Annotated in this window: 54 protein-coding genes (1 of these 54 running past the window's edge); 38 read left to right on the forward strand and 16 right to left on the reverse strand. The window is 47.8% G+C overall.

Annotated elements, in window-relative coordinates:
- Nucleotides 1–465 (forward strand): TolC family protein (locus tag DWZ67_RS03540; protein WP_165852454.1); only part of this gene is annotated, 465 nt, incomplete at its 5' end.
- A complete protein-coding gene (locus tag DWZ67_RS03545; protein WP_120138152.1) occupies nucleotides 465–3,677 on the forward strand; it encodes an efflux RND transporter permease subunit in 3,213 nt (1,070 codons plus the stop codon). The genes DWZ67_RS03540 and DWZ67_RS03545, both read left to right, overlap by 1 nt.
- On the opposite strand, the gene DWZ67_RS03550 is transcribed toward DWZ67_RS03545, so the two are convergent.
- Together DWZ67_RS03550 and DWZ67_RS03555 are read right to left on the reverse strand one after the other, a co-directional pair.
- Nucleotides 3,668–4,108, reverse strand: a complete 441-nt coding sequence (locus tag DWZ67_RS03550) for a pyridoxamine 5'-phosphate oxidase family protein (RefSeq protein WP_016273562.1) — start codon at nucleotides 4,106–4,108, stop codon at nucleotides 3,668–3,670. The genes DWZ67_RS03545 and DWZ67_RS03550 overlap by 10 nt on opposite strands.
- A 97-nt stretch (nucleotides 4,109–4,205) precedes the next feature.
- Nucleotides 4,206–5,090, reverse strand: coding sequence for an AraC family transcriptional regulator (locus tag DWZ67_RS03555; protein ID WP_120129090.1), 885 nt, complete (start codon nucleotides 5,088–5,090; stop codon nucleotides 4,206–4,208).
- Between the two features lie 153 nt (nucleotides 5,091–5,243).
- Here DWZ67_RS03555 and DWZ67_RS03560 point away from each other — a divergent pair, with 153 nt between their 5' ends.
- Entirely contained in the window at nucleotides 5,244–6,461 is a 1,218-nt protein-coding gene (locus tag DWZ67_RS03560) for a sugar MFS transporter (RefSeq protein ID WP_044468192.1), read from the forward strand.
- Here the strand turns inward: DWZ67_RS03560 and DWZ67_RS03565 are convergent.
- Nucleotides 6,453–6,977 carry a chromate transporter gene (locus DWZ67_RS03565; RefSeq protein ID WP_005825387.1) on the reverse strand — a complete coding sequence of 175 codons (525 nt, stop codon included), beginning with the start codon at nucleotides 6,975–6,977 and terminating at the stop codon, nucleotides 6,453–6,455. The two genes, DWZ67_RS03560 and DWZ67_RS03565, sit on opposite strands and share 9 nt — an antisense overlap.
- On the reverse strand, nucleotides 6,974–7,525 hold the full coding sequence (locus tag DWZ67_RS03570; RefSeq protein WP_005825383.1) for a chromate transporter: 552 nt from the start codon (nucleotides 7,523–7,525) through the stop codon (nucleotides 6,974–6,976). The genes DWZ67_RS03565 and DWZ67_RS03570 overlap by 4 nt, the downstream gene beginning before the upstream one ends.
- Before the next feature lie 192 nt (nucleotides 7,526–7,717).
- Here DWZ67_RS03570 and DWZ67_RS03575 point away from each other — a divergent pair, with 192 nt between their 5' ends.
- From DWZ67_RS03575 to DWZ67_RS03595, 5 genes are all read left to right on the forward strand, one after another.
- Nucleotides 7,718–8,110 (forward strand): hypothetical protein, encoded by a 393-nt coding sequence (locus DWZ67_RS03575; protein WP_087332530.1) that lies wholly within the window; start codon nucleotides 7,718–7,720, stop codon nucleotides 8,108–8,110.
- A 5-nt stretch (nucleotides 8,111–8,115) separates the two neighbouring features.
- Complete coding sequence (locus DWZ67_RS03580) at nucleotides 8,116–9,405, forward strand: DUF3440 domain-containing protein (protein WP_087332529.1); 1,290 nt, start codon at nucleotides 8,116–8,118, stop codon at nucleotides 9,403–9,405.
- Entirely contained in the window at nucleotides 9,402–9,935 is a 534-nt protein-coding gene (locus tag DWZ67_RS03585; protein ID WP_005825377.1) for an IbrB-like domain-containing protein, read from the forward strand. The genes DWZ67_RS03580 and DWZ67_RS03585 overlap by 4 nt, the downstream gene beginning before the upstream one ends.
- A gap of 165 nt (nucleotides 9,936–10,100) precedes the next feature.
- Nucleotides 10,101–11,036 carry a UDP-glucuronic acid decarboxylase family protein gene (locus DWZ67_RS03590; protein ID WP_005825375.1) on the forward strand — a complete coding sequence of 312 codons (936 nt, stop codon included), beginning with the start codon at nucleotides 10,101–10,103 and terminating at the stop codon, nucleotides 11,034–11,036.
- A 41-nt stretch (nucleotides 11,037–11,077) separates the two neighbouring features.
- The gene (locus DWZ67_RS03595; RefSeq protein WP_005836562.1) at nucleotides 11,078–12,205 is read left to right on the forward strand and encodes a response regulator; all 1,128 of its coding nucleotides are present in this window, start codon (nucleotides 11,078–11,080) and stop codon (nucleotides 12,203–12,205) included.
- A 121-nt stretch (nucleotides 12,206–12,326) separates the two neighbouring features.
- Here the strand turns inward: DWZ67_RS03595 and DWZ67_RS03600 are convergent, their stop codons facing one another.
- The 4 genes from DWZ67_RS03600 to uvrB all read right to left on the reverse strand — a co-directional run bounded on the left by DWZ67_RS03600 (nucleotide 12,327) and on the right by uvrB (nucleotide 21,897).
- Nucleotides 12,327–15,218 carry a PD-(D/E)XK nuclease family protein gene (locus DWZ67_RS03600; protein WP_009038619.1) on the reverse strand — a complete coding sequence of 964 codons (2,892 nt, stop codon included), beginning with the start codon at nucleotides 15,216–15,218 and terminating at the stop codon, nucleotides 12,327–12,329.
- Between the two features lie 43 nt (nucleotides 15,219–15,261).
- A complete protein-coding gene (locus tag DWZ67_RS03605; protein WP_044467630.1) occupies nucleotides 15,262–18,561 on the reverse strand; it encodes a UvrD-helicase domain-containing protein in 3,300 nt (1,099 codons plus the stop codon).
- A gap of 132 nt (nucleotides 18,562–18,693) precedes the next feature.
- Nucleotides 18,694–19,749, reverse strand: coding sequence for a linear amide C-N hydrolase (locus tag DWZ67_RS03610; protein WP_044467629.1), 1,056 nt, complete (start codon nucleotides 19,747–19,749; stop codon nucleotides 18,694–18,696).
- Nucleotides 19,750–19,836: 87 nt separating this feature from the next.
- On the reverse strand, nucleotides 19,837–21,897 hold the full coding sequence (gene uvrB / locus DWZ67_RS03615) for an excinuclease ABC subunit UvrB (protein WP_044467628.1): 2,061 nt from the start codon (nucleotides 21,895–21,897) through the stop codon (nucleotides 19,837–19,839).
- 116 nt (nucleotides 21,898–22,013) lie between these two features.
- On the opposite strand from uvrB, the gene DWZ67_RS03625 reads away from it, so the two are divergent.
- From DWZ67_RS03625 to DWZ67_RS03645, 5 genes are all read left to right on the forward strand, one after another.
- Nucleotides 22,014–23,312: a phenylacetate--CoA ligase family protein gene (locus DWZ67_RS03625; RefSeq protein WP_005825361.1), complete on the forward strand. Its 1,299-nt coding sequence runs from the start codon at nucleotides 22,014–22,016 to the stop codon at nucleotides 23,310–23,312.
- Between the two features lie 59 nt (nucleotides 23,313–23,371).
- The gene (locus DWZ67_RS03630; RefSeq protein WP_005825359.1) at nucleotides 23,372–23,797 is read left to right on the forward strand and encodes an amino acid-binding protein; all 426 of its coding nucleotides are present in this window, start codon (nucleotides 23,372–23,374) and stop codon (nucleotides 23,795–23,797) included.
- Nucleotides 23,798–23,994: 197 nt separating this feature from the next.
- Nucleotides 23,995–24,816 (forward strand): outer membrane protein assembly factor BamD, encoded by an 822-nt coding sequence (locus tag DWZ67_RS03635; RefSeq protein WP_005836575.1) that lies wholly within the window; start codon nucleotides 23,995–23,997, stop codon nucleotides 24,814–24,816.
- A gap of 41 nt (nucleotides 24,817–24,857) precedes the next feature.
- Nucleotides 24,858–25,193 carry a DNA-directed RNA polymerase subunit omega gene (locus DWZ67_RS03640; protein WP_005825356.1) on the forward strand — a complete coding sequence of 112 codons (336 nt, stop codon included), beginning with the start codon at nucleotides 24,858–24,860 and terminating at the stop codon, nucleotides 25,191–25,193.
- On the forward strand, nucleotides 25,193–25,654 hold the full coding sequence (locus DWZ67_RS03645; RefSeq protein ID WP_005836580.1) for a DUF4293 domain-containing protein: 462 nt from the start codon (nucleotides 25,193–25,195) through the stop codon (nucleotides 25,652–25,654). The genes DWZ67_RS03640 and DWZ67_RS03645 overlap by 1 nt, the downstream gene beginning before the upstream one ends.
- Nucleotides 25,655–25,823: 169 nt before the next feature.
- Here DWZ67_RS03645 and DWZ67_RS03650 read toward each other — a convergent pair whose 3' ends face one another.
- Complete coding sequence (locus DWZ67_RS03650) at nucleotides 25,824–26,525, reverse strand: porin family protein (RefSeq protein ID WP_016273570.1); 702 nt, start codon at nucleotides 26,523–26,525, stop codon at nucleotides 25,824–25,826.
- A gap of 87 nt (nucleotides 26,526–26,612) precedes the next feature.
- Nucleotides 26,613–28,403, reverse strand: a complete 1,791-nt coding sequence (locus DWZ67_RS03655; RefSeq protein WP_120138153.1) for a LysM peptidoglycan-binding domain-containing protein — start codon at nucleotides 28,401–28,403, stop codon at nucleotides 26,613–26,615.
- Nucleotides 28,404–28,592: 189 nt separating this feature from the next.
- Between DWZ67_RS03655 and uvrA the strand changes: the two genes are divergently transcribed.
- The 3 genes from uvrA (at nucleotide 28,593) to DWZ67_RS03675 (ending at nucleotide 33,562) form a co-directional block, all read left to right on the forward strand.
- Nucleotides 28,593–31,427: an excinuclease ABC subunit UvrA gene (uvrA, locus tag DWZ67_RS03665; protein ID WP_057255991.1), complete on the forward strand. Its 2,835-nt coding sequence runs from the start codon at nucleotides 28,593–28,595 to the stop codon at nucleotides 31,425–31,427.
- A 17-nt stretch (nucleotides 31,428–31,444) separates the two neighbouring features.
- Complete coding sequence (gene ybaK / locus DWZ67_RS03670; protein ID WP_057256108.1) at nucleotides 31,445–31,924, forward strand: Cys-tRNA(Pro) deacylase; 480 nt, start codon at nucleotides 31,445–31,447, stop codon at nucleotides 31,922–31,924.
- A gap of 117 nt (nucleotides 31,925–32,041) precedes the next feature.
- Nucleotides 32,042–33,562, forward strand: a complete 1,521-nt coding sequence (locus DWZ67_RS03675; protein ID WP_057252567.1) for a peptide MFS transporter — start codon at nucleotides 32,042–32,044, stop codon at nucleotides 33,560–33,562.
- Nucleotides 33,563–33,651: 89 nt separating this feature from the next.
- On the opposite strand, the gene DWZ67_RS03680 is transcribed toward DWZ67_RS03675, so the two are convergent.
- Complete coding sequence (locus tag DWZ67_RS03680; RefSeq protein ID WP_057255989.1) at nucleotides 33,652–34,149, reverse strand: GNAT family N-acetyltransferase; 498 nt, start codon at nucleotides 34,147–34,149, stop codon at nucleotides 33,652–33,654.
- Nucleotides 34,150–34,256: 107 nt separating this feature from the next.
- Here DWZ67_RS03680 and DWZ67_RS03685 point away from each other — a divergent pair, with 107 nt between their 5' ends.
- From DWZ67_RS03685 to DWZ67_RS20035, 20 genes are all read left to right on the forward strand, one after another.
- On the forward strand, nucleotides 34,257–35,717 hold the full coding sequence (locus DWZ67_RS03685) for a monomeric [FeFe] hydrogenase (protein WP_005825346.1): 1,461 nt from the start codon (nucleotides 34,257–34,259) through the stop codon (nucleotides 35,715–35,717).
- A 16-nt stretch (nucleotides 35,718–35,733) separates the two neighbouring features.
- Nucleotides 35,734–36,792: a [FeFe] hydrogenase H-cluster radical SAM maturase HydE gene (gene hydE, locus DWZ67_RS03690; protein WP_057255988.1), complete on the forward strand. Its 1,059-nt coding sequence runs from the start codon at nucleotides 35,734–35,736 to the stop codon at nucleotides 36,790–36,792.
- A 52-nt stretch (nucleotides 36,793–36,844) separates the two neighbouring features.
- The gene (hydG, locus tag DWZ67_RS03695; RefSeq protein ID WP_057255986.1) at nucleotides 36,845–38,263 is read left to right on the forward strand and encodes a [FeFe] hydrogenase H-cluster radical SAM maturase HydG; all 1,419 of its coding nucleotides are present in this window, start codon (nucleotides 36,845–36,847) and stop codon (nucleotides 38,261–38,263) included.
- A gap of 11 nt (nucleotides 38,264–38,274) precedes the next feature.
- Nucleotides 38,275–39,465: a [FeFe] hydrogenase H-cluster maturation GTPase HydF gene (gene hydF, locus DWZ67_RS03700; RefSeq protein ID WP_120138154.1), complete on the forward strand. Its 1,191-nt coding sequence runs from the start codon at nucleotides 38,275–38,277 to the stop codon at nucleotides 39,463–39,465.
- Nucleotides 39,466–39,687: 222 nt separating this feature from the next.
- Complete coding sequence (locus tag DWZ67_RS03705; protein WP_005825341.1) at nucleotides 39,688–40,014, forward strand: PadR family transcriptional regulator; 327 nt, start codon at nucleotides 39,688–39,690, stop codon at nucleotides 40,012–40,014.
- Nucleotides 40,015–40,096: 82 nt separating this feature from the next.
- Nucleotides 40,097–41,206, forward strand: coding sequence for a PspC domain-containing protein (locus DWZ67_RS03710; protein ID WP_117713474.1), 1,110 nt, complete (start codon nucleotides 40,097–40,099; stop codon nucleotides 41,204–41,206).
- 542 nt (nucleotides 41,207–41,748) lie between these two features.
- Complete coding sequence (locus tag DWZ67_RS03715; protein ID WP_005825336.1) at nucleotides 41,749–42,285, forward strand: UpxY family transcription antiterminator; 537 nt, start codon at nucleotides 41,749–41,751, stop codon at nucleotides 42,283–42,285.
- A gap of 35 nt (nucleotides 42,286–42,320) precedes the next feature.
- Nucleotides 42,321–42,809, forward strand: coding sequence for a UpxZ family transcription anti-terminator antagonist (locus tag DWZ67_RS03720; RefSeq protein ID WP_117713475.1), 489 nt, complete (start codon nucleotides 42,321–42,323; stop codon nucleotides 42,807–42,809).
- Between the two features lie 15 nt (nucleotides 42,810–42,824).
- The gene (pseB, locus tag DWZ67_RS03725) at nucleotides 42,825–43,847 is read left to right on the forward strand and encodes a UDP-N-acetylglucosamine 4,6-dehydratase (inverting) (RefSeq protein WP_057255978.1); all 1,023 of its coding nucleotides are present in this window, start codon (nucleotides 42,825–42,827) and stop codon (nucleotides 43,845–43,847) included.
- A complete protein-coding gene (gene pseC / locus DWZ67_RS03730; RefSeq protein WP_057255976.1) occupies nucleotides 43,844–45,007 on the forward strand; it encodes a UDP-4-amino-4,6-dideoxy-N-acetyl-beta-L-altrosamine transaminase in 1,164 nt (387 codons plus the stop codon). The genes pseB and pseC overlap by 4 nt, the downstream gene beginning before the upstream one ends.
- Entirely contained in the window at nucleotides 45,004–45,867 is an 864-nt protein-coding gene (locus DWZ67_RS03735) for an aldo/keto reductase (RefSeq protein ID WP_057255975.1), read from the forward strand. The genes pseC and DWZ67_RS03735 overlap by 4 nt, the downstream gene beginning before the upstream one ends.
- Nucleotides 45,864–46,619: a cytidylyltransferase domain-containing protein gene (locus tag DWZ67_RS03740; RefSeq protein WP_057255973.1), complete on the forward strand. Its 756-nt coding sequence runs from the start codon at nucleotides 45,864–45,866 to the stop codon at nucleotides 46,617–46,619. Before DWZ67_RS03735 ends, DWZ67_RS03740 begins: the two co-directional genes overlap by 4 nt.
- An 11-nt stretch (nucleotides 46,620–46,630) precedes the next feature.
- A complete protein-coding gene (locus DWZ67_RS03745) occupies nucleotides 46,631–47,938 on the forward strand; it encodes an aminotransferase class III-fold pyridoxal phosphate-dependent enzyme (RefSeq protein WP_057255971.1) in 1,308 nt (435 codons plus the stop codon).
- 73 nt (nucleotides 47,939–48,011) lie between these two features.
- Nucleotides 48,012–48,305 carry a nucleotidyltransferase family protein gene (locus tag DWZ67_RS03750; protein WP_117713476.1) on the forward strand — a complete coding sequence of 98 codons (294 nt, stop codon included), beginning with the start codon at nucleotides 48,012–48,014 and terminating at the stop codon, nucleotides 48,303–48,305.
- A gap of 63 nt (nucleotides 48,306–48,368) precedes the next feature.
- Complete coding sequence (locus DWZ67_RS03755) at nucleotides 48,369–48,680, forward strand: DUF6922 domain-containing protein (RefSeq protein ID WP_081028963.1); 312 nt, start codon at nucleotides 48,369–48,371, stop codon at nucleotides 48,678–48,680.
- 47 nt (nucleotides 48,681–48,727) lie between these two features.
- Nucleotides 48,728–50,170: a UDP-2,4-diacetamido-2,4,6-trideoxy-beta-L-altropyranose hydrolase gene (pseG, locus tag DWZ67_RS03760; protein ID WP_120138155.1), complete on the forward strand. Its 1,443-nt coding sequence runs from the start codon at nucleotides 48,728–48,730 to the stop codon at nucleotides 50,168–50,170.
- Nucleotides 50,171–51,184, forward strand: a complete 1,014-nt coding sequence (gene pseI, locus DWZ67_RS03765) for a pseudaminic acid synthase (protein WP_117681554.1) — start codon at nucleotides 50,171–50,173, stop codon at nucleotides 51,182–51,184.
- Nucleotides 51,185–51,263: 79 nt separating this feature from the next.
- Nucleotides 51,264–51,587: a nucleotidyltransferase domain-containing protein gene (locus DWZ67_RS03770; RefSeq protein WP_371413541.1), complete on the forward strand. Its 324-nt coding sequence runs from the start codon at nucleotides 51,264–51,266 to the stop codon at nucleotides 51,585–51,587.
- Complete coding sequence (locus DWZ67_RS03775) at nucleotides 51,587–51,982, forward strand: HEPN domain-containing protein (RefSeq protein ID WP_034529826.1); 396 nt, start codon at nucleotides 51,587–51,589, stop codon at nucleotides 51,980–51,982. The genes DWZ67_RS03770 and DWZ67_RS03775 overlap by 1 nt, the downstream gene beginning before the upstream one ends.
- 104 nt (nucleotides 51,983–52,086) lie before the next feature.
- Nucleotides 52,087–52,224 carry a hypothetical protein gene (locus tag DWZ67_RS20035; protein ID WP_165852453.1) on the forward strand — a complete coding sequence of 46 codons (138 nt, stop codon included), beginning with the start codon at nucleotides 52,087–52,089 and terminating at the stop codon, nucleotides 52,222–52,224.
- 13 nt (nucleotides 52,225–52,237) lie between these two features.
- On the opposite strand, the gene DWZ67_RS03780 is transcribed toward DWZ67_RS20035, so the two are convergent.
- From DWZ67_RS03780 to DWZ67_RS03785, 3 genes are read right to left on the reverse strand one after another with little or no spacing between them, the layout of a single operon-like run.
- A complete protein-coding gene (locus tag DWZ67_RS03780) occupies nucleotides 52,238–52,651 on the reverse strand; it encodes an N-acetylmuramoyl-L-alanine amidase (RefSeq protein ID WP_044468502.1) in 414 nt (137 codons plus the stop codon).
- Between the two features lie 2 nt (nucleotides 52,652–52,653).
- Nucleotides 52,654–52,761 (reverse strand): smalltalk protein, encoded by a 108-nt coding sequence (locus tag DWZ67_RS20650; RefSeq protein WP_005829485.1) that lies wholly within the window; start codon nucleotides 52,759–52,761, stop codon nucleotides 52,654–52,656.
- Nucleotides 52,762–52,800: 39 nt separating this feature from the next.
- Nucleotides 52,801–53,286, reverse strand: a complete 486-nt coding sequence (locus DWZ67_RS03785; RefSeq protein ID WP_009038578.1) for a DNA-binding protein — start codon at nucleotides 53,284–53,286, stop codon at nucleotides 52,801–52,803.
- Between the two features lie 209 nt (nucleotides 53,287–53,495).
- On the opposite strand from DWZ67_RS03785, the gene DWZ67_RS03790 reads away from it, so the two are divergent.
- A complete protein-coding gene (locus DWZ67_RS03790; protein ID WP_057087746.1) occupies nucleotides 53,496–53,714 on the forward strand; it encodes a DUF4248 domain-containing protein in 219 nt (72 codons plus the stop codon).
- 135 nt (nucleotides 53,715–53,849) lie between these two features.
- Here the strand turns inward: DWZ67_RS03790 and DWZ67_RS03795 are convergent, their stop codons facing one another.
- Both DWZ67_RS03795 and DWZ67_RS03800 read right to left on the reverse strand, forming a co-directional pair.
- Nucleotides 53,850–55,631 carry a DUF3987 domain-containing protein gene (locus DWZ67_RS03795; RefSeq protein ID WP_117713478.1) on the reverse strand — a complete coding sequence of 594 codons (1,782 nt, stop codon included), beginning with the start codon at nucleotides 55,629–55,631 and terminating at the stop codon, nucleotides 53,850–53,852.
- Between the two features lie 236 nt (nucleotides 55,632–55,867).
- Nucleotides 55,868–56,488 (reverse strand): BT4734/BF3469 family protein, encoded by a 621-nt coding sequence (locus DWZ67_RS03800; RefSeq protein WP_172679966.1) that lies wholly within the window; start codon nucleotides 56,486–56,488, stop codon nucleotides 55,868–55,870.
- A 515-nt stretch (nucleotides 56,489–57,003) separates the two neighbouring features.
- Here DWZ67_RS03800 and DWZ67_RS03805 point away from each other — a divergent pair.
- Nucleotides 57,004–57,671, forward strand: partial view of an HAD-IIIC family phosphatase gene (locus DWZ67_RS03805; RefSeq protein ID WP_229077902.1) — the start only. The gene runs 1,036 nt beyond the window's last position; the window shows 668 of its 1,704 coding nt (coding positions 1–668); its start codon is at nucleotides 57,004–57,006; the stop codon falls past the right edge of the window.

The following is a 57,671-nucleotide window of genomic DNA, read 5'->3' on the forward strand; positions in this document are numbered from 1 at the left end:
GAGAAATTCGGTGAAGCATACAGGCATCCCATGCAGCAGGAGATGGTGTCGGTCAGTGTCTCCATTCCACTGGTGGACTGGGGCGTGAGGAAAGGCAAATACAACATGGCGAGGAACAATCTGAACGTGGTGAAGACTTCTGCCCGGCAGAGTGAAATCAGCATTGAGGAGGAGGTTATCATGACCGTCAGTGACTTCAACGTCCAGCAAGCCCTCGTCGCCAGTGCCGAAGAGGCCCTCGACCTTGCCATCCTGGCGTATAACGAAACCCGCCAGCGCTTCATTATCGGCAAGGCAGACATCAACAGCCTGACCCTCTCGCTGAACCGCCAGCAGGAAGCGCAACGCAATTACATCTCCGCCTTGCAGGACTACTGGCTGAATTATTACAAGATACGGAAACTGACGTTGCACGACTTTGCCAGCGGATTTTCGCTGTCGGAAAAATTTGATTATAATAACTGATGAAACGAGTTTCTTCCTTCACCGTCATAGTGGCGTTTGTCTGCCTTGCTTTGGTAGGGGTGGCGTTGATACCGCTGCTCCCCGTCAAGCTGAATCCGTCACGCAGCCTGCCCGGCTTCACGGTGGGTTTCAGCATGCCTGGCACTTCGTCGCGGGTGGTGGAGATGGAAGTGACCAGCAAGCTGGAATCCATGCTGGCGCGTATCCGCGGAGTGAAGCGGCTGAACTCCACCTCGGGCAACGGCTACGGCAACATTACTGTGGAGCTGGACAAGCATGCCGATGTCGAGGCAGTCCGCTTCGAAGCTTCCACCATCATCCGGCAGACGTGGCCCCAATTGCCCGAAGGTGTCAGCTATCCCACCATTCACATGAAATTGCCCGACGAGAACGCCTCACGCCCTTTCATGTCCTTCACACTGAATGCCCCTTCCACTCCGATATTGATTCAGCAGTATGCCGAGGAGCATATCAAGCCGCGGCTGGCAAATATTCCGGGTATCTATAAGGTGGAACTCAGCGGTGCCACGCCCATGGAGTGGAGACTGGAATATGACAGTGAACAGTTGCGCTTGCTGGGTGTGACCCTATCGGACATCAGCGAGGCAGTACAGCGGCATTACCGGAAGGAATTTCTGGGTACGCACAATGTGGATACAGGTAACGGTAGCCGGGAATGGATACGCCTGACACTGGTGCCGGAGAGCAACTCCCTTGGTTTTAATCCTGCTGCCATCACCGTGACGGCTACCGACGGGAAACTGCTCCGCTTGGACGAACTGGTGTCGGCTGTCCGTATGGAGGAGGAGCCGCAAAGCTATTACCGCATCAATGGGCTGAATTCCGTCTATCTATCCATTACTGCGGAAGAAACTGCCAACCAGTTGCAACTGAACCGTGCCGTGATGGACGAGATGGAAGCTGTTCGGCAGGTACTTCCTGTCGGATATGAAGTGCATACCAGCTATGATGCGACCGAGTACATACGGGAAGAACTGGACAAGATTTACTTCCGTACCGGTTTGACGGTACTCATCCTGCTTGTATTCGTATGGCTCATTACTCGTAAGTTGAAATATCTTTTTCTGATAGTTACCAGCCTGGCTGTAAATATAGCGGTGGCACTTATCTTCTACTACCTCTTCGGACTTGAGATGCAGCTTTATTCGCTGGCGGGTATCACTGTCTCGCTGAATCTGGTGATAGACAGCACCATTGTCATGACCGACCACATTCTGCATCGGCGTAATCTCAAGGCCTTCCTGTCGGTGTTGGCGGCAACCCTCACTACGATGGGTGCGCTTGTCATCATTTTCTTCCTTGACGAGAAGATACGGCTCAACCTGCAGGACTTTGCAGCGGTAGTGATCATCAATCTGGCTGTTTCCTTGATGGTGGCGTTGTTCTTTGTTCCGTCGATGATTGAGAAGATAGGACTGGTGAGGCGGATTACGGGGAAGAAGAGGCGTCTTGTCTTGCCGGGGCTGACGCAAACATTCAAAACAAGGTTGGGACGGATTTTCAGCCGTTTCCCCGTTTATTTCTCCTGCTGCTACTCTGCTCTCATCCGTTTTCTGTGCCGTTGGCGCTGGGCTGTATGCCTGCTGTTGCTGTTGGGTTTCGGTCTGCCCGTTTTTCTGTTGCCCGACAAACTGGAAGGAGGGGGAAAATGGGAAGCTGCTTACAATAAGGTATTCGGTTCGGATACCTATAAAGAGTCGGTGAAACCCATTGTGGACAAGGCGCTGGGCGGCAGCTTGCGGCTTTTCATACAGAAGGTGTACGAAGGCAGTTACTTCACCCGTAATGAGGAGGTGGTGCTCTATGCCAACGCCAACCTTCCCAATGGCAGCACCCTCGAGCAGATGAACACTTTGATGAAACGTATGGAGACCTACCTCAGCCGGTTCAAGGAAATCAGGCAGTTTCATACTTCCATCTACAGCCCCCGGCGTGCCAGTATGCAGATTTATTTCAAGAAGGAAGCCCGGAACAGCGGTTTTCCCTATACACTGAAAGCCAATATGATAAGCAAGGCACTGGAACTGGGAGGCGGCAGCTGGGGCATCTACGGATTGCAGGACCAGGGGTTCAGTAATGACGTCCGCGAGAGTGCCGGCTCCTACCGCATCAGGATGTACGGCTACAACTACGACGAACTCTATGAGTGGGCGGAGAAGCTGAAGGCCAAGCTGCTGACGCACCGGCGTATCAAGGAAGTGCTCATCAATTCGGAGTTCTCCTGGTGGAAGGATGACTATCAGGAATTCTACTTCAACCTGAACAAGGAGCGCATGGCGCAAGAGGGCATCGACGCGCAAGTGCTTTTCTCTGCGGTGCGCCCCATCTTTGGCAAGAATCTGGAGATTGGTTCGGTAGCGGCCGAGCAGGGGATGGAGAAAATCAAGCTCTCTTCCCGCCAGTCTGCCGAATATGACATCTGGGCGATGCAGTTCTTCCCCTATGGAGTAGGAAACGGCAAGCATTACAAGCTTTCCGAACTGACTACTGTGGAAAAGGGACAGATGCCGCAGGAGATTGCCAAAGAAAACCAGCAGTACCGCCTCTGCCTGCAATACGAATATATCGGCTCCAATGAGATGGGCAACAAGATACAGAAACGTGACCTGGAGGAGTTCAACAAACTGTTGCCGATGGGTTATACAGCCGAGTCGGACAGCAACAGTTGGTCATGGGGCGAGAAGGACAACCGCCAATACCTGCTTCTGCTGGTGGTGATAGCCATCATCTTCTTTACGACCAGCGTTCTGTTCAACTCCCTGAAGCAGCCGCTTGCCATCATCTTTGTGATTCCGGTTTCTTATATCGGGGTATTTCTTACTTTCTATTGGTTCCGGCTGAACTTCGACCAGGGCGGTTTTGCCTCGTTCGTCCTGCTGTGTGGCATCACGGTGAATGCCAGCATCTATGTCCTGAACGAGTACAACAGCATTCGACGTCGTTTCCCCCGTCTTTCCGCTCTTCGTGCCTACGTCAAGGCGTGGAATGCGAAGGTCGTTCCTATTTTCCTCACGGTAGTTTCTACCATTCTGGGATTTATCCCTTTCATGATAGGTGAGGACAAGGAGGCTTTCTGGTTTCCATTGGCGGCAGGTACCATTGGAGGACTGGTGATGTCCGTCATCGGCATCTTCTTTTTTCTGCCGGTTTTTGTACTGAAACGGCGTGATGTGAAGAGTAACTATAAATGAGTATTTATAGTTTGTTCTATCGTGAAGTCTTCTGACTTGAATCCGCTGTAATACCTACCGGAGAAGGCAGTGAATTTTAAGACACAGTAGTCGGGATCGGTCACACCTTCGGGATAGTACATGGTGTCGCCTTCCCGCCATATCATCTCTTTACTGGCATTGTCTGTCAGAACCTCCATCGTGCCACGCAGCATTACACCCTTGAAGAAGCGTGCGTTGCAGACGTAAAGGCATGCGCGATTGTTCTTGAGGAACTGCGAAACGCGCATCGACGAGGTGTTTGTTGTCAGGTAGATGTGTTTGATTCCTTCCCTTTTGCGGGCTTGCAACATGGCCTTGATGTTTGGGAAACCTTCGGCATCCACGGAACCGATAAAGATGGTCTTTTCCTTGTCAATCATGTTCCCTACTGTTTTTTCTGCATCTCTCATTGTTTTGTTCTTTTTAATGGGTTTATTGTTCAGGGGACAAAGATAGCTGTCGAGCAGAGCTTTTATGCAATAAAAAACAAGGGGAAAATGTAACTTTTTACGGTTTCTTTGTTTTCCGATAGGTGAGGGGAGTCTGTCCTGTACATTGGCGGAAGCTACGTACAAAGTAGGAGACACTTGAGAAGTGAAGCTCAAAGGCGATTTCTGAAATGGGTAGGTCGGTGTGGGCAAGCAGGTGTTGGGCCTCATCCGTCAGCTTGTTAAGGATGTATTGCTTGGCGCTGATGTTCATGGATGAAGATACGATTTCATTCAGATAGTTGGGTGTGAGGCAGAGATTGTCGGCATAAAATTGTACGGAATGCTGTTCCCGAAAGTGCTTTTCAACCAGTTCGATAAATCGGCTGAGGTGGAAGCTGCTACTGTCTTTAAGGATTTCCTTGTCTGATTCCGGAGGAATAGAAGTGCGGTAGGCACGGTTGAGTAGCATGAGGGCCTCGTAAAGTAAGGCGCGCAATATGCCCGTATCGTGTGGGTGGAAGGAGTCGATTTCGCCCTTTATATTGTGCAGAAGTTGTAACATCCGTGAATAGAGTCCGTCTGGCAGATGAAGTTTGTTTGCCGTCTTTCCCATTCGGAAGAATGGAAGGTGTCGCACGAATAGTGGGTCTTTGAAAAAGGAGGTCAGAAAGGTATCTTCAAAGATTAAAGCATAACCATTGCCGATGCGGTCTGTATCCCAGCTACGTACTTCACCGGGCTTGGAGAAAAATACATCACCGGGAGTTGCTTGGTGTGTTCGGTTGCTGATGGTGAAGTTCCCTTCTCCTTCTGTAATGAAGGTGATGTCATAGTAAGTCAGAATATGTACGCTTCCCTTGGTCAAAAATTTCCGGGTATACTTCAGGTCGACGACATCTATCAGAAGTTCACTTCCGTATTTGGTCTTGTAGAAATTGTATCGGGGGATAACGTTTTTCATGGCTTAACATTGTATAACGGCAGTAAAGGTAGAGAAAAAGCAACTCTGTACAATAGCGAATGTGAAAATATTGGGTAAAGACCGGGAGTTTTGTTTATCTTTGCATCCGCAATTATCAATCGCTTTATAACGGTTGTCTGGAATTATCATATTATGAAACAGAAACGAATACTATTGGTGGGCGGACAATATCTTGTACCCTTCATTTTGATTACTTCTCTTTTCTTTTTGTGGGGATTTGCCCACGCCATCCTGAATGTACTTAACAAGCACTTCCAAGAGATACTGGACATTACGAAGGCGCATTCGGCTTTTATACAGATGATGATGTACATGGGTTACTTCATCATGGCTATTCCTGCAGGGCTTTTTATCAGCCGCTTCGGATACCGCCGGGGGGTGGTGTTCGGTCTGTTGCTTTATGGTATCGGTTCGTTGCTCTTCATTCCCGGACAGCACTATTTGTCCTTCAATCTTTTCTTGTTTGCACTGTTCGTGATAGGCTGTGGACTGACGTTTCTTGAAACCGCCGCCAATCCTTATGCCACTGAGTTGGGAGCAAAGGAGACTGCTGCCAGTCGCTTGAATTTTGCACAATCCTTCAATGGCTTAGGATGTATCTGCGCACCGGTTTTGGCCGGATTGCTGCTCTTCTCGAAGGATGGGCAGGCAGGGGCGGGCAATGTGGCGTTGCCCTACATCTGCATGGGGGTAGTAGTAGTGCTGGTTGCACTGGTTTTTTCAAGAATCAAGTTGCCCGAGATTGAACATAGCGTGGAGGTGGACGAAGCTGGTAATAAGGTAGGACTGTGGTCGCACCGGCTTTTTATTTTTGGATTGATAGCTTTGTTTGCCTATGAAGTCGGCGAGATTTCCATCAACAGCTTCTTCATCAACTACGTGGTGGAGCAGAATTGGATGAATGCCCGCGAAGCTTCCGTAGTGCTTTCTTTCGGTGGACTGGGATTATTTATGTTGGGACGTTTTGCCGGTAGCTGGATTATGGGACGTGTGCGTGCCGAGAAAATGTTGTTGGTGTGTGCTACGGGGACAGTAGTGACTACTTCGTTGGTACTGCTGAATGTAGGGATGATATCGCTTGCTGCTCTGTTGTGCGGATATGCGTTTGAGGCTATTATGTTTCCCACGATTTTTGCACTTTCCTTGCGCGGGCTGGGCAACCATACCAAGAGGGCTTCCTCTTTCCTGATGATGTCTCCCGTGGGAGGCGTGGTAGGTCCGCTGTTGATGGGACTGGTGGCAGACCATACGACGATGGTGTGGGCGTTCATCGTACCGCTGGTTGCCTATTGCGTGGTGTGGGCATATGCCCGCAAGATGGTGTCCGTCTCTACCGCTTCTTCAATATAGAAGGAAGCCTGCGACTCCGGCAAGGATTATCAGTAAGATAGGGTGGAGGTTCCACTTCCACGTCACGCCGAAAGCGGCTGCAAAGATAAGTATGCTTTTGTAATCTATGAAATTTTCCTTGTTCATCAGCAATAGGGCAGCAGCAGCTATCAATGATACGGACATGGGCAGCAGTCCCGACATTGCCGCCTTGATGTATTTGTTGTCCTTGCATTTCACGAAGAAGTAAGAGATGAGCAATACCAGGATGAACGAGGGAAGACATACTGCAATGGTGGTCACGACAGCTCCCCACACGCTTTGAGTAACTGCATAGCCCACATAGGTGGCACTGTTGATGCCTATCGGACCGGGCGTCATCTGCGAGATGGCCACTACGTCCGTGAATTGTTGCAGGGTGAGCCAGTGATGGTGGTCCACCACCTCGTATTGGATGAGGGACAACATGGCGTAACCGCCTCCGAAACCGAACATTCCGATTTTTAGATATACCAATATCAGCTGCCAATAAATCATATCTGTAATTTTCTCAGTTTATCTTTTAACCATAATGTATAGAGCATTCCTCCTGCAATTCCTGCAAGGACAATGTATACGGGGGATAGCCCGAATTGCCAGATGAGTATGGTGGCGATGGCTGGAAGCACCAGTTGCCAATACTTCAGCTTCAGTGCCCGTGCAGCCGAAATGCAGGGTATCACAATCAGTGCGACTACTGCCGGACGGATACCGTTAAAGATGCGTATCATCACTTGGTTGTCTTGAAAATGAGCGAAGAACATGGCTATCAGCATCATGATGACAAAAGAGGGGAGGATTGTGGCAAGTGCACACACCAGGCTACCTTTTACTTTATGCAGCTTGTAGCCGACGAATATGGATATATTGACAGCAAAAACACCGGGAAGTGACTGGGTCAACGCAAACATTTCCATGAAATCTTCTTTACTCATCCATCTCTTTTTTACGATTTCCCGTTCAATGAGAGGTATCATAGCGTATCCGCCACCGATAGTGAACATTCCTATCTTGGCAAAGGTCATAAAAAGCAGTAAATATTTCATTATTTCTCTTCGGGTGACTTTCTTTTGCAAAGAAACCCAAATTAATCAACATATACAAATTAGGGGGATAATATTTATTTATTAATATTTTATATTGCAGGGCTATATTCTTAAATCTATTTAAAAGGAGAATATTCCGTCGTAAATAAGCTTTATCTTTAACACGTAATTACAAATAATATAAATGTAGATATGATACAGATAGTGCAATTACATGGTACGGATAAAAAGCTGTACGAGCTTGTAGCCCCTTTGGTTATGAGCCCGGAAGTGCTGAAACAGAACTACAATTACCCTTTCCGGACATCGGAAGAGTACGAGTGGTTTGTTGCTCTGGATAATAAACATGTTGTAGGTTTTGTGCCGGTGGAGCACAAGAAGTATGAATGTGTCATCAACAACTATTATATTAAGGAAAGGAATGTTGACACGCTAAAATTGCTTCTGGAAAAGGTACTTGAGAAGCAGGGCGAGGAGAGTAGTCTGACGGCTGTTAGCTTTGTTGAAGATAGGGATGTCTTCAGCGAGCTGGGCTTTTTGGAAGACAAGGTATGGACCCGTTATGTGAAAATGAAGAAAAACTGATAATTATGGCTGCACCCAAAAATGTGTATGAACTGGCGCAAGAACGTCTTGATGTGATTTTTAGGGAATTTGACACGATATGCGTCTCTTTTTCGGGAGGAAAAGATAGTGGAGTGTTGCTGAATTTGTGCATAGACTATATCCGCCGGAACCGGCTGAACCGTAAACTGTGTGTATTCCATATGGACTATGAGATACAGTACAGCATGACCATTGATTATGTGGACCGGGTATTGGAGGCGAATAAGGATATATTGGAGGTGTATCGTGTTTGTGTGCCTTTCCGTGTAACGACTTGTACGTCGATGTACCAGAGTTACTGGCGTCCGTGGCAGGAGGATTTGGAGGACATTTGGGTAAGGAAGATGCCGAAAGGCTGCCTCACTAAAGAGACGTTTCCTTTCTACACTCCCGAAATGTGGGATTATGAGTTCCAGATGCACTTTGCCAAATGGCTGCATGAGAAGAAGGATGGAGTGCGTGCCTGCTTTCTCATAGGCATCCGTACGCAAGAGAGTTTTAACCGCTGGCGCAGCATCCATCTGAACCGGAAGTATCAGATGTACCACAATTACCGCTGGACCTCGAAGATAGGCAATGACATTTTCAATGCTTATCCCATTTATGATTGGAAGACGACGGATATCTGGACGGCCAATGGCAAATTCGGCTTTGACTATAACCATTTGTATGACCTATATTATAAAGCCGGAGTCAATATCGAACGCCAGCGTGTGGCAAGCCCTTTTCTTTGTGAGGCACAAGAGAGCCTGAAGCTGTATCGTGTCATCGACCCGAATACTTGGGGAAGAATGATAGGGCGGGTCAACGGGGTGAACTTTACCGGTATTTACGGAGGGACGCGTGCTATGGGGTGGCAGACGGTCCGACTGCCCGAAGGGTATACGTGGAAAGGCTTTATGCAGTTCCTGCTTTCCACCTTGCCGGAAGAGACCCGGAGGAACTACTTGAAAAAGCTTACCGTCAGCATTGAATTCTGGCGTACAAAAGGGGGGTGTCTGGCTGACGAGACCATCCAGAAGCTGAGGGATGCAGGAGTGTCCATTGAAGTGATAAATACCACGAATTACAAGACAAACAAGAAGCCGGTGCGCATGGATTATCTGGATGATATTGACATCGCGGAATTCCGGGAAATTCCCACTTATAAGCGGATGTGCATATGCATCCTGAAGAATGACCATGCCTGCAAGTACATGGGTTTTGCCTTGAACAAGGAAGAGGCATACAAAAGAGACAAGATAATGGAACAATTCAAAAATATGATGTTATGAGCGTAGATAAAAGTCCGGTATATAACGTAAGGGCAATTCCAATAGAGAAAATACAAGCAAACGATTACAATCCGAATGTAGTGGCACCGCCCGAAATGAAGCTTCTGGAGCTTTCCATCTGGGAAGATGGTTTCACCATGCCTTGTGTCTGTTACTATGATGAGGAAGAGGATAACTACATCCTGGTGGACGGTTACCACCGTTATCAGGTGTTGAAGACATCCAAAAGAATTTATCAGCGCGAAAACGGGTTGCTTCCCGTGGTCGTGATTGACAAGGAACTTTCCAACCGTATGGCGTCCACTATCCGTCATAATCGTGCCCGTGGTACGCATAATATCGAGTTGATGTGCCATATTGTTGCGGAATTGGACAGAGCCGGTATGTCTGATGAATGGATAATGAAGAATATCGGAATGGATCGCGACGAAGTGTTGCGTTTAAAGCAAATTTCGGGTCTGGCAGACTTGTTTGCGAACAAGAACTTCAGCATTCCGGATAAGAAAGAAGAGTATGTGGCGGATAAATAAATGAATATTTCAGGGGTGGATTTTTTAATCTGCCTCTTTATATTCATTAACAAGTGAAATATTTCGTTGCAAACTTGCATAATTTAGTCAAATCGCCTACATTTGTCAGCATCAAAACAAACAGAATAGGTCCTATGTGCTTTAAGGCACTATAAAAAACATTACATGAAGAAAATTTTGGTTAGTGGCGGTGCTGGTTTTATAGGTTCTCATCTTTGTACCCGATTGATAAACGACGGGCATCAGGTGATTTGTCTGGATAATCTTTTCACCGGTTCGGAAGGAAATATCACTCATCTGAAGAGCAATCCCCGCTTTGAATTTGTACTGCATGATGTGGAAACCCCTTATGAGGCAGATGTGGACGAAATCTATAATCTGGCTTGTCCTGCTTCTCCCATCCACTACCAATATGATGCCATTAAAACCATCAAGACTTCTGTATTGGGCGCCATCAATATGCTGGGACTGGCCAAAAAGACGAATGCCAAGATATTGCAGGCTTCTACCAGCGAAGTGTACGGTGACCCCGTTATTCATCCCCAAGTGGAAAGTTATTGGGGAAATGTAAATCCAATTGGCCTCCGTTCTTGTTATGATGAAGGGAAGCGTTGTGCCGAGACATTGTTTATGGACTATCACCGCCAGAATGGAGTGCGGATCAAGATTATCCGTATATTCAATACGTACGGTCCTCGGATGTTGCCGAATGACGGACGGGTGGTTTCCAATTTCGTGGTTCAAGCATTGCAGAACCAGGATATTACGATATACGGTTCGGGTAATCAGACGCGAAGTTTCCAATATGTAGATGACTGTATAGAAGGTATGGTGCGGATGATGAACACGGAGGACGATTTTATCGGTCCGGTAAACTTGGGAAATCCGAATGAATTCTCCATATTGGAACTGGCGGAAAAGGTCATTAGGCTGACGAATTCCAAGTCGAAACTGATTTTCAAGCCACTGCCTCATGATGATCCCAAACAGCGTCAGCCGGACATCACTCTGGCAAAGGAAAAGTTGGGCTGGGAACCGACTATAGAGCTGGAAGAGGGTTTACAGTATATAATAGAGTATTTTAAGGAATATCGTTCCTAACTAAATAGTAATTTTGATAACGGGAAAAACAATATAGAAAGATGAACATGGAAATAAATCCTTCCGAATACAAGATTCTCATCGTTGACGATGTGATGTCAAACGTTTTATTGTTGAAAGTGCTTTTGACAAATGAGAAATTCGCGATTGCTACTGCAAGTAACGGGCGGCAAGCGTTGGAACAGGTGGAAAAGGAAAATCCTGATTTGGTTTTGCTTGACGTAATGATGCCGGACATGAGTGGTTTTGAAGTAGCTCAACATTTAAAGTCAAATCCGAATACAGCTGATATTCCAATCATCTTTCTGACCGCACTGAATAGTACGGCAGATATTGTGAAGGGGTTTCAGGTTGGCGCGAATGACTTCATCTCTAAGCCTTTCAATAAGGAGGAATTGATTATCCGTGTTACCCACCAAATATCTTTGGTAGCTGCCAAACGGTTGATTTTGAGTAAGACGGAAGAACTGCAACGTACTATTGCCGGGCGTGACAAGCTTTATTCGGTGATTGCCCATGACTTACGTTCTCCGATGGGATCCATCAAAATGGTGCTGAATATGCTGATATTGAACTTGCCATCTGAGAAAATTGGCGCCGAAATGTACGAGCTTCTGACGATGGCTAATCAGACTACGGAGGATGTGTTTTCATTGCTGGATAACCTGCTGAAATGGACAAAGAGTCAAATCGGTAAGTTGAACGTGGTTTATCAGGATGTGGACCTCGTCGAAGTGACAGACGGTGTCATTGAGATTTTCAGTATGGTGGCAAGCCTGAAGAAGATAAGAATCCGCGAGATGAAACCGGAAAAAATGATGGTCAACGCTGATATTGACATGCTGAAGACAGTGGTCCGTAACTTGTTGAGTAATGCCATTAAGTTCAGTAAGGAGAACTCAGAGGTACTGGTGAAGATGGAGGAAGTAGATGGTATGGCAGTTGTCAGCGTCCAGGATTATGGCTGTGGCATCAGCGAGGAGGGGCAGAAGAAGTTGTTGCATACTGATACGCATTTCAGCACGTTCGGCACGAACAACGAAGAAGGCTCGGGACTGGGCTTGTTGCTATGCAAGGATTTTGTCGTGAAGAATGGCGGTAAACTGTGGTTTACTTCCAAGGAAGGCGAAGGCTCCATATTCAGCTTCTCTATTCCGGTGAAGAAGTGATAACGAAGAAAATAGAACGGATGGTCCGTTGAAGTAAAACAGACCATCCGTCAGACTCAAATAGACCGTCTGTTACGGTCGTGCAGACCATCTGTTTCTTATGAACGGATGGTCTGTTTTTTTATCTCTTACACAGACTGCGGAAATCGCAATATTCACATTTCCGGGTATCCTCTGTTTGGCTGAATGTTTCTTCTTGGCTGAATATCTCCTGCAGGAGTCCGTGCAGCCGTTCGCGAAACTCGTCTTCGAAGAAAGCGAAGTTGTTGACCGGTACCTTGGGTTGTCGCGGCGCTCCCATTTCGATGACCGGGGAGTAGCTTTCGGAAGCTGCCCGGTGGATGTAAAGTAGGGAAGGGGCTACCTTCAGCGATTGCTTGCGGCAGAGGATGGCGGCGTACAGAAACGTCTGGAAAATATAGTTGGGACGGTTGTCGGCGGGAGTAAACAGTTGTTCTATATTTTCAGGAGTCTTGGGAGTACCGCCTGTCTTGTAGTCCACGATACGTAGCGTGTCTCCTTTGCTGTCCAGGCGGTCGATGGTACCGCCTATCTGTAAGGCAAGCTTTCCTTGCGGAGTATCTATTTCCATCATTTCTCTGACGTCCTGTTCCATACCCTCCATACGGAACGGGGCATATTGCAGGTCATTGCGCAGAAGCTGGCGCAGGTAAGAGGCAATGACTTTGGAATGGATAAGCTGCGTACCGTTATATTCCGGTTGCTCCGTAAGGGGCACATGGAAGAACTTTTCTTTAAAAGCATTGTCCACATAGGCTTGCAGGCGGACATCGTCTTTCAGTAACTGTTCCAGGTCTTCTTTACGTATTTCCCGTCCGTTGGTTGTCAGTTCGTTGTACACCAGTTCGGCAGAACGGTGGAAGATGGTGCCGAAGAGGGCGGAGTCTATTTCGGCGCTTACTTCATCGAGAGCCTTCAGGCCGGCTACGTATCGGTAGTAGAATTTCAGCCGGCAGTCCAGATAGGCATTGAGGGCAGAGGGGGAGAAGAACGCTTTGGGACGTCGGTGGATGTCGTAGGCGTCGAACATCTGTTGCAACATCTCCGGTGTCTTGTGAATCTCAATTTCCAGGGCTTGTTGTGGAGATTGTCCGGCTTCAAGGTACTCAAGGGAGATGTTGTGCGGCGACTCTACCAGGAATTGCAGCATGAAGCGGGACATCTCCCCGCGGTTCAGTCCGTCCGAAGAGATGTTATATAATAAGGTGACGTTTTCTGCCCGTTGGATGAGGCGGTAGAAGTAGTAGGCATAGACGGCATTCTTGTGTTCTATGGTGGTCATGCCGAAGGCCTTCCTCAGGTTGTAGGGAATGAAGGAGGAGTCGCCTCCGGCTTTGGGCAATTGCCCTTCGTTGAGGGAGAGCATGATGAGGTTGCGGAAATCGAGGTTACGCGTTTCCAGCACCCCCATTACTTGCATGCCGATGGCGGGTTCTCCGTGGAAGGGAATGTTGGCAGAGGTAAGCAAGCGGTTCAGCAGTCGCTTCAGCGTGTCTGTGCGCACACCACTCAATTCGCCGGTCTCTATCAGGCTGAGCAGGCGGTTGACGAGGGTGTAGCTTTTGAACAGAGACTCGCGGTACAGCTGGTTGAAGATGTCTTCCACGTCTTTTTCCTGGCGGTAGAGGACGGCCACTTCGCGAAGCAGTTCGGTGAGGTAGCTGCATAGGGCGGCGATGCCGTTCTGTGGTGTAAAGACTTGTTCAAGGAATGCGTCCTGCTTCAGCTCCGAGGGAAGGGGATAGAAGCGGTTGTCCCGGGTAAGCTGTTTTTCCAGTGTTTCGGCATTGGGGGAAAGTTGCCGGGTGTAAGGGTGTTTCAGCAGCGTGATTACGGTTTCGTAGATGTATCGTCCGGTACCTGCATGGTAGCCGGTAGTCTGTAGCTCTACAAGGGCGTTGATAAAACTGTACACCGGAGTTTGGGCAAGGGGAAATCCCATTGTGATGTTGACGTTCTTTACCTCTGCCGGAATGGAGTGGAGGACGGGAAGCAGTAGGGATTCGTTGCAAAGGACAACGGCAGTGTCTTTGAATGAAGAAGGGGTTCTTAATTCTTCATTCCCCCTAATCCATTGCGGCAAGTAGCGGGCTTGTGCATTTTCGGTAGAAGCGGAGATAAAGCGTACGTTCTTGGGTTTCCGCAGTACATCAAAAGAAGTTTCGGGCAGTTGGTTGGGAAACAGCTTTAGGTTGCGGAGGATGAATTCGCCTGCTTCGTGGGTATAGGGCGGCTTTTGCTCAAGGGGAAGACGGGTGTAGAACACGTCGTAATCCCAATAGAACATTGCTTTCCCGGCATCCTGCAAGAGCTGGAAGAAACGGGTTTCTACTCTATTCAGCACGTTGAAGCCGACAAATACATAGCGGTCGTAGCGCAGTCGGTCGGTGTCGAGTTGCTCCATGACATTGCGGTACATCATGCCTTCGTAGGCGATGCCCAGTTCTGTAAGATTGCGGCGGTAGTGGCGGTAGATGTCGCCCAGTTTATCCCAGAGGGAGATGAATTTGGCTTTCAGCTCCGTGCGCTTTTCTATGGAAAAGTTCTGGAAGAACTGGCGGATGGCTTCTTCTTGTTCTTGGTCGAGGAAGTCGTAATTGTCCATAATGTTCTTCAGTTCTTGCAGGTTGCTGAAGAGTTTGTCGGCATCTACAAGGTTTTTGTCTACGTCATCGAAATCGCTGATGAGCAGTTCTCCCCAGAAGTAGAAGTCATCCAGAGTTTCTTCGCTGCGGGTCTCTTCGCGGAACACCTTATACAGTTCGCATACCAGGCGGATAGGGTCGCCGGACTTCAATGGAGAGAGTTGCCGGAACAGTTCGCTGATGCTGACGTAGGCAGGCGACCACAAAGGGCGGTCCGTTTCAGTTGCCAGATATTCGTTGAAGAACAGACTGGCACGTTTGTTGGGGAAAACGATGGCGGTGCGCGAGAGGTCGTTTCCTATTTTGGCGTAAAGGTCGCGGGCGACCAGTTGGAGGAATGTTTCCATGATTTAGTTGATAATTGATAATTAATAGTGGATGGGGAGTGAGTTATACCGGTTCTATGTTGTTCTCCTCTACATACCACAAGTAACCCCGTATATTTTCTGCGACATACCCCATGCGGACCAGCAGTTGCATGTATCCCTGCACCTGCTTGTTGTACTTCTTGTTTGGCTTTCCGAACTTGAAGTCCACCACTACGATTTCTTCGCCACGCATCATCACGCGGTCCGGGCGGCGTGTCCGCAGTTCACCGTTTTCCTGCCAGATGATGTCGCATTCATTGAATAGCTGCCACGTTCCTGAATACCAGTCCTTGACTTGAGGCAGGGAGAAAGCGCGTTGGGTGAGATTGCGTATTTCTTCTTCCGTCTCACTCCGTCCAATCACACCTTCAAAGACGAGCTGGCTGATGGCATTGTCAATGTCTTTTTCCGTTTCGATGGCAGAGAATAGGGTATGCAGCAAACGTCCCCGGTTGATGAAGCGCTGGCTGGACTCTGCTTCGTCCACTCCTGCTATGAAGTCTGCCGAACGGTTGGATTGCCGGAACTCGATGTCGTGGAGCATGCTCTCCATGTGGACGGGCAGTTTGACCGGCTTTTGCGAAAGTCTGTTGACTGGTTGCTGTTCGTAAACCTCAGGTTTACGTTCGCAGTATAGAGGTTTCTGTTCGTAGTATAGAGGTTTAGCTTCGTCGTTAGCAGGGTTGTCTGCGTCATGCTGTGAGACGGGGACGGGGGAAGGGCAAATCTTGCCGTTCTCATATATGGAAGCCTCTTCGTCCCAACTGCCTGCTCCGTCTTTGGCTATGTGGGGCAGGGTGTTGGCAAGGAGTTCGGACATGGTTCCCTTCTGTTCCTTTCGGCTCCAGAGGATGAGGTTCTTGCCGGCACGGGTAAAGGCTACGTACAGCAGATTCAAATTGTCTACCCACAGCTGAAGACGTTCGTGCAGATAGTCCTGCCGGTATATGGATTCCGCCATGGTGGTGGAATAGTTCACCGGTACTAAGCTGATGGCATTATAAGGCTCTTCCGGTGGGGCGCACCACACCAGCTGGTTGTTGGTTTCGTTCTCCAGCTTCCAGTCGCAGAAGGGAATCAGTACGGTATGGAATTCCAGTCCTTTGGACTTGTGGATGGAGAGGATGCGTATGCCGTTCATCTCACCGCTGGGGATGGTTTTGCTGCAAAGGGTTTCGTCCCAGTAGCGGATGAAGCTGGCCAGTTCGGAAGAATTGCTTTGCAGATACTCCGTCACAGCATCGAAGAAGGAGAAGAGGTAGGCATCCTGCTTTTCAATGCGGCTCATGCCGAAGATGCTGAACAGTTCTTCCAGTAACTCATACAAAGGCATCAAGCGCAGCGTTTCCCGTCGGGAGGTAAAGGTTTCGGGCAGGGGAGTGGCTATGATGAATCCCGACTGCTCGTCATTTGTCATTTGTAATTTGTAATTCTCCATCAGCGCAGCCTCCGCAATCTTGTTCTCCGGATTCGATAGGCAGCGCAGGGCATCCATCAGCATGCAGATGGCAAGAGAGGCATCCAGACGGAAAGCTTCGTCGGACACGACAGAAAGATGCAGTTCTTTGTCAAAATAGTCGGCTATCGGCGGGATATTCTTGTTCTTGCGGACAAGGATGGTGATATCATTCAGTGTTACGCCCTCTTCCAGCAGCCGTTGCACCTCTTCTCCTAAAGCGAGAAGGGTCTGCTCTGTATAGTTGTGTTCATCGTCCGGTTCCAGGAAGGTGGCTTTTACGTAGCCGTACTCCGTGCTCTTGGGCGATTCCTGCACTACGTCGGCATAAGCGCGTTTCAGGGGTAGGCAATCCTCTTTCAGTTCGTTCAGGTGTAATGCATTGAGGTAGTCTATGGCAGCGGTAAATACCTGGTTGTTGAAACGGATAATGTTGGTTTCGCTACGCCGGTTTGTTTTTAGGGTTTCCACACGGACGGGGAAGGAGTTTAAGTTTAATTCTTTATTTCCCAAGCTGTTCAGTATTCCCCAGTCCCCGTTCCGCCAGCGGTAGATGGACTGCTTCACATCTCCCACAATCAGACTGTCGGCTCCTTGCGAAAGTCCTTCGAGCAACAGCAGACGGAAGTTGTCCCATTGCATGCGGCTGGTGTCCTGGAATTCGTCAATCATGACGTTGCGTATGTTGGCGCCGATTTTCTCGAAGACGAACGAAGAGTCACCCTCGCGCACCAATTTGTGCAGCAGGGCGTTGGTGTCCGAAAGTAGAAAGCGGTTATGTTCTCGGTTCAGTGTACGTACCTCCTCGTCAATATGGTTGAGGAGTTGTAGTTTGTTGAGATGCTGGAGCGAGAGACGGCAACTGTTCAGGGTGCGGTTGCGTTGCGGACGCATTCTTTCGGCTTCCTGCAGTAGAGGTATCAGGCTGGTTTTTGCCAGACAGATGATGTCGTCCTTTCGTGAGGATGTTTTCGTTGCCCAGTTTTTTGCATCTGCCAGGCTGTTTTGCAGGGTGGCGTTCAGCACATCTTTGTCAGACAGTCTGCCGTCGCGCAGTTTGCGGAAGTAACTGCCGATGCCTCGGGCACCTCCTTTCAAGTCTTCGGGAGTGAGGGCATGCCCTTCCAGTTCGCCTTCAAACTGGTCGTAGAAACTTTTCATCTGTTCCAGAGCCTCGGTTTCCATATCGCGCAGCACATCCCGGTAGAGTTTCAGCGTGTTCGGAGTACGAAGGCATTGCCGTAGTTTTTCTCCGCGTTCTATGTAGCTTTCATCGAAGATGTTTCGTCCGAAACTTTTCACCTCATTCGATACGTTCCAGCGTTTGTCGTCGCGGATGCGCTCGTCGATGTAGTCCAGGAGCCATGCCAGCACGGGAGAAGTGGGGGTAAGCTTCTCGATGAGGCTGTCTACGGCATCACTCAGCACTTCACTGTTGTTCAGCTCTATGTTCAGGTTAGGACTCAGTTCCAGTTCGCGGGCAAGGTTGCGCATCACAGATTGAAAAAAGGAGTCGATGGTTTCCACGCGGAAACGGCTGTAGTCATGCAGCATGTATTGCAGTGCCATGCCGGCCCGTTGACGAATCTCCCCGTCCGTCAATCTGTCCCCGCCTTCTTCTTTAATTTTTAATTTATAATTTTTAATTCTCTCCAAGTATGCTTCGGAAGAAGGTGCTCCCTTCCAGATACCGTAAAGCTGTGTCAGTATGCGCTCCTTCATCTCTGCCGTAGCCTTGTTGGTGAAGGTTACGGCAAGTATCTGCCGGTAGGCGCGTGGATTGATTATCAAATGCTTGATGTATTCCACAGCCAGCGTAAAGGTCTTGCCTGAGCCGGCAGAGGCTTTGTATACTAATAATTCCATGTAAATTGCTGCATTGAGTATGTATCTGCAAACGTACACAAAAATAATGAGAAAAATAAATGCTTCCCTGCTTTCTCTTATAGAAAGAAGTGGGAAGCATCCATTATTGAGGGGCTATGTGTAGGGGCTGTGCTACATTACCGGCGTCTGGAAAAGAAATACAAATCCTTTGCTGTCTTTCAAATCCTTTATGGCATCTCCGGCATAGATTTCTCCGTTTGTCAGTGAGAGTTTCTTGATTCCTGCATTCGGGCTAAAATCGATTTTCTTCAGGTCGAGCCAGAACAAGTTAGGGGTCAGTGTGGACTCAAAATAATATACTTTGTTCTTCTGGTCGGATACAGAACGCCAACGGGTGGAGGAGATATGGGGCTTGTCCGGTGTGGTGATACCGAACGGTACAGAAACATTGCGCATTACGCTCAATACACTGGGTACAGCAATCTTTGCATCCGCTGTTTGCGGAATGGCATTGATGTAGAACGATGCGCGTACAAAGCGGTCACTGGAGCGGTTGGTTCCCGGCAACATATTCAGTCCGCCTACCTCTTTCCAATAGTCGTTGATAGCCAGCTGGAGTTCATATTTGGGAGAGTTGGTCATTACTTGATACTGCTTGCCTTCATGTATCTCAAGGTTTCCGTCTATGTATTCCAGGATAGCCGTGTTTCCGGTTTCATCTGTGATGGCCAGATGCAGGGTGGAAGCGGCTCCGTTGGGCAGGTCTGGTGCATCAATGCGGAAGGATTCTTTTTTCAGTTCATCCACAGCTTCGCGTACGGTTGCAAAATTGTCGAGTACGTATTGCGTCCAGATACTGATGCCCATAATCGGGCGGTTGTCTCCCGGGCGGTGGTAAACGGACTCCGGAAGGAAGAGCAGGCTGGCAACCAGACCTTTCTCGTTCATACCGTCGCAGGTACCTATGTCATAACCGGCGGCAATGACGCTACCGTACTTGGAAGTCCAGTTCACTGTATTCCCTTTGTTGTAGCCTGCCCTTTGCATGCCTCGTGGGAATACATAGATGTTACTCATAAGGTCTTCTTTCCAGTCCATCGTACGTCCTGTAATGACTGTATTGTCAGGACCGATGTAGGTGGCTCGGGTACACGCTTCTGTTTGTTGCACACTCATGGAGGCTATGGCAGCCAGTGCAACAGCTATTGTCTTTATTGGTTTATTCATCTCGCTTTTGTCTTTATGAATTAATACTCTGTTTCATAGAATAACAAAAGGAGGGGAGTATAGTTTGAGAAAAAGAGGTGAAATCCCTTACTCGTCTTTTTCTTTCAGCAATTCCTCCATCTTCAGCACCTCGTCCCGATACTGTGCGGCTTCGATAAAATCGAGTTTCTTGGCAGCCTCCTGCATAAGCTTCTTGGTACGTTCGATACTCTTTTCCAGTTGCTTGCGGCTCATGTACTGTACTATAGGGTCGGCAGCCATCGTAGATGTACTTTCTTGTTCCACATAGGGGCGGGGAGTGCTGGAAGTGAACTTCTCGCTGCTGAGGACGGCTTCGCCGGAAGCCTCGTTGGTGGCAAACACATTGAGGTTCTTGGCTTTCTTGATTTGCTGTGGTGTGATGCCGTGCTCTTCGTTGTACTTCAACTGCTTCTCGCGACGGCGGTTGGTCTCGTCGATGGTCAGTTGCATGCTGTCCGTTATTTTGTCGGCATACATGATGACCATACCGTTCACGTTACGGGCGGCACGTCCGGCAGTCTGTGTCAGTGAGCGGTGGGAACGAAGGAAACCTTCCTTGTCTGCATCGAGAATGGCAACGAGAGAGACTTCAGGCAGGTCGAGTCCTTCACGCAGCAGGTTGACACCGACAAGTACATCGTAAATGCCCTCGCGCAAGTCACCCATAATCTTCACACGTTCCAAAGTGTCTACGTCGCTGTGGATATAATTACACTTCACGTTGTTGTTCAGCAGATATTCCGTCAGTTCTTCAGCCATTCGTTTGGTGAGGGTGGTGACGAGGGTACGCTCGTTCTTCTCGATGCGTGCTTGGATTTCTTCCATCAGGTCGTCTATTTGGTTGTGGCTGGGACGCACCTCAATAATGGGGTCTAACAGTCCCGTCGGGCGGATGACTTGTTCTACTACGATGCCTTCGGATTTCATCAGCTCATAGTCTGCCGGTGTGGCGCTGACGTAAATCACTTGTTTGGCCATCTCTTCGAATTCATCGAATTTCAGCGGGCGGTTGTCCATGGCAGCCGGTAGGCGGAATCCGTACTCCACTAGGTTTATCTTGCGGGCGCGGTCACCTCCGTACATGGCACGTATCTGCGGGACGCTGACGTGGCTTTCGTCAATGACTATCAGGAAATCTTCGGGGAAGAAGTCCAGCAGGCAGTAGGGGCGGGTACCGGCAGCACGCCCGTCAAAGTAGCGAGAATAATTTTCAATGCCGGAGCAATGTCCCAATTCGCGTATCATTTCCATATCATAGGTCACCCGTTCCTGCAAGCGTTTGGCCTCGAATGGGCGGCCTTCGTTTTCAAACCATTGCACCTGCTTGTGAAGGTCATCCTCTATTTCGTGTATGGCACGCAACGTGGCTTCCTTGGTGGTCATGAAGAGGTTGGCGGGATAAATCTTGTAGGCATCGAACTTGGCGACGGTAACGCCGCTCATAGGGTCCACTTCCTCAATACTGTCTACCTCGTCTCCCCAAAAGGTGACGCGCAGCAAGTTGTCGGCGTAAGCCAGATAAATGTCCACCGTATCGCCTTTCACGCGGAAATTGCCGCGGTTCAGGTCAATGTCGTTGCGTACATAAAGACTGTCCACCAAGCGTCGCAGGAAGACATTGCGACTGAAATTCTTGCCTTGCTGTACTTCGATGACGTTGTTGTAGAAGTCTGCCGGATTCCCCATGCCGTATATGCACGAAACGGAGGATACCACCACTACATCTTTCCTGCCCGAAAGCAGGGCAGAGGTGGCGGCAAGGCGCAACTTGTCTATCTCGTCGTTGATGGCGAGGTCTTTTTCTATATAGGTGTCCGATGATGGCAGGTAGGCTTCGGGCTGATAGTAGTCGTAGTAGGACACATAGTATTCTACGGCATTGTTCGGGAAGAATCCCTTGAACTCGCTGTACAACTGGGCAGCCAGCGTCTTGTTGTGGCTCAATATCAGCGTTGGCTTGTTGATGTTGGCAATGACGTTGGCTATGGTGAATGTCTTTCCGGACCCGGTGACACCGAGTAATGTTTGTGCAGGAAGTCCCTCATGCACGCCCTCGGTCAGCTGTGCGATGGCTTCCGGCTGGTCACCGGTAGGTTGGTAGGCGGATGTCAGTTCGAATTTGTTCATTTTCTCTTCTTAGAAGCGGCAATATTCGGTAAAATCTTTGAGATAAACAAAATTTTTTTGTTTACTTTGCAGCTATATTGATAACAACCATTAATAATTGTAATACAACGAAGAACATGATTTGGAATGAAAGCATCGAATGCATGGATCGCGAAAGCCTTCGTAAAATCCAGAGCATTCGTCTCAAAAAGACTGTGGAGCGTGTGTATCATGACACTCCTTTTTATCGTAAGAAAATGCAGGAACTGGGAGTTACTCCCGATGACATAAACAGTATAGATGATATTGTAAAACTGCCTTTTACTACCAAGTACGACTTGCGGGACAATTATCCCTTCGGCCTCTGTGCCGTACCTATGAGCCAGATTGTGCGTATTCATGCCTCTTCCGGCACAACCGGAAAACCCACTGTGGTAGGCTATACCCGAAAAGACCTTTCAGCATGGTCCGAATGCCTTTCACGGGCCTTTACCGCCTATGGTGCCGGTAGCTCGGATATTTTCCAGGTGTCCTACGGTTACGGACTTTTTACCGGCGGACTGGGTGCGCATGCCGGTGCCGAGAATATCGGCGCTTCCGTCATCCCGATGTCCAGCGGCAATACGGAGAAGCAGATTACATTGATGCATGATTTCGGTTCTACCGTACTTTGCTGCACGCCCTCATACGCCCTCTATCTGGCAGATGCCATCAAAGACTCCGGTCTTCCCCGTGAAGAGTTTAAGTTGAAAGTGGGAGCCTTCGGCGCCGAGCCGTGGACCGAAAGTATGCGTCGGGATATTGAAACCAAGCTGGGTATCAAGGCATTTGATATTTATGGGCTTAGTGAGATTGCCGGCCCCGGTGTAGGTTACGAATGCGAGTGCCAGCACGGTACCCACCTCAATGAAGACCATTACTTCCCCGAGATTGTAGACCCGAAGACCCTCGAACCAGTTGCCCCTGGAGAAACCGGCGAATTGGTGTTCACTCACCTTACCAAAGAGGGGATGCCGCTGTTGCGCTACCGTACCAAGGACCTCACCGCCCTGCACTACGATAAGTGCTCCTGCGGACGTACACTGGTTCGTATGGACCGCATCTTGGGACGTAGTGATGACATGCTGATTATCCGTGGTGTCAACGTGTTCCCCACGCAGATAGAGTCCGTTATCCTCGAAATGCCGGAGTTCGAGCCTCACTACCTCTTGCTGGTAGACCGCAAGAACAATACCGATACCATGGAGTTGCAGGTTGAAGTTCGTCCCGAATACTATTCCGACGAAATCAACAAGATGCTGGCTCTGAAGAAGAAGCTTGTGGCCCGCCTGCAGAGCGTACTCGGTCTCGGCGTAGATGTCCGTTTGGTAGAACCACGCAGTATTGAGCGCAGCGTAGGTAAAGCCAAGCGCGTTATCGACAACCGCAAATTGTAAATCGCCAAATTGTACATTGTACATGGTAAATCGTAAATTGTCAAATCGTAAATAAACCTATGGTAGCAAAACAACTTTCCATTTTTCTGGAGAACAAGTCCGGTCGCCTCACAGAGGTGACTGAAGTTCTTGCAAAAGAAGGTGTCAACCTTTCTGCTCTATGTATTGCAGAGAATGCCGATTTCGGTATCCTTCGTGGCATTGTTTCCGAACCGGATAAAGCATATAAGGCTTTGAAAGATAATCACTTCGCAGTGAACGTAACGGATGTAGTAGGCATCAGTTGTCCCAATATCCCCGGTTCATTGGCGAAAGTACTCCGTTTCCTCTCCGATGAAGGCGTGTTCATCGAGTACATGTATTCCTTTGCCAATGGTGAAACGGCCAATGTCATCATTCGTCCCAACGACATGGATAACTGTATCCGTGTATTGACAGAAAAAAAGGTCGATTTGCTGGCGGCAAGCGAACTCTATAAACTGTGAAAACGAAGGATTAGGGAGGAAGGATTAGGGATTAGTGATTAGTGACTGTGCTATCAACCTGCATAGTCCTCATCCCTAATCTTTCACCATTCATCCCTAATTCCTGCCCGTTCGTCTGGTTTTTGAAAAATTAAGGCTCGTATCGTTGCTTTATTCGATGCGAACCCCTATCTTTGCGCATTATTTGAACAAAAGTAATGAAGAAGAACATCCTAATAACTCTGCTTGCAGCATTGCTGCTCTCCTCGTGTGGAGAATACAACAAATTGCTGAAAAGCACAGATTACGAATACAAGTACGAAGCGGCAAAAAATTACTTCGCAAAAGGCCAGTACAACCGTGCTGCCACTTTGCTCAACGAATTGATTGCCATTCTCAAAGGTACTGATAAGGCAGAGGAATCCCTCTATATGTTGGGCATGAGTTACTATAACCAAAAGGATTATCAGACTGCTGCGCAGACTTTCATTCAATACTACAACGTTTATCCCCGCGGCACATTCACTGAACTGGCACGTTTCCATGCCGGTAAAGCTCTATATTTGGATACTCCGGAGCCGCGTTTGGACCAATCCGGTACGTATAGTGCCATCCAGCAGTTGCAGATGTTTATGGAATACTTCCCGCAAAGTTCCAAGAAAGAAGAAGCGCAGAACATGATATTTGCCTTGCAGGACAAGCTGGTGATGAAGGAGTATCTGTCTGCAAAACTTTATTATAATATGGGTAATTATCTGGGCAACAACTATCAGGCTTGCGTTATCACTGCGCAGAATGCTTTGAAGGATTATCCCTATACCAACCTACGTGAAGATTTATCCATTCTTATCTTGCGTGCCAAGTATGAGTTGGCTGTGTATAGTGTGGAAGATAGAAGAGCCGAACGTTACCGTGAAGCGGTGGATGAATGTTATGCCTTTAAAAACGAATTCCCTGAAAGCAAGTATACGAAGGAAGCCGACCGAATCTTCAAGGAGTCACAGAAAATGCTGGGCGAGGGAGGCGAAGAACAAGAGTAATTAGTAATTAATAATTTGTAATTAATACTATAGATAAATTTATGGATTACAGAAAGACAAATGCTCCTACTACTACGGTGACCCGTGATATGATGGAGTTGTGTGAGGATACCGGTAATGTATACGAAAGCGTAGCGATTATCGGAAAACGTGCCAACCAGATTAGTGTGGAAATCAAAAACGACCTTTCCAAAAAGCTTGCTGAGTTTGCCTCTTACAATGACAATCTGGAAGAAGTGTTCGAAAACCGGGAACAGATTGAGATTTCCCGCTATTACGAAAAACTGCCGAAGCCGACATTGATTGCAACACAAGAGTATGTGGAAGGTAAGATTTATTATCGCAATCCGGCTAAGGAAAAAGAAAAATTGCAGTAATGATACAGCGTATTCAATCTGTTTATTTGTTGTTGGTAACCGTCCTGCTGGTTGTGGCCATCTGCATGCCCGTAGGACAGTTCATCGGAGCGGACGGAGTGACGGCGCATGTTTTCAAGCCTCTGGGAGTGGCTTTGGCCGACGGAGGATTTCAGTCTACTTGGGGCTTGTTCGGAATATTGCTGCTCAGTGCACTGGTTGCCTTCTGTACGATATTCCTTTTCCGTAACCGTATGTTACAAATACGCATGACGATTTTCAGCAGCATCCTGCTGATAGGTTACTACATAGCCTTCTGCGTATTTATGTTTATTTTGAAGGGCGATTTGGATGCCACGGCTTTCCAGCTTGGATGGGCGCTTTGCCTTCCGGTGGTAGCCATCATCCTCAACTATCTGGCCTTCCGTGCCATCTACAAAGATGAGGTGATGGTGAAGGCTGCAGACCGTTTAAGAAGATAAGAAGGTTTATCTACTTGATAATAACAAAAGGCAGACCACGTATTTCATTCGGGATACGTGGTCTGCCTTTTTTATCGTTTCTGCTTGGGGTTCAGCCGTTCCCATTATACTGTTCCCATTAGAGGAGATAGTCGTTCCTACGAGTGAAACGGGTGTTTCCCTACAAGCATTACTTCTTCAAGTCAAAGAGATAAGTTACCTTGGCCGTAATGACTCCGTGTGCGGAGCGCGAGAAAAAGTCCTTCTTGGTGCTGCCATAGAAATCGGACAAAGCATAGTAGTATCTTCCTTCTACAATGAAATTGCCTGCCTTGGTGCGTAGTTCTATGCCTGCTCCACCTGCAATGCCGTAGTCGAATTTGTTGTCTATGGCTTTGCCGTGCTGTTCCACGGTGATGTTGGTGTAGGAGTCTGCTACAGTGCCGTCCCAGTCGCCGTCTATCTTTTCGCTGTCGCCAAGCAGGAAGCCTATCTGCGGACCGGCATGGATGAAGAATTGCAGACCGCGGTCCTTGCCGAAGGCCAGATGTGCCAGGAAGGGTATTTCCACATAGTTCATGGTGCGTGTGTAGCTCAGTGTGGGATAGTCCTCATAGTACTCGTCCCAACCGTGCTGCGAGAAGTTCAGCTCGATTTGTGCACCGCAAATCATGCTGAAATATTTCTCGGAGATATATCGGGCTGTCACACCACCGTTGATGCCCATCAGATTCTTCTGCTTGATAGAGGGAGAGAAGCTTACGCTATTCAGATTGATGCCTCCATTGACGCCCACAGCGAAGTTGTGGCGTTGCTCGCCCACCTGCGCATGCAGGGGCAATATACATGCACACATCAGCAGGGCGAATATGATGATTGTTCTCAGGTTCATGCTATAAGTTATAAGTTACAAGCTACAAGCTACGAGTTAATAGTTATATAGTGGATTATCAGATGATTAATCATTAATCCCTAATCATTAATCAAAGTCCAGCTTCACCAGCTCAAAATTCTTGGTGAAGTGCACAAAAAACACTTTCTTGTTGATGAAGCCCCCCCAGTTGTTTACCCGTTGGAACTTGAAGCCGGTCTGGATGGGCACCAGGTCCAGCCCCTGCATGTTCTTCTCGAAGGAAGAGCCATAGCGCGCAAGTCCTTTCAGGAAGAAATAACCGGTATCGAAGCCCAACATGCCGAATTTGGGATAGCGTTCGTCCATCTCCTTGCCATACCATCTGCGGTAGCTCTTGGTGAAGTTGATGGCGGCAGGAAGCAGGTTGTTGGTATAGAAAGAGGAATAGAAATAGGTGTCCAGTTCGAAGAAGGCTTCCAGGTGGTCTTTGGTGTAGGTCTGCCACTCCGGATAGCCGAACAGATGGACACGGCTTTCGGGTTGCTCGCGTACCAACAGCGTCAGTTGGGGAAGTATCTTAATCAATGTCAGGTTGCTGCCGGATGTGGGGATGAAGATATTCTCACGGTCCGTGCGTAATACTGTTTTCAGGGATTCTACAGTGACATCCTCTTTCAGGCTCTTCATCGGGATGGAACGGTTGCGCAGTTCGTCTTTCAGTCCCTTGATGAATTCTGCCTTGTCCTTGGCGCCTTGGCTGGCTTCAATGAAGATGACGTTGGCGTTGGGGAACTGGCGCACAAAGTGGTCGTACACCTCGGAGTACAGATAGGATTGGGGGGTATTTATCTGATAGACCGCCGGATTCTGGAATACCGTGTTGTCTTTCGATGTGAATGGTATCACCAGGCGCGTGTCTTGTTTCTTGGCAAACTCGGCCAGCGGCTTGATGTGCTGTTGGTACAGAGGCCCGAAGATGATGTCCATGTCCTTCATCTCGCTTTTACCCAGGATGGAGTTCAGCGAGGCACTTTCGGGACCCGAATTGTAAGTGTACAAGTCAATGGAAGTGCCGGTACGTTTCAGGCTGTCTACGGCCATCAGCAGGCCTTCGTAGTATTCCACCATACGGGAAGACTCGCTCTTCGATACCCCGTTCAGGAAGGGGAGGATGACGGCAGCCTTGATGGTGCTGAAGCGCTCTGTCTCTTTCTTGTTTTCACGGAATAGCTCGCTGTCGGTAGGCATTGCCTGCGGCTGCGCGCTTTGCTCCGCTTGCGCCTTGGGATAGGGAATGCAGAGGAAGGTTCCCTTCTTTATTTTGTTTTCACCTTTCAATTCCGGGTTGGCGGCTATCAGTTCGGCTTCGCTGATGCCGTATTCACGGCTGATGCTGAATACGGTTTCTTTCCGTTTCACCTTGTGCATGTCACGGCATCGTGACTCTACGGGGCCGGGAATATTGTTGTTGGCAACCACAGTGTTGCTTTGGGTCTCAGCTGGGGCAGTGGTCTCGGCTTCGGCTGTAGAGGGAATGAGGATGACTTGTCCGATACGGAAATTCTCGGCGCTCAGTCCAGGGTTGGCGTCACAGATGGCTTTGGCAGATACGTTGTATTTCACGGTCAGCCGGTAGAGGGTCTCGCCGGATGCGATGGTGTGGTATGTTTCTTTTTGTGCGTTGGCGGCACTGCGGGGGATACGCAGCGTGCGTCCGATGAATATTCTCTCGTCACTGCCGGGATTCAGTTTGATGATGTCTGCCTGGCTGACGCCGTACATGCTGGCGATGGAGTAGAGACTTTGTCCTTTTTCGATGGTATGCAGGAAATAAGATTGGTTCTCTTGTGCCACTGCACCCAGCGTGCATGCGCCGGCAAGCAGCAGGGAGCAGATAATGCGGTTAATCGTTTTCATTCAGTAATCGTTGGTTTATGTTTACAATTTCCCAAAGTAGCTGCAAAGGTACGAATATTGTGGCATTCAAACCAAAGGATTGCGTTAAGAAATAATATTGTGCATTTCAAAACTGAAAAATAGCGCTTTTCGGCTGATATTCGGGGGGAAACAGTTATTTTTGCAGTTAAAACGATAGGATAAATCAACATGCAAGAAGAAACAGAATATATCAATGTATATGGTGCGCGCGTGCACAACCTCAAGAATATCGATGCCGAGATTCCCCGTAACAGCCTGACTGTGATTACAGGCCTGAGCGGAAGCGGCAAGTCCTCTTTGGCATTCGATACTATTTTTGCCGAAGGGCAGCGCCGCTATATCGAGACTTTTTCGGCATACGCCCGTAACTTCCTGGGAAACCTGGAGCGTCCGGATGTGGACAAGATAACGGGACTGAGCCCGGTTATCTCCATCGAGCAGAAAACCACCAACAAGAATCCGCGCTCCACCGTGGGCACTACCACCGAGGTGTACGATTACCTGCGTCTGCTCTATGCCCGCGCCGGCGACGCCTACTCCTACCTCTCGGGCGAGAAGATGGTGAAGTACACCGAAGAGCAGATACTGGACCTCATCCTGAAAGACTATAAAGGAAAGCGCATCTACATCCTTGCCCCGCTGGTGCGGGGTCGTAAGGGACACTACAAGGAGCTTTTCGAGCAGGTGCGCAAGAAAGGCTACCTCTACGTGCGTGTGGACGGCGAGGTGCGCGAAGCCCTGCCCGGTATGAAGCTGGACCGCTACAAGAACCACGATGTGGAGGTAGTGATAGACAAGCTTGTGGTGGCAGATAAGGACGACACGCGCCTGAAGAACAGCGTAGCCACCGCCATGCGCCAGGGCGACGGGCTGCTGATGATACTCGATGCGCAGACCGACAGCGTGCGCCATTACAGCAAGCGGCTGATGTGTCCCGTGACGGGCTTGTCCTATCGGGAACCGGCACCGCACAACTTCTCCTTCAACTCCCCGCAGGGCGCATGCCCTAAGTGCAAAGGGCTGGGGGTGGTGAGCCAGATTGACATCGACAAGGTGATTCCCGACCGCGAGCTCTCCATCGCCGGAGGTGCCATCGCACCCTTGGGGAAAGCCAAGAACAGCATGATTTTCTGGCAGATTACCGCCTTGCTGGAGAAGTATGAGGCAACGCTGAAAACTCCGGTGAAGGAGCTGCCGGAGGATGCACTGGACGAGGTGCTCTACGGCTCGGACGAGCGCATCAAGATAAAGAGTTCGCTGATAGGCACCTCTTCCGACTACTTCGTGACGTTTGAGGGTGTCATCAAATACATTCAGATGTTGCAAGAGAAGGATGCTTCCGCCACGGCGCAGAAGTGGGCGGACCAGTTTGCCAAGACTGCCGTTTGTCCGGAGTGCCATGGCGCCAAGCTGAACAAGGAAGCGCTTTCGTTTCGCATCCACGACAAGAACATCTACGAACTGTCCACAATGGACATTAGCGAGCTGTATGACTGGCTATCTGCCGTAGACCCGCATCTCAGCAGCAAGCAGCAGCAGATTGCCGGTGAAATCCTGAAGGAAATCCGTACGCGGCTCAAGTTTTTGCTCGATGTCGGTCTGGATTATCTTTCGCTGAACCGTAGTTCCGTCAGCCTTTCCGGTGGTGAAAGCCAGCGTATCCGCCTGGCTACGCAGATAGGTTCACAGCTGGTGAATGTGCTGTATATATTGGATGAGCCGAGTATCGGCCTGCACCAACGCGACAACCAGCGCTTGATACACTCTTTGAAGGAACTGCGTGACATTGGCAACTCCGTCATTGTGGTGGAGCATGACAAGGATATGATGCTCGCCGCCGATTATGTCATTGATATGGGGCCGAAAGCCGGTAGGCTGGGAGGGGATGTTGTCTTTGCCGGTACTCCCCGTGAAATGCTACGGACGCATACGCTGACTTCCCAATACTTGAATGGTGAGCGTGCCATTGAGGTGCCTGCCAAGCGTCGCGAGGGCAATGGACACAGTCTGTGGCTGCGTGGCGCCAAGGGTAATAATCTGAAGAATGTGGATGTAGAGTTCCCGCTGGGCAAGCTGATTTGCGTTACCGGTGTTTCCGGCAGTGGCAAGTCCACGCTTATCAACGAGACGTTGCAGCCTATTCTTTCGCAGAAGTTCTACCGCTCCCTTCAAGACCCTTTGGAGTATGACAGCATTGAAGGGTTGGAGCATATAGACAAGGTGGTAAATGTGGACCAGTCTCCCTTGGGACGTACGCCGCGCTCCAATCCTGCCACCTATACGGGTGTGTTCTCGGATATCCGCAATCTGTTTGTCGGCCTGCCCGAAGCGAAGATACGCGGGTACAAGCCGGGACGCTTCTCCTTCAACGTCAGTGGCGGACGCTGCGAGGCTTGCCAGGGCAACGGCTACAAATGTATTGAGATGAATTTCCTGCCAGATGTGTATGTGCCTTGCGAGGTGTGCCACGGCAAACGCTATAACCGCGAGACGCTGGAAGTGCGCTTTAAAGGCAAGTCCATTGCCGATGTGCTGGATATGACCATCAACCGTGCGGTGGAGTTCTTCGAGAATGTGCCCCAGATATTGAATAAGATTAAGGTTATCCAGGAAGTGGGATTGGGCTATATCAAGCTGGGACAGTCCTCCACCACGCTCTCCGGAGGTGAGAGCCAGCGCGTAAAGTTGGCTACGGAACTCTCTAAGCGTGATACGGGCAAGACACTCTATATCCTCGACGAACCTACCACCGGACTTCATTTTGAAGATATCCGCGTACTGATGAATGTACTGAACAAACTTGTTGACAAAGGAAACACCGTCATCGTCATAGAGCATAATCTCGATGTCATCAAGATGGCGGACTACATCATTGATATGGGTCCCGAAGGTGGCAAGGGGGGAGGGGAACTCCTCTCCTGCGGAACACCCGAAGAGGTGGCGAAGAGCGAGAAAGGCTATACTCCGAAATTCCTGCGTGAAGAGCTGGGGGATAATTACTAATTTTGTAACTTGTTATGGTGAAAATTAATAAGACGAATGCAGCGCGGCTGCTCGACAAAGCCAAGATAGCCTATGAACTCATTCCCTATGAGGTGGATGAGAACGATTTGAGCGCCGTACATGTAGCCGCCAGTTTGGGCGAGGACATCAACTGCGTGTTCAAGACACTTATTCTTCACGGCGATAAATCCGGCTACTTTGTCTGCGTCATCCCGGGTGAGCACGAAGTGGATTTGAAACTGGCGGCAAAGGCATCGGGCAACAAGAAGTGTGACCTCATTCCGGTTAAGGAACTTTTACCTCTGACGGGCTACATCCGCGGAGGTTGTTCGCCCATCGGCATGAAGAAGCCTTTCCCTACCTATATCCATGATACGTGCCTACGGTTTCCGTATATCTATATCAGTGCCGGACAACGTGGTTTGCAGCTTAAACTGGACCCGAAGGATTTGGTAAAAGAAGTGCGTGCAGAAGTTTGTGTTCTTTTTAATGAATAAATTTTCTATTTCTGCCGAGATATTTTAATTTTATAAGGAAATATTCAATAGAATTTATATATTTGCAGGAATTATTCAAGAAATCAATCCAATTACTAATTCTAAAAACTAATTTTTATGTTCAACAAACACCCTAAAGGTCTGATTGCCGCATCCTTTGCTAATTTGGGCGAGCGTTTCGGCTTTTATACCATGATGGCCATTCTTGTACTTTTTCTGCAAGCCAAGTTCGGACTGGATGGAAAAGAGGCAGGTTTGATCTACTCAACATTTTATTTTTCTATTTACATTCTTGCATTGATAGGTGGTATTATTGCCGACAGAACCCGTAATTACAAAGGTACCATCTTTACCGGCATTGTCTTGATGGCGGTAGGCTACTTGATGCTTGCCATCCCGTCTCCTACACCGGTTGCCAATAAAACCTTGTTTTTGGTGATTACTTGTGCGGCCTTGTTTGTCATTGCTTTCGGAAATGGTCTTTTCAAGGGAAATCTTCAAGCGCTGGTAGGGCAGATGTACGACAATCCCCAATATTCCAGCATGCGTGATTCTGGTTTCTCCTTATTCTATATGTTCATCAATGTAGGTGCCATCTTTGCTCCGTTTGCCGCAGTAGGCGTACGTAACTGGTGGCTGTCCACATTCGGCTACAATTATGATGCCGACCTGCCTGCCCTTTGCCACGGACATCTGGCAGGAACGCTGACTCCCGAAGCTGTGGACACTTATAGTGCACTGGCAACGAAAGCCACTATTTCCGGAACACCCGTAACGGATATGACGGTATTTGCCAATGAATATCTGAACGTGTTTACCACCGGTTTCCATTATGCATTCGGTGTAGCTATCTTGGCTATGGTTCTTTCTTTGGTAATTTTCGTCATTAACAGAAAGAAATTCCCCGATCCCAGCAAGAAGGTGGCTGCAAAAGCGGGCGATGCCACTGCAGTGGAGATGAGCGCACAAGAGGTAAGACAGCGCATGTATGCATTGTTTGCCGTATTCGGTGTGGTAATTTTCTTCTGGTTCTCGTTCCATCAGAATGGGTTGACACTGACGTATTTTGCCAAGGAATATACAGATTTGAATTTGTTCGGCATGGCTATTTCCGCTGAGCTGTTCCAGTCTTTGAACCCGATTTTCGTTGTATCTCTGACACCGGTCATCATGGCTGTCTTTGCAGCACAGCGTGCCAAGGGTAAAGAGCCTTCCACTCCGCGGAAGATTGCCATCGGTATGGGTATTGCTGCCACCGGCTTCCTTATAATGGCTATCGGTTCTTATGTAAGCAACTTGCCGATGCACAAGGATATAATCGCTTTGGGTACCTCTCCGGTGAAGGTGACTCCGCTGTTGCTGATGGTTACCTATCTGATATTGACTGTTGCCGAATTGTACATTTCTCCGTTGGGCATTTCATTCGTGTCCAAGGTGGCTCCTCCCAAATATCAGGGTATCATGCAGGGCGGTTGGCTCGGCGCTACTGCCATTGGTAATCAGTTGCTCGTTATCGGTGCTATCCTTTACGAAAGTATTCCTATCTGGATGACGTGGACGGTATTTGTAGTAGCGTGCTGCATTTCCATGTTCACCATGCTGTTCATGCTGAAATGGCTTGAAAAGGTGGCGAAGTAATCGGAAACGAAAGATAAAACTAAAGGCTGCGCAATGTTCGTAATGAACTGCGCAGCCTTTAGTTTTTGGAGGGCTTTTAATGCCGGGGCTCAGATTTCCAGTCCCATGATGTAGTCATTCATGTAATATCCGTTTCCTATCGGGAAATCCCCTTCACGGAGTTTCCGCATTCCCATATGTTCGTAAAACTGCAGTGCCTTGTTGTTACGGTTCACATTCAATTCCATCAGACAAGGGCCGGGATGCACTTCCTTGATGTACTTGATGGCTTCGCGAAAGAGGAAACTGCCGCAATGTGCACCCTGGTAATAGGGGAGCACATAAATCTTTTGCAGGTGGAATAAATTTTCTCCTTGCTGCTGTACGGACACATAGCCCGCCGCTTCACATTCTTCGTAGGCCAGGAAGTAGACGTGACCTTCCTCTTCCATTTGCTTGCGGATATTGTCCAATGAATACATCCATTCCATCATGTAGTCGGTCTGTTCGGGAGTAAGGATATCCTTATACGTGACAGGGAATATCTGCTGCGCAAGTTTCTGAATCAGTGCGCAGTCTGCTGTCGTTGCTTTTCTTATGGTAAACATATCGGTTGTATTTATACTGTTTGGGGTGTAAAGTTAAGCCTTTTTTGTGAAACAATCGTTATCTTTGCAGACCGTTACCGAACTAACTAATTTTGATTTTAAAAATTATGGCATTTACGAGCAACATTATGATTGTCCGCCACAGATTACTGAAGGAACTGGTAAAGCTGTGGAATAACAACGAACTTGTGGATAAAATAGACCGGCTGCCCATCGAGCTGAGTCCGAAGAGGTCCAAGCACGCGGGACGCTGCTGTGTGCACAAAGAGCGCGCGGTGTGGAAGTACAAGTCATTGCCGCTTCTGGGACTCGATATGGAGGACGAGACGGATGAGCTGACCCCCTTGTCGGAGTACGCTGCCCGTGCACTGGACAGAGCGGAAAATGGCAGGCCGAAAGACAATATCATGTGTGTGATTGACGAAGCTTGTTCGGCATGTGTGCAGATTAACTACGAGATTACGAACCTCTGCCGCGGATGTACGGCACGCAGTTGCCAGGTAAATTGTCCCAAGAAGGCAGTGCACGTCAAGGAGAGCGGGCAGGCATGGATTGACCATGATGCGTGTATCAGTTGCGGCATCTGCCATAAGAGTTGTCCCTACCATGCCATTGTTTATATTCCCGTACCTTGTGAGGAAGCTTGTCCCGTGAAAGCCATCAGTAAGGATGAGAAGGGGATAGAGCATATTGACGAAAGCAAATGTATCTATTGCGGAAAGTGTCTCAATGCATGTCCATTCGGAGCAATTTTCGAAATATCGCAGGTGTTCGACGTGTTGCACAGAATCCGCAAGGGTGAGCAGGTGGTGGCTATCGTGGCTCCGTCCATCCTGGGGCAGTTCAAGACGACTATTGAACAAGTATATGGCGCATTGAAACAGGTCGGTTTTACGGATGTCATCGAGGTGGCTCAGGGAGCGATGGATACCGTCAGCAACGAGGCGCACGAGCTGATTGAGAAGCTGGAGGAGGGTCAGAAGTTTATGACGACTTCCTGCTGTCCGTCTTATATAGAGTTGGTGAACAAGCATATTCCTGCCATGAAGCCTTACGTGTCGGGCACCGGTTCGCCGATGTATTATGCTGCCCGCATTGCTAAAGAGAAGTATCCGGATGCGAAGGTGGTCTTCATAGGTCCTTGCGTTGCCAAGCGCAAAGAGGCGCAGCGCGACGAGGCGGTGGACTTTATCATGACTTTCGAGGAGGTGGCTTCCGTGCTTGCCGGGCTGGATATTCAGATGGAGCAGGCAAAGCCCTATTCCATGAGTTTCACTTCCGTGCGCGAGGCGCATGGTTTTGCGCAGGCAGGAGGCGTGATGGGTGCCGTGAAAGCCTATCTGAAGGAAGAGGCAGATAAAATCAATGCCGTACAAGTGGCTAATCTGGATAAGAAGGCTATCGGTGCGTTGCGTGCTTACGCCAAGTCGGGCAAGGCTCCGGGGCAATTTATTGAAGTGATGGCTTGCGAGGGTGGTTGTATTACCGGGCCATGTTCGCATAATGAAATAACTGCCGGAAAGCGCCAGCTGACGCAGGAGTTGGCAAAGAGAAAAGAGACGTATTAGCCCTTTGTCCGTTTATATGAAGCATTTGATTGACAAATTGCGGAGCAATCGCAGGCTGGATGCCGAAGAGTATAAAGCCTTGCTTCTTTGTCGGGACACAGAACTTGCAGCCTACCTGCAGGAGCTTGCCCGGGAAGAAGCGCTTGCCTGCTTTGGCAATAAAATCTTCATTCGCGGACTGATTGAGATAACCAACCGTTGCCGCAATAACTGCTACTATTGCGGCATACGGAAGGAGAACCGGAACATAGTCCGTTATGAGCTGGCGCAGGAGGAGATTCTTTCGTGTTGCCATGAAGGCTATCGGTTGGGTTTCCGTACCTTTGTGCTGCAAGGGGGCGAAGCGCCGGCGGTGAAGGATGAGGGGATGGTGGAGACAGTTGCCGCCATCCGGCAATCCTTCCCGGATTGTGCCATTACCTTATCCTTGGGCGAGAAATCGCGGGAAGCCTACGAACGTTTCTTCCTGGCAGGTGCCAACCGCTATCTGTTGCGGCACGAAACCTGCAACGAAGGGCATTATCACCGGCTTCATCCTGCGGAGATGTCCCTTTCCCATCGGTTGCAATGCTTGGACTGGCTGAAAGAGATAGGCTATCAAGTGGGAACCGGAATCATGGTGGGCAGTCCTTACCAGACGGTGGACCATTTGGTAGAAGACATTCTCTTCATCGAACGGTTTCAGCCGGAGATGATAGGCATGGGACCTTTTCTTCCGCATCACGATACTCCGTTTTCCTCTTTTCCGCCGGGAGATATGGAGTTGACGTTGAAGTTGCTTTCTATCTTCCGGTTGATGCATCCCGCGGCACTGATACCTGCTACCACTGCCCTGGCCACACTTGCTCCGGACGGACGGGAACGGGGAATATTGGCTGGCGCCAATGTCGTGATGCCTAATCTTTCGCCTTCTCATCAGCGGGCGAAGTACTCCCTCTATGATAACAAAGCTTCTGCGGGTGCCGAAGCGGCAGAAGGTTTGCTAAAATTGGAGGAACAACTGAAAGGGATAGGCTACGAGGTATCAAGAGAGAGAGGAGATTATGAGAATGGAGAATTGACCGTTGATAATTGATAATTTTCAAATCTTCATTCTTTATTTTAATTACCAATTATCAATTTACGAAGTGTATAACATAAAGTCAAGACAAGCAGAAGAATTCATCAATCACCAGGAGATATTGGATACATTGGAGTATGCGCAGGCAAACCGCAACAACCGTCCGCTCATTGAAAGTTTGATTGACAAGGCTGCTTTGTGCCAGGGGCTTTCCCATCGGGAGGCGGCCCTGCTGCTGGAATGTGACGAGCCGGAACTGGTGCAGCGCATCTATCGTCTGGCACGTGAAATCAAACGGAAATTCTATGGCAACCGCATTGTGATGTTTGCCCCGCTTTACCTTTCCAACTATTGCGTGAACGGTTGCGTCTATTGCCCGTATCATGCCAAGAACCGTACCATCCCCCGCAAGAAACTCTCGCAAGAGGAGATACGCCGCGAGGTTATCGCCTTGCAGGACATGGGACATAAACGCCTGGCGCTGGAAGCCGGAGAAGACCCTCGAAACAACCCTATCGACTATATCTTAGAGTCTATCCGCACCATCTACAGCATCCACCACAAGAACGGGGCCATCCGCCGGGTGAATGTCAACATAGCCGCCACTACAGTGGAAAACTATCGGTTGCTGAAAGAGGCAGGTATCGGCACTTATATCCTTTTTCAGGAGACTTACAGCAAAGAGCATTACGAAGCCTTGCATCCCACGGGACCGAAAAGTAATTATGCCTACCACACCGAAGCGATGGACCGCGCTATGGAGGGTGGCATCGACGATGTAGGTATCGGTGTATTGTTTGGTCTGAATACCTATCGCTACGACTTCGTAGGATTGCTGATGCATGCCGAACATCTGGAAGCTACCTTTGGCGTGGGTCCGCATACCATCAGCGTACCGCGCATTTGTCCGGCAGATGATATTTCGACCGAGGATTTTCCCGATGCCATCTCGGATGAGATGTTCTGCCGTATTGTGGCGGTTACCCGCATTGCGGTGCCTTATACGGGAATGATTATTTCCACCCGTGAGTCGGAAGCCGTACGCCGTCGGGTGCTCGAACTGGGCGTTTCGCAGATAAGCGGCGGTTCGCGCACCAGCGTGGGAGGCTATGCCGTGCCGGAAGCCAAAGAGGAAGATTCCTCCCAATTCGATGTGAGCGACCGGCGCACGCTGGATGAAGTGGTGAGTTGGCTGCTCGACCTGGGGCATATCCCCAGCTTCTGCACCGCCTGCTATCGCGAGGGACGTACCGGAGACCGCTTCATGTCGCTCGTCAAGCGCGGACAGATAGCAAACTGCTGCCAGCCCAATGCACTGATGACATTAAAAGAATATCTGGAGGACTATGCCTCCTCCGAAACCAAGGAGAAGGGCATACAGCTGATTCGTGAGGAGATGGAGCATATCCCGAACCCCAAGATACGGGCGATAGCCGAACGTAATCTTCAGGAGATAGGGGAGGGGAAAAGAGACTTTAGATTTTAGATTTCGGATTTATGAATAATACACCTCGTTCCAACCGCCTGCACATTGCCGTCTTTGGACGACGGAACAGCGGAAAGTCCAGCCTTGTCAATGCCTTGACCGGGCAAGACACGGCATTGGTATCCGCAACGCCCGGCACTACTACCGATCCCGTAACCAAAGCCATGGAAGTATATCCTTTGGGCCCGTGCCTCTTTATCGATACCCCCGGTTTTGATGACGACGAAGGCGAACTGGGCGGTATGCGCGTGGAGCGTACCTTAAAGACGGTGGAGAAAGCGGACATCGCCCTCTTGCTTTATGAAGCTGACGGAACGCTGGAACAGCAATGGCTAAAGCTACTGGCTGCGCGCGAAATCCCCGTGATACTGATACTGAATAAAGCCGATTCCCGTCAAGACACCGCTTCCGTGGTGCTTCGGATTGAAAAGGAATGCGGGCAGGCTCCCGTTGTGGTCAGTGCCAAAGAGGGTACCGGCATTCAAGGCATTTTCGATGCTATTCTCGAAAAGCTTCCCGAGAATTTTGGTGAGCAGACTATCACGGGCAATTGGGTAAGTGAAGGAGATGTCGTCCTGCTGGTGATGCCCCAGGATATACAAGCCCCCAAAGGTCGTCTCATTCTTCCGCAAGTGCAGACCATCCGCGAACTGTTGGATAAAAAGTGCTTAGTGATGAGCTGCACCACCGACAAGCTGCAAGCCTCCCTGCAAGCCCTTGTCCGTCCGCCTAAGCTGATAATCACAGACTCTCAGGTGTTCCCCATCGTCTATCAACAAAAGCCTGCCGAGAGTAGTCTTACTTCCTTCTCGGTTCTTTTTGCCGGTTACAAAGGAGACATCAATGCCTTTGTAGAGGGAGCTGCCGCTATTCATAGCCTGACACCCCAATCGCGTGTACTGATAGCCGAAGCCTGCACCCACGCCCCGCTGACCGAGGACATCGGCACCGTCAAAATTCCCCGCCTGTTACGAAAGCGCATCGGCGAGGAATTGCAGATAGACTTTGTATCTGGAAATGACTTTCCCAAAGACTTGTTCCGATATGATTTAATTATCCATTGCGGCGCTTGCATGTTCAACCGGAAGTACGTTCTCAATCGTATAGCCCATGCCCACGCACAGCACATCCCCATAACCAACTACGGAGTAGCAATTGCGAGTCTGACCGGTATATTGGATAAAATTGTTATCCATCGGTAAATATCCCTCTTCCTCTCTGTTCACGTTACTGATGTTATAGAGTAGCGTGAACTACTTTTCTTGTTAATAATGTTTAATATAAAGTACTTTGTAATGCAAGGTACTGGTATAATACATATATTTGTGCCATACAAGGAACAACAATAGAATGAATAAGGACACTCATTACTCTATTGCGCAGCCAAATAGTAAATCGTAAATTGTCAAATAGTAAATACTATTATGGATGTAAACAATGTAAAGTCGCAAATGCGCAAGGGCATGCTTGAATATTGCATCATGCTGCTGCTTCACAAAGAGCCGGCTTATGCTTCGGATATCATTCAGAAGTTGAAAGAAGCCAGACTGATTGTGGTGGAAGGTACACTTTATCCGTTGCTCACTCGTTTGAAGAACGACGACCTTTTGGGGTATGAATGGATTGAGTCTACACAAGGTCCTCCCCGTAAATATTACCGGTTGACGGAAAAAGGAGAAGTCTTTCTCGGTGAACTGGAAACATCCTGGAAAGAGTTGAACGAGACGGTGAATCACATTAGCAATTCTTGAAATGACCACAGAGAATATGCTGCATTCGCCGAATGGTAAATAGTAAATCGTAAATAGTCAAATTGTAAATAAATAGTGTGTTATGAAAAAGACATTAACTGTAAATTTAGGTGGAACCGTTTTTAATATTGATGATGACGCATACCGCCTTTTGGATAATTATCTGAGTAATCTCAAGATACACTTCCGTAAGGAAGCCGGTGCCGACGAGATTGTAGATGATATAGAACGCCGCATTTCCGAACTCTTTGCCGAGAAATTGTCGGCCGGTTCGCAAGTAATCACGATAGCCGATGTGGAAGAGGTGATTGCCCGCATGGGAAAGCCGGAAGATATGGAGGCGGAAGGAGAGAGTGCTAGTGCCGATTCCGGCAGCACGAGTGCCGGGGGCGGCTATGGTGCCGGTGCTTGGAACAGCAATACCGCTTATGGCACTACACGCCGTCGTCTATACCGCAATCCGGATGACAAAATGCTGGGTGGTGTCATCAGTGGAATGGCTGCCTACCTGGGATGGGATGTAACTTTACTTCGACTGTTACTGCTTGTCATCTTGATTTGTGGGGTAGGGACATTGATACCGGTCTATATCGTGTGTTGGCTGGTTATACCGGAAGCCCGCACAGCAGCCGAGAAGTTGAGTATGCGTGGCGAGGCCGTTACGGTAGAGAATATCGGAAAGACGGTGACGGACGGTTTTGAGAAGGTTGCCAATGGGGTGAATGATTATATGAGGTCGGACAAACCCCGTACTTTCTTGCAGAAGTTGGGAGATGCATTGGTGATGATTGTCGGCTGGTTCTTGAAAATCTGTCTGGTGATATTTGCCATTATCTGCAGTCCGGTACTGTTTGTATTTGGAGTGGTATTTGTGGCGTTGTTGTTTGCTGCGATAGCGGTGGCTGTTGGTGGCGGTGCGGCTCTCATTTCCTTTTTCCCGATGGCTGATGTGGTACTGCCTACTTCTCCGTTGTCTGCCATTGTGATGTACATTGCAGGAATCTTGCTGGTAGGAATTCCTTTGGTCAGTCTTGTATGGGCCATCTTCAGTCAGATATTCAAATGGCAGCCGATGAATTCCGGTTTGAAGTGGACGCTGGTTATTCTTTGGATTGTAAGTGCGGCTTGCTTCGGAATCTGTTTTGCAGTGCAAGGGGCTACTTTCCCGGAATTGGGTATCTTTAACTTCTGAGAATAGTAATTTCTTTTTTAATTGATATCGTGTTTGTAGGAATCTGATTTCTATAAACACGATATTTTTTATTTCAATGTAATTATTTGTTATACAGTGGAATATTTCGTTTGGAAAAGGTGTTTTTTAAACGTTCGTTTAATGAACGCAAAGATAACGTGTATTTTTGAATCTCGCAAAATGTTTAATAAAAATATTCTATAAATTTCTTTTTAGTGAGTATAATACTTTGTCAGTAAGCCTATTGCATTGTATTTCTCTAACTTCTTCCTTTTACTAATTTTTAAGTAATCTTCCCTCTTTAGTTTTCTTAAATATTGACGTTCAAAAAACGAACGTCTATTGAACGCTTTTTGCTTGCAATAGATTCGTTTACAGCATTTTACCTGACAGGTAATGAATGACTGCAAAAAATCTGTTGACAAGAAGGGCATAAAGCTTGTCGTATTCTACATAAAGTGTCCGCAAGTAATTGAATTTCAAGTGTATGCAAGAGGTTCAAAGCCCCAGGAGAACACCCTTGTCTGAACAAAAGCATAAAAATGGGAATAGAGAAAGAGGTCGAAATCTGGTATGCTATGCGTGCCACCTACCGCAGAGAACCGGATGCCATGCATCTGCTCAAGAAAGAAAATTTGGGCTGTTTCATTCCTATGCAATACAAGATATGTATAAAAAAAGGGAAAAAAGTCCGTGCTCTGGTTCCGGTCGTTCATAATCTGCTTTTTGTCCATGCCCGTCCTTCCGATGTGCAGCGTGTAAAATCTCAAGTCACTTATCTGCAATATATCACCGATACCCGCAGTGGGCAGAAGATTATTGTCCCAGACGGTCAGATGCAGCGTTTCATTGCCGTATCCGGCACTTACGATGATCATCTTCTTTATTTTCAACCGGATGAATTGAACTTGTCCAAAGGTACCAAAGTCCGGATTACCGGCGGTGAATTTGAGGGGCAAGAGGGTGTGTTTCTGAAGGTGAAAGGCGCACGTGACCGTCGCGTGGTTATCGAAATACAAGGTGTCATAGCTGTTGCCATGGCCACTATCCATCCCGATCTTATAGAAGTAATCGGCTGAACTTTAATTTTTAATTCTTAATTCTATAATTGCTTATGTCTCTTTCCGAAGAAGCAATCACTCTTCAGCGTGCTGCGCACGAACTGATGTATTTGGGTATGGACGGCAGTCCCGTCTATAGCGATGACTTGTCACGGCGGAACGGTGAGGTCTACCGTCTTACCATGGCTTTGTACCGGTCGGGTGTAAAAGGCACTACCATCGACGAGCAGGCAAATGTCTGTCTTGCCCTTCTTATGGGTTACAGCGCCTCTTTTGTGGACCATGGCGAAAAGCAGCGGCATGTCCAGAAAGTGCTGGACTGTTGTTGGGATGTGCTCGATGCCCTTCCCGCTTCCTTACTGAAGCTCCGCCTGCTTACCGCCTGTTACGGTGAAGTGTTCGACGAGTCTTTGGCCGACGAAGCCCGCGCCATTATAGCCTCCTGGGATTCTGCGTCACTCACTCCCGAGCAGCAGGAAGCCATTGCTGAATTTCAGAACGTGGTAGACAATCCCTATCCATGGGAATACATAGATGAATAAACAAGTTACACTATAATGCTTAATAACAAATCCGTATTGATTACCGGAGGAACAGGTTCCTTCGGCAAGAAGTTTGTGGAAACCATACTTCGTGATTATCCTCAAGTAAAGAAAATCATTATTTACTCTCGCGATGAGCTGAAACAATTCGAGCTGAAGCAGAAGTATTCTGAGAAAAACTATCCGCAGATGCGCTACTTCATCGGTGATGTTCGCGACCTCGAACGCTTGACGCGTGCTTGCGAAGGAGTGGATGTGATTATCCATGCAGCTGCCATCAAGCAGGTAGATACCGCTGAATACAATCCTGAAGAATGCATTAAAACCAATGTGCACGGTGCGCAGAACGTGATTAAAGCCGCCCTTGCTACCGGTGTTCAACACGTAGTGGCACTCTCCACCGACAAGGCTTGTGCCCCTATCAACCTTTACGGCGCCACCAAGCTCACATCGGACAAGCTCTTTACTGCTGCCAACAACATCAGCGGTTCCAAGGACATCCGCTTCTCCGTGGTTCGCTATGGCAATGTGATGGGCTCCCGCGGTTCCGTGATTCCCTTCTTTATCAATAAGCGCGACAGCGGAGCTACCGAGCTCCCCATTACCGATATGCGCATGACCCGCTTCAACATCTCGCTCGAAGCCGGTGTGGCACTGGTGATGTATGCCATCGGCCATCATCTGGGCGGTGAAATCTTCATTCCGAAGATTCCTTCCTACCGCATCAAAGATATAGCCACCGCCATCGCTCCCAATCTGCCGCAAGTAGAAGTGGGCATCCGTCCGGGCGAGAAGCTGCACGAAGAGATGATTACGGTGACCGATGCCCTCGATACGATAGACTTGGGCCGGTATTACGTCATCCTTCCCTCTGTATCCTATAAGCACAATCGTGAGACGTATCTCAAGCATCACAATGCAGTGCCCGTGCCCGACGGCTTTCACTACAGCAGCGACAACAATGTAGACTGGGAAACCGTAGAGTCCATGCGCGAGAACATCAAGAAATACGTCGACCCTAATTTTGAGGTGAAATGACCGCAAAGCCTATTCCTTACGGCCGCCAGCATATCACCGACGAGGATATCCGGGCAGTTATCGAGACCTTGAAGAGCGATTACTTGACGCAAGGTCCCAAAATAAAAGAATTTGAAACGAAGTTTGCCGGATATGTAGGCGCCAAGTTTGCCGTAGCCGTAAACAATGCCACTTCCGGACTGCACCTTTCTGCTACGGCTCTGGGCGTAAAGCCCGGAGATAAGGTTATCGTCACCCCGATGACTTTTGCTGCCAGTGCCAACTGCATCCGTTATTGCGGTGGCGAGGTGGTGTTCTGTGATATCGACAAGGATACCTACCTCATGGATATCCACAAATTGGAGGCCATGCTAAAGGCTGCCCCCCGCGGCACTTACAAAGGCATTGTTCCCGTTGATTTTGCGGGCTATCCTTTGGATATGGAAGCATTTAAGAAACTGGCCGACGAATACGGCCTATGGATTCTCGAAGACGCCTGCCATGCTCCCGGAGGATATTTTCTGGATAAAAAAGGAAACGAACAATACTGCGGCAATGGCAATTTTGCCGACCTCGCCGTGTTCTCCTTCCACCCTGTGAAGCATATTGCTACGGGCGAGGGTGGAATGGTTACCACCAACAGCAAGGAGCTTTACGACAAACTCTGTCTGTTCCGTACCCACGGCATCACCAAAGACCCCGCTTTGCTGCACGAGCATCAGGGTGGTTGGTATTACGAGATGCAGGAGTTAGGCTACAATTACCGGCTGACTGATTTTCAGGCTGCATTGGGTATTTCTCAGTTAGAGCGTGCGAAAGCAGGTCTTGAACGCCGCCATGAAATCGTGAAACGCTATAATGAAGCGTTTTCCGGAATAGATGGCATCAAGACTCCATTCAATGCTGCCGATGCTTATCATGCCTATCATCTCTATGTCATTCAGGTAGCCAACCGTTTAGGTCTTTACAATTACCTGCACGAAAACAATGTTTATGCTCAGGTGCATTATGCCCCTCTCCATCTGATGCCTTACTATCAGCAGTTGGGTAATAAGAAAGGAGACTTGCCTGTAGTGGAAGAGTATTACGAGCACTGTTTGAGTCTGCCGATGTATCCCACGCTGACGGATGAGGAGCAAGGATATGTAATAGAGAAAGTGATTGAATTTGTAACAAAATGAATTACGCAAATAAACTTGTTCTCGGTACGGTACAGTTCGGGCTTGATTATGGCGTCAATAATCAGTCTGGGCAAGTTCAGCAGAGTGAGGTCAATAAGATTCTGCAATTGGCAAAAGAGAGTGGAATTAAGAAAATTGATACATCTTCTGCTTACGGAACCAGTGAAAGCGTATTAGGTAAATCGCTTTCAGAGAATAACCTTCAGTTTCATATTATCTCCAAATACCCTCAGTCCGAAAATAGTGTTGCTGCCATATTTGCTTCTTCTTTAGAGAAACTCCAACAGAAGAAGTTATATGGATATCTTGTACATCATTTCGAGTTCTATCAGTCTCATCCGCAATTATGGGAAAAAATGAAAGATCTCAAAGCAGAGGGAAAGATAGATAAAATAGGTTTTTCACTCTATAATACTGATCAACTGCAATATTTGCTGGATAATGAGGTTGTATTTGACGTTCTGCAGTTTCCTTATAATCTCTTTGATCGTCAGTTTGATACCTATCTTCTCTATCTCAAACAATGCGGAGTAGAGATACACACTCGCTCGGTGTTTCTGCAGGGACTTTTTTTTAAAAACGTGCGTAAATTGACAGACAAGTTGCTGCCAATGAAAAAATATTTGGAGAAACTGCATGAATATTGTGGCATCAGTGGTATTTCTATGGAACAGCTGGCTTTGAACTATGTAGTTTCTCATCCAAATATTGATGGAGTTCTTATAGGAGTGGATAATTGTCAGCAATTGCAAGCAAATGTTGATGCTTTACAAAATGGGCTTCGGCAGGAAGATATTGATTTTATTTCATCAATCAACGTATCAGAAAAAGAACTATTAAACCCAGTGAATTGGAAATGAAAATATTAGCAATAACTCAGGCCCGTTATGGTTCTACCCGTTTACCGGCCAAAATCTTGAAAGAGGTGTGTGGAATGACCTTGTTGGAAATCCATTTACACCGTATTCTGCAATCAAAACTTATCTCGAAACTAAAAGTGGCTACGACCACGGAAGAAGGTGCCGAATATATTATCAACATTGCCGACAAAGTAGGTGTTGAATCCTATCAAGGTTCAGTCAATGATGTATTGGACCGTTTCTATCAAACAGCAAAGCCAGAACATCCTGATTATGTGGTTCGTATTACTTCAGATTGTCCTTTGATAGATCCTGAGATAATTGACAAGACAATTGCAGCTTGTATTGAATCAGGGTGCGATTATGTATCCAATACTTTGATGCTGACTTATCCGGATGGAATGGATGTGGAAGTATTTAAATATTCTGTTTTGGAAAGAGCGTGGCAAGAGGCAGCTTTGCAGAGCGAACGTGAGCATGTCACGCCGTACATCTGGAAAAACTCGACAGTCAAGGGAGGTAAGCTATTCAAATCCATAAATGTAGCTAATGATGAGGATTGGTCAAAAGAGCGCATAACAGTAGATACTCCTGATGACTTTGCATTGGTGAAGAACCTGATAGAGCAATTGGGTATAGAGAAAAGTTGTGCGGACTATGTAGCTTATCTCGATTCTCATGAAAACATAAAAGCCATAAACCAACACTACTCTCGTAATGAAGGCTATGACAAGTCATTATTGAACGATTAATTAATTTTATTATGGGAAAAGGACAAGACCTTTACAAGAAAGCAAAACAGATGATTCCAGGTGGAACCATGTTGTTATCAAAGAGACCTGAACAACTGTTGCCTGAGAACTGGCCTTCATATTTCAGTAAATCAAAGGGATGTGAAGTATGGGATCTTGACGGTAATCATTATTATGACTGTTTCTTGATGGGCGTTGGCACTAATACTCTTGGCTATGCCAATGATGAAGTGGATGAAGCTGTCATGAAAGTAGTTAAAGACGGAAATTTGACCACTTTTAATTGCCCTGAAGAAGTATATTTGGCAGAAAGAATGATTGAATTGAATCCTTGGGCTAGCGGTGTTCGCTATACACGTGGTGGCGGCGAGGCCAATGCCGTTTGTGTACGTATTGCCCGTGCCTTCTCAGGCAAAGATAAAGTAGCTATTTGTGGTTACCACGGTTGGCACGACTGGTATGTTTCAGTAAACCTTGGCGAATCGGATGCACTTGCTGGTCATCTTCTTCCTGGCATTCCGACTGACGGTGTACCCAGGGGGTTACGTGGAACTTCCATACCTTTTCATTATAATAATTTTGATGAATTACTTGATATAGTGAATAAGAACCCCGATTTGGCAGCCATCAAGATGGAGGTGTGCCGTAACTTCGGTCCGGAAGACAATTTCCTGCAGAAAGTCCGAAATCTTGCTACTGAACGTGGCATCGTACTCATTTTCGATGAATGTACGAGTGGATTCCGTGAAACTTTCGGTGGCTTATATCTTAAATACGGTGTTGAACCGGATATGGCCATTTTCAGTAAGACGTTGGGTAATGGTTATGGTATCTGTGCAGTTGTCGGAAGAAAGAATATCATGGAAGCTGCGCAAGGTTCATGGATTAGCAGTACATTCTGGACGGAACGTATCGGCCCGACTGCTGCATTGGCAGCTTTGAAAGTTATGGAACGTACCAAATCTTGGGAAATTATTACTGAGATAGGTAACGACAACAAGAAACGTTGGCAGGAGCTGGCTGATAAATATGGCCTACAAATAGAACAATGGGGTATTCCTGCTTTAGCCGGCTATACCTTCAAGAGCAAGAATTATCTAGCATATAAGACTTTTGTCACTCAAGAAATGCTGAAAAAGGGATATTTGGCAGGGACAAGTATGTACACTTGCATTGCCCATACACCTGAAATCATAGACGGATATTTCTATGAATTGGATAAGGTTTTTGCCCAAATCCGTGAGTTTGAAGATGGTCGTGATGTAATGAAAGCATTGGAAGGTCCCGTTTGTCAATCCGGATTCAAACGTTTGAATTGATTTGAAATGTGGTTTTGTTATTTAAAAATCTTATTTTTTAGACCATAAAAGGTTAAGATAAAATAGCAAAAGCATGAAAACAACGTCTGAATACATTGCTCTTCTACGTAAATATATGGCTGAAAATGCCTATAAATATGGCATTATGCGTATGGGAATATTTGGCTCCGTGGCACGTGGTGAACAGACGGCGGAGAGCGATGTGGATGTTTGTATTGAATTGCAAACACCCAGCATGTTCAGTTTGGTTCATATTAAAGAAGAGCTTCAACTCTTATTTGGCTGCGCGGTAGATATCGTAAGATTGCGTGAAGATATGGACGGAATATTGAGACAGAACATTATGGAGGAAGGCATTTATGCATAAAAAAGAAGCATTCTTCTTTTGATGTTTTCTTCATTTGTTTTTTTGTAGCAAAAGAAACTCTATATGGACGAAAAAGAATGCTTGAGTAAGTTGTCACCCTTTTTGTACTGGGACATTGATATGTCTCAAGCTTCTATGGATGCCTGCCCTCAACAAGTGGTTCAGCGAGTACTTGAGTATGGCAATCTTGATGATTGGCGTTTGATACGTGCGTATTATGGTTTGCATCGCATTGTAGAGTTATGTAAGCAGATGCGGACACTTGATCCGGTTTGTCTTTCTTATATTTGCCTCTTGTCCGGCACGTCAAAAGAAGAATATAGATGTTATCATACGGCACAGTCGAAGCCCACACTCTGGAACTCTTGTGCCTGATGTGGTGAAGAATTTCCAATAATTTCAATTTAATTCATTTCCCTTCCTTGAGAAAAATCTACTTCCGTGCCGATGCAAGCGCTACTATCGGTTACGGCCATTTTATCCGTACCTTGGCTTTGGCCGATATGTTAAAGGATGATTTCGATTGTACCTTTTTTACTTGTCATCCTACCCCTTATCAAGTAGAGGAGATGGAGAAGGTATGTCCTTTCATCCCCTTGCAGGAAGAAACGCATTCTGCTGATTTCCTTTCCCATCTGCAAGGTGATGAAATCGTGGTGCTCGACAATTATTTCTTCACTACCGATTACCAGCGTGCCATCAAGCAAAAAGGCTGTCGCCTGGTGTGCATTGACGATATGTACGACAAGCACTATGTGGCCGATGTTGTGATTAATCACGGAATAACCAATGGAAATTTATTTAGTACAGAACCTTACACGCAGTTGTGCTTGGGTTATGCTTGGGCACTGTTGCGCTTGCCGTTTCTACAATTGCCACAAATACAGCGGAAAAATAGAAAGATAGAAAAAGCCATTGTCTGTTTTGGTGGTTCCGACAAGAATGATTTGACCACTCGCTTTGTATCTTTTTTGCAAAAAGAAAAGACTGTGAAACAGATAATTGCGATAGTAGGTGATAAATACCAATTGGATACATTGCATTGCTCTTCAAAGGTTTCTTATCAGCACAATTTGTCTGCATCCGAGATGTCAGAGCTCTTTAGACAATCAGATATTGCTTTTGTGCCGACCAGCACAGTGTGCTTGGAAGCATTGTCCCAACAATTACCCGTTGTTGCCGGATATTATGTAGACAACCAAAAGGAAGTTTATGCTGAATATGCCGCAAATAATTTAATATATCCTTTGGGGAACTTGTTGAATTTGGACTTTGCAGAGATGAATTATTCTTTGATTGTAGAAAAAATCAATTCTTTGCATACAATGGATTTTTCTTTAGTGTCATTGCGTTATAGAAGGCTGTTTCAAAATATGTTTGTTCCTATAGAGATAAAGAAGAATGGACTGAAATTTGTTGATTATAGAATTTTGGATAAAGACAAGCAATTATTGATATGGCAGGCAAGAAATGAAGAAAAGGTGCGTATTCAAATGGCGCATACGGAGCCTATTCTTTGGGAATCCCACCTGAAGTTTGTAGACAGCCTGAGTGTTCAGTATAAGAAGATATATATGGCCGTTTATCGGGAAGAACAACTTCTTGGTTCTGTAAATATAGAATATAGTTCAGCCACGCATTTGGAGCGCGGGCTATTTATATTGCCGGAGTTTTGGGGAAATGGAGATGCTGTGTTGATTGAAAACACCTTGTCTGAATTTCTTCAGGAACAGCAGGTGACTTCTGTTATGGCAAAGGTATTGAGGAGTAATAGCCGGTCGTTGCACTTTCATTTGAAATTGGGGTATAGACAAATATCCAATGATGATGAATATGATTATTTAATTAAAGACTTGAACAAATAGATGAGTAAGGTAATGATAATAGCAGAATTATCTGCTAATCATAATGGAAATAAGCAAATAGCTATAGATACTATCGTTGCTGCCAAGAAATCCGGTGCCGATGCCGTAAAGTTGCAAACTTATACGGCTGACACTATAACGGTGGATTGCCGTGCTGATGATTTTAAGATTAAGCAAGGTACAATCTGGGATGGAACTCGTTTGTACGATCTTTATAAGCAAGCCTATACCCCTTGGGAGTGGCACGAAGAATTGTTTCGTGTGGCCAAGGAGGAAGGACTTATCTGTTTTTCATCACCGTTTGATAAAACTGCGGTAGATTTCTTGGAGTCCTTGGGCAACCCTATTTATAAGATTGCCTCTTTTGAAATTACGGATATTCCTTTGATAGAGTATGCCGCCAAGAAGATGAAACCGATGGTGATGTCTACCGGCATTGCCACTGAAGAAGACATTCAGTTGGCTGTAGATACTTGCCGTGCGGCGGGCAATGATGATATTACGCTGTTGAAATGCACCTCCTCTTATCCTGCCCCCATTGAGGAAGCCAATCTGTGCATGATAAAGGATTTAGCCGAGCGCTATGGAGTGAAGTCCGGTTTGTCCGATCATACCATTGGCAGTGTGTCTGCCGTAGTGGCTGTGACACAAGGTGCAACCATGATTGAAAAGCATTTTATTATCGACCGTAGTATTGGCGGCCCCGATGCCTCATTCTCAATGAACGAGCAGGAGTTTGCCCAAATGGTGAAAGATATACGCATGGCCGAAGCGGCTATCGGCTCAGTATCGTATGAACTTACTGATAAGATGAAGTCGGGAAGGGAGTTCTCCCGTTCGCTCTATGTAGCCGAGGATATGAAAGCCGGAGAAGTGATTACAGAGCAGAACGTTCGCTCCGTTCGTCCGGGCTTCGGTTTGCACCCTAAGTATCTGAAAGATATATTGGGAAAGAAAGTAAATCAGGATTTGGAGAAAGGAACGAGATTTGCATGGGAGTTCGTGAATAGTTAGAGGTCATCAAAAAAGAGAATATTGTTACTGCAATTCTTAAAAATAAAACTATCTTTGCGGTAGTCTAAACACTAAAAACATAGTCTATATGAATCGCAAGGAATTGGTGAAGCGTCTGAAATATATGATAAAGAGTGTTGCTCCCAACTCTCAGACTATTCTTTATGGTTCTGAGGCACGTGGAGAGGCAAAACAGAATAGTGACATTGATATTCTGATTTTAGTGGATAAAGATACAGTTTCTCCTATGGAGGAGGATGTCATTACTGCTCCAATATATGATTTGGAAATAGAAACAGGTACTATTATTAGCCCGATTGTGATGACTCGTAAAGCTTGGGAGGCAGCAAAGAGAAAGACTGTATTTTATTATAATGTAATGAAAGATGGTGTGTTGCTGTGATGGAAGAGGATATAAAGCGTGATATTGTCAATTATAGGCGTCAAAAGGCATGTGACTTGATGCATGATGTTGATGTCTTGATAGATAATGAACTATGGAATTCTGCTGTAAATAGGATGTATTACGCTTGTTTTCATATGGTTTCAGCATTGTTGATTTTGCATGGAATTGAAGTGAAAAGTCACATGGGAGTTCGACAAGCTTTTGGACTTCATTTTGTAAAGACGAATTTGTTGTCGTCTGAATGCGGGCGCATCTTTTCTAAAATTTACGATAAAAGGCAGTCAAGTGATTATGATGATTTCAAAGAGTTTACCAAAGATGAAATTGATAATTTGTACCCTCAGATTTCATTTTTGATAAGTGAAGTTGATAGATTGATTACAGAAAAATAGATTTCCTTCTTCCCCTCTTTTTTTAGTATCTTTCATCCCCCTTCGTTAGCAAAATACGAACAGATTTTGTTCCTTTGCAAGTAAACAATGCCCCTACGGAACGAATGACAAATATCACCCCATTGCTTTACCAAAGCGGGTATGTGACGATAAAGAATTATTCTCCGCTTACACATCTTTATACGCTGGATATCCCCAATAAAGAAGTGCGCATGGGGTTGATGATTTTGGATATAGAATAAAAAAGGGAGCCTTTTACAGCCCCCTATACTCCCTTTCCGCATCGAAGCACGGACAAGCTTTCACCGGATTCAAGTCGTGATGTCCAATAATCAGTGCCCGTGGAAAGATGCGTTTCAACTCGCGTAGCAGTGCCAGCAACGAAGCCTTCTGCTCCAAAGTGCGGGTATCAGCAGGACAGCCTTCGGCATCCAACCCTCCTTCGTAACAGATGCCGATGGAGTGGCGGTTGTGATTGAGGCAATGCGCACCTATTTTTTCCAACGGGCGGCCGCGGTGTATTTCGCCGTTGCGGGTCAGATAGAAATGATAGCCGATGTCACGGAAGCCGCGGTGGTGGATGTGGTCGCGGCGGCAATCCTCAAAGCCCAGGGCCACGCCTTGAGGCGTGGCTGAGCAATGAACAATGAGCAGGGTAATCGTACGCATGGCTATTTGCAAGCGCCCAGACCTAAAGCTCCCGCTATGGCGGTAGCTACGGTGATGATTACTTTGAGGACAATGCCCCACACGGATTTTGACTTTTTGTCTTCACTCATGATGATTGGTAATTGATAATTAGTAATTTGTAATTATTCTCATCCTAACGGATTCTCGCCTTGATCACCGTCACTTCCTCCGGAACCGCCGTCGGAACCACTGCCATCGGGAGCTTTTCCGCCTACGGTGTACAGGGAAGATTCCTTCAGCTGTCCATCCAGGTTGATTTGGGCATTACTCAGTTCGCCGGTGGCACGGGCGCGGAGCTTCAGCCCCTTCACGTTGTTGGCCAGCGAGAAGTCGGCAGCAGATTGCGCCCCTTTCTTGCTGACGATTCCTACGGAGAAGATGGCAAGGTCGTCCAGTTTCACGTTCTTGCCGTCCAGAATCAGCTCCTTGGTGCAGGAAACCATGTCGGCCAGTACTCCCTTGATGACACCACTCGAATAGGGGGTGTTGTGATTGGACATGTGCTTGGCCAGCTTTTCGATGTCGAAGGTTTCTTCGATTACGGGGCGTGCATACCAGAGGCCTTTCAGTGGGCTGTCTTCGCCCGTCACTTGATACTTTTTGTAACGAATCATACGGATTAAAAATTAAAGGTTAAAAGATAAAAACGTTTGCTGTGTTGAACTCAACGATGCAAAGATAAGGGTGTGGATACGGGCGTTTGTCGGTTCCGGTCGGTTCCGGTCAGTTTCGGTCGGTTTTAGTTGGTTATTTACGCTTGTATGTTTGATAATGTCATGATTTATGGTTACTTTTGATGAAATATAAATCATAACTGTCAACTATGGATTGTTTTGTCATACGTACATACGGGCGTACCGAATTGGCCCAAATCTATTGCCCCAATCTTTGTCCGGAAGCTGCCTTCCGCAAACTGAAACACTGGATAGACCTTTGTCCCGACCTGCGTGACGGGCTTTCCGCCTTGGGCGGTTCTTCCCGTTCACGCTCCTATACGCCTGCCCAGGTGAGGCTGATAGTGGCTGCACTTGGAGAACCTTAAACCTGAGGTTGGGCAACGTAAAGGTCAGCTTGGGAAGCGTAAACCTGAGGTTGGTACACTTGGTACAGAGGTTCATTCGTCCCTTTGCTTCACACACGGGTGCGCGTATATAAGGTGTTTCGGCATTCATATTCTTCATCCTCTCTGCGTTGGTTTGTGGTAAGTGCCCTTGCCATCCACGCTTTCCACCAGCCCGTGCTTCTGCATACGCTTCAGCCAGGTGGAGGCCGTTTCGGGCTTGATGCCCATTGCTTCGGCTTTCTGCAGGAAAGAGGCCCGTGTGAATTCTTCCTCCATACTGCCTACCAGCGCATCCCGGTCGGCATTGCCGCGGCTTGTCACTTCGGTCTTGGGCAGGAAGGAGAGGATGTGGGTGGTGTGCCGGTAAAGGCTCTCGGCCAGTGAAAGCACGGCATGAAAGTCGTCGGGGGTGATGTAGAGGTCCCAAAGAGTGATGATGCGGTCTTTCAGATTATCCGGAGAGGTGCCCCGGTCGGGCGATACGTGAGGCGAGGAGGCTATCTCTCCCTGCTCCAGCACACGGAGCATGGCCACCACTTCCATGATGCGGCAGATGTTGATAGCCAGACGTGCCACGCTGCTCGACATCTCGTTGCCGTTGGCCAGTCCGGAGCGCACGAAGAGGTTGGAAAACAGTTGGTTGAATTCCTTCTTCTGGCCGTCGGTGAGGCGCAGGGTGAACAGCCCGCCCATGACAATGGCCTTCAGCTTGTCCTTCCACTCCAGGGCCAATGCGGTGAAGGTTTCTTCGAGGTCGCTGTCGTTGCGGTCGAACTGGTTTTGCCAGTGGTGTATGGCAGGCATGTAGTAGAAAATTTGGCGAGAGAAGAGCCCGTTTTCCGAAGTGGGTATCAGCGGTTTCACCTGTGCCGGAGTGCCCGACAGAAGTACGGAAAGATAAGTCTTTTTCACTTCGCGGTATTCTTGGTCGGTGCGCCGGTTGTACGACAGCCGGTCGTGGTCGAAGGCTTTGCGCATGGTGTCGCTCCAGTGTCCGTACTCCGAGCCGATGGCGGTGGAGATGGTATCGGCTTCGCTTTCGCATATCAGGCCGGTGCCGTCAGAGTCCATCAGGTTTTGCAGGATGCCCGTTCCGGTATTGTTGCCCGATATGAGGAACATCTTGTTGGCCGGCATCACGGGAGTTTCGGTTTTCCCGCGTTCTTTGCCCAGTGTGTCGTACTTTGCTTTTTCACGGCGGTAGCATGCCATGCCTTCGGCCACCTGCTTGCGTATTTCATCGTGTATGGGTTCGGCCAGCAGGCGCACCAGCGACAGCACACCCTTGCCCGATGCGGGCGGTGCCACCACAAAGGTTTGCAGGCAGGGCGACATCATTTTTCCGCCATAGGAACTTCGCACATGCTGTCCCATACCGGCACCCAGCACGGTGATGGCCCCCAGCAGAAGCACGTCGTATTGAGCACGGGAGGTACCGCATTTTGCGATGCACTCCAGCGGATGGGGCCAATGGATGCGTTCGTCGAAAGTGGGCAGGGGCGCCAGCGGATCGCTGTCGGGCGCAGGGTCGTCCTCGCGTACGCGTGTGTGTGAGGAAGAAGAGCCGGGTGAACCTTGTGTACCAAGTGTACCAATGGCGGGCGGAGTTTCCGGATGTACCTTTACGCCGCAAAGCTCGGCCAGGTGGAATACGGAGCCTATGTGCACGTCGTTGCGTCCGGTCTTCAGTGCATTGCTGAAGAGCTTGTCGGCCGCTTGCGGGTCGTACTTCGGAGACGGGCTGCACAGAGCCAGAAAATCAGGACGGCCTGCTTCGCCGCAGTCGTTGGCAATGGCAAAGGCCAGTTGGATATACTCTTGATAAGTGGGAGCAATGTCGGCTCCCGCACTCCTTACGGCTTCGGCCAGGAGATGTAGTGATGAGATTGATTCCATTGGAATTTTTGATTTATAGTTTATGATTTATAGTCATTCAGAGGGCTTTAGCCCGAAGAATCTACTCTCTTTGTGAATAGGAGAAGAGATGCTTCACTACGTTCTGCATGACAGACTATACATTAGCGTAAAAAATAGAAAGATGTTTTGAGCGAAGCTAATGATATGCTTGTAAGAGTCTTGACACAGCCTCTGCCCGAAGGGCGGGGTAGTAGTTGAGAAAGAAAATCCTTTGATTATTCATTGATTCTGAGCAGCGCCCCCGGGTCGTGACAGAGGAAGCAAGCCCGCACGGGGTCTTTGCCCGATGTATCCACACCCTTTCCGGGTTGCCGGTAATCAGCATCGTACATGCAGTGCACGTAGCTCATGGCCCAGCCAATTCCTTCGGAGGCCGTTTGCCCGGAGGCATAGGGCACGAAGGCTTTCACACCCCGTCCGGTGGGACTGACGAACACCAGTGTGGGGCTAAGATAAGAGTCTACGAATAGCTGTTGTTTTAGATTTTCGGCTTCCTCGGCCGATTCGAGGTGGTCGATGTCCACCACCACCAGTCCCGACGGCTCCATCAGGCAGTCGCTCCGGCGGCGGGTGAATACTCCGCAGGGAGTGACGTAAGGCAGTGTTTGCTGCTTCAGGCGTCGGCAGGCGTTTTCGTCGCCTCGCAGTGCGGCGTCTCTTACAGCAAGTGTCAGCGTGGCAAGGCGTTCATTGGAGGTGATTAGTTTGTACACTTCCTCGAGACTCATAGTCCGCAGCGGAGTCAGCGTGGCGCTTTTCACGGTTTTTCCGGTCGCCGCATCCTTTACCGGTGAGATGGGCGGCATGAATAGCGACATTTTAAGAGTGTTTTTCATCGTATTTTTCTTTAAAATTATTGTGCAAAGTTAGGTAACTTATTTCACCCAATCTTTTCCGTATACGGAAAAGATTTTAAGCACGCTAAAGCATAAATAACAATCTATAACATTATAGAAACTATTATACAATTCACATAACCGAAAATTGACATGAATGAAAACTGTATGCACTCTTCATTGGGTGCTTTTATCGAAACTTTACGTAAAATGAGAAAGATTACTATCGCGGAACTTACTTTGGAAGCTCATATCAGTACAAAAACGTATATCCATATAAAAAAGGGCTCGATGCAAGACTAAGCGCCTACTTGTCGCTGATTTTCTACTATTTCAGGGATTTGGAGGATGAGGAAATCAGGCGGGTGATTAATGGGTGGCTGGATGAATGGTTTAAGGTGAGAAAGAGGGAATAAGAGAAGGTACTCTAATTTGAGTACTAAAAAGGGAAATACAAAAATAACATTCAAAGATAAAGATTAAAAATGTTTACTTTTCAACAACTTAAAAGGAATTTGAAGCGGGATGCTGCCTCGCTCTCAGTGAAGAAACTTGCGCTTTTGGGCGATACTGCCACCCAATTTCTTGCCATTGCCTTGCGTGGTATGGGTGTAGAGCATGGCTATCATATAAACCTTTTCGAGGCGGAATATAATCAAGTAGAAAGACAAGTGTTGGATCTCTCGTCGGATTTCCATACCTTTAATGCTGACTACATTGTGGTGTTTCAGTCTACCCACAAACTCCTTGAAAAATATAGCTTGATGCCCACTGGACAGCAATCCGGTCTGGCTGACGGGCGTATTGACTTTCTGCGTTCCTTAGCTGACATTGTGCAAGGCCGTATCATTGTCTATAACTATCCTGAAATAGAGGATACTGTGTTCGGTAGCTATGCCAATAAAGTTTGTTCATCATTTACTTACCAAGTGCGTAAGCTCAACTTTGAACTGATGAATCTGGCCCAAGAATATCCCAATCTTTTCATTTGTGATATTGCAGGTTTGCAGAATAAATTTGGCCGTAATTTTATGTTCGACAGCATGGTATATGTGAGTACCGAAATGGTTCTGAGTATTGATGCTTTGCCTTATGTGGCTGCACGTACTTTCGATATTATATGTGCTGTCGAAGGGAGATTTAAGAAATGCCTTGTTCTTGATCTCGATAATACGATATGGGG

It is taken from the genome of Bacteroides sp. AF34-31BH, from assembly GCF_003602795.1.
Classification (GTDB): domain Bacteria; phylum Bacteroidota; class Bacteroidia; order Bacteroidales; family Bacteroidaceae; genus Bacteroides; species Bacteroides uniformis.

Bases quoted from the DNA above. Each gene is read 5' to 3' on its own strand.
- DWZ67_RS03545 (WP_120138152.1), top strand. From the start codon at position 465: ATGAAACGAGTTTCTTCCTTCACCGTCATAGTGGCGTTTGTCTGCCTT.
- DWZ67_RS03550 (WP_016273562.1), bottom strand. From the start codon at position 4,108: ATGAGAGATGCAGAAAAAACAGTAGGGAACATGATTGACAAGGAAAAG.
- DWZ67_RS03555 (WP_120129090.1), bottom strand. From the start codon at position 5,090: ATGAAAAACGTTATCCCCCGATACAATTTCTACAAGACCAAATACGGA.
- DWZ67_RS03560 (WP_044468192.1), top strand. From the start codon at position 5,244: ATGAAACAGAAACGAATACTATTGGTGGGCGGACAATATCTTGTACCC.
- DWZ67_RS03565 (WP_005825387.1), bottom strand. From the start codon at position 6,977: ATGATTTATTGGCAGCTGATATTGGTATATCTAAAAATCGGAATGTTC.
- DWZ67_RS03570 (WP_005825383.1), bottom strand. From the start codon at position 7,525: ATGAAATATTTACTGCTTTTTATGACCTTTGCCAAGATAGGAATGTTC.
- DWZ67_RS03575 (WP_087332530.1), top strand. From the start codon at position 7,718: ATGATACAGATAGTGCAATTACATGGTACGGATAAAAAGCTGTACGAG.
- DWZ67_RS03580 (WP_087332529.1), top strand. From the start codon at position 8,116: ATGGCTGCACCCAAAAATGTGTATGAACTGGCGCAAGAACGTCTTGAT.
- DWZ67_RS03585 (WP_005825377.1), top strand. From the start codon at position 9,402: ATGAGCGTAGATAAAAGTCCGGTATATAACGTAAGGGCAATTCCAATA.
- DWZ67_RS03590 (WP_005825375.1), top strand. From the start codon at position 10,101: ATGAAGAAAATTTTGGTTAGTGGCGGTGCTGGTTTTATAGGTTCTCAT.
- DWZ67_RS03595 (WP_005836562.1), top strand. From the start codon at position 11,078: ATGAACATGGAAATAAATCCTTCCGAATACAAGATTCTCATCGTTGAC.
- DWZ67_RS03600 (WP_009038619.1), bottom strand. From the start codon at position 15,218: ATGGAAACATTCCTCCAACTGGTCGCCCGCGACCTTTACGCCAAAATA.
- DWZ67_RS03605 (WP_044467630.1), bottom strand. From the start codon at position 18,561: ATGGAATTATTAGTATACAAAGCCTCTGCCGGCTCAGGCAAGACCTTT.
- DWZ67_RS03610 (WP_044467629.1), bottom strand. From the start codon at position 19,749: ATGAATAAACCAATAAAGACAATAGCTGTTGCACTGGCTGCCATAGCC.
- uvrB (WP_044467628.1), bottom strand. From the start codon at position 21,897: ATGAACAAATTCGAACTGACATCCGCCTACCAACCTACCGGTGACCAG.
- DWZ67_RS03625 (WP_005825361.1), top strand. From the start codon at position 22,014: ATGATTTGGAATGAAAGCATCGAATGCATGGATCGCGAAAGCCTTCGT.
- DWZ67_RS03630 (WP_005825359.1), top strand. From the start codon at position 23,372: ATGGTAGCAAAACAACTTTCCATTTTTCTGGAGAACAAGTCCGGTCGC.
- DWZ67_RS03635 (WP_005836575.1), top strand. From the start codon at position 23,995: ATGAAGAAGAACATCCTAATAACTCTGCTTGCAGCATTGCTGCTCTCC.
- DWZ67_RS03640 (WP_005825356.1), top strand. From the start codon at position 24,858: ATGGATTACAGAAAGACAAATGCTCCTACTACTACGGTGACCCGTGAT.
- DWZ67_RS03645 (WP_005836580.1), top strand. From the start codon at position 25,193: ATGATACAGCGTATTCAATCTGTTTATTTGTTGTTGGTAACCGTCCTG.
- DWZ67_RS03650 (WP_016273570.1), bottom strand. From the start codon at position 26,525: ATGAACCTGAGAACAATCATCATATTCGCCCTGCTGATGTGTGCATGT.
- DWZ67_RS03655 (WP_120138153.1), bottom strand. From the start codon at position 28,403: ATGAAAACGATTAACCGCATTATCTGCTCCCTGCTGCTTGCCGGCGCA.
- uvrA (WP_057255991.1), top strand. From the start codon at position 28,593: ATGCAAGAAGAAACAGAATATATCAATGTATATGGTGCGCGCGTGCAC.
- DWZ67_RS03675 (WP_057252567.1), top strand. From the start codon at position 32,042: ATGTTCAACAAACACCCTAAAGGTCTGATTGCCGCATCCTTTGCTAAT.
- DWZ67_RS03680 (WP_057255989.1), bottom strand. From the start codon at position 34,149: ATGTTTACCATAAGAAAAGCAACGACAGCAGACTGCGCACTGATTCAG.
- DWZ67_RS03685 (WP_005825346.1), top strand. From the start codon at position 34,257: ATGGCATTTACGAGCAACATTATGATTGTCCGCCACAGATTACTGAAG.
- hydE (WP_057255988.1), top strand. From the start codon at position 35,734: ATGAAGCATTTGATTGACAAATTGCGGAGCAATCGCAGGCTGGATGCC.
- hydF (WP_120138154.1), top strand. From the start codon at position 38,275: ATGAATAATACACCTCGTTCCAACCGCCTGCACATTGCCGTCTTTGGA.
- DWZ67_RS03705 (WP_005825341.1), top strand. From the start codon at position 39,688: ATGGATGTAAACAATGTAAAGTCGCAAATGCGCAAGGGCATGCTTGAA.
- DWZ67_RS03710 (WP_117713474.1), top strand. From the start codon at position 40,097: ATGAAAAAGACATTAACTGTAAATTTAGGTGGAACCGTTTTTAATATT.
- DWZ67_RS03715 (WP_005825336.1), top strand. From the start codon at position 41,749: ATGGGAATAGAGAAAGAGGTCGAAATCTGGTATGCTATGCGTGCCACC.
- DWZ67_RS03720 (WP_117713475.1), top strand. From the start codon at position 42,321: ATGTCTCTTTCCGAAGAAGCAATCACTCTTCAGCGTGCTGCGCACGAA.
- pseB (WP_057255978.1), top strand. From the start codon at position 42,825: ATGCTTAATAACAAATCCGTATTGATTACCGGAGGAACAGGTTCCTTC.
- pseC (WP_057255976.1), top strand. From the start codon at position 43,844: ATGACCGCAAAGCCTATTCCTTACGGCCGCCAGCATATCACCGACGAG.
- DWZ67_RS03735 (WP_057255975.1), top strand. From the start codon at position 45,004: ATGAATTACGCAAATAAACTTGTTCTCGGTACGGTACAGTTCGGGCTT.
- DWZ67_RS03740 (WP_057255973.1), top strand. From the start codon at position 45,864: ATGAAAATATTAGCAATAACTCAGGCCCGTTATGGTTCTACCCGTTTA.
- DWZ67_RS03745 (WP_057255971.1), top strand. From the start codon at position 46,631: ATGGGAAAAGGACAAGACCTTTACAAGAAAGCAAAACAGATGATTCCA.
- DWZ67_RS03750 (WP_117713476.1), top strand. From the start codon at position 48,012: ATGAAAACAACGTCTGAATACATTGCTCTTCTACGTAAATATATGGCT.
- DWZ67_RS03755 (WP_081028963.1), top strand. From the start codon at position 48,369: ATGGACGAAAAAGAATGCTTGAGTAAGTTGTCACCCTTTTTGTACTGG.
- pseI (WP_117681554.1), top strand. From the start codon at position 50,171: ATGAGTAAGGTAATGATAATAGCAGAATTATCTGCTAATCATAATGGA.
- DWZ67_RS03775 (WP_034529826.1), top strand. From the start codon at position 51,587: ATGGAAGAGGATATAAAGCGTGATATTGTCAATTATAGGCGTCAAAAG.
- DWZ67_RS20035 (WP_165852453.1), top strand. From the start codon at position 52,087: ATGACAAATATCACCCCATTGCTTTACCAAAGCGGGTATGTGACGATA.
- DWZ67_RS03780 (WP_044468502.1), bottom strand. From the start codon at position 52,651: ATGCGTACGATTACCCTGCTCATTGTTCATTGCTCAGCCACGCCTCAA.
- DWZ67_RS20650 (WP_005829485.1), bottom strand. From the start codon at position 52,761: ATGAGTGAAGACAAAAAGTCAAAATCCGTGTGGGGCATTGTCCTCAAA.
- DWZ67_RS03785 (WP_009038578.1), bottom strand. From the start codon at position 53,286: ATGATTCGTTACAAAAAGTATCAAGTGACGGGCGAAGACAGCCCACTG.
- DWZ67_RS03790 (WP_057087746.1), top strand. From the start codon at position 53,496: ATGGATTGTTTTGTCATACGTACATACGGGCGTACCGAATTGGCCCAA.
- DWZ67_RS03795 (WP_117713478.1), bottom strand. From the start codon at position 55,631: ATGGAATCAATCTCATCACTACATCTCCTGGCCGAAGCCGTAAGGAGT.
- DWZ67_RS03800 (WP_172679966.1), bottom strand. From the start codon at position 56,488: ATGAAAAACACTCTTAAAATGTCGCTATTCATGCCGCCCATCTCACCG.